The organism is Rhodococcus aetherivorans (assembly GCF_011058165.1).
GTDB classification, from domain to species: Bacteria; Actinomycetota; Actinomycetes; order Mycobacteriales; family Mycobacteriaceae; genus Rhodococcus; species Rhodococcus aetherivorans.
This window is the reverse complement of the sequence record NZ_JAALEG010000052.1, coordinates 1-42,924: the sequence shown is the minus strand read 5'-3', so window position 1 is coordinate 42,924 and position 42,924 is coordinate 1. Positions and strand designations below refer to the sequence as shown.

41 protein-coding genes and 4 pseudogenes are annotated in these 42,924 nt (G+C 72.1%); 21 read left to right on the top strand and 24 right to left on the bottom strand.

From position 1 onward, the window contains the following. Positions 1-1,093: DUF7159 family protein (locus G6039_RS19195; protein ID WP_164528097.1), on the bottom strand; the 1,093-nt coding region annotated here is incomplete at its 3' end. A 121-nt stretch (positions 1,094-1,214) separates the two neighbouring features. After that, entirely contained in the window at positions 1,215-1,736 is a 522-nt protein-coding gene (locus tag G6039_RS19190) for a hypothetical protein (protein ID WP_043803023.1), read from the bottom strand. A 385-nt stretch (positions 1,737-2,121) separates the two neighbouring features. On the opposite strand from G6039_RS19190, the pseudogene G6039_RS19180 reads away from it, so the two are divergent. Next, positions 2,122-2,360, top strand: a pseudogene (locus G6039_RS19180) (type II toxin-antitoxin system Phd/YefM family antitoxin). A gap of 157 nt (positions 2,361-2,517) precedes the next feature. Here the strand turns inward: G6039_RS19180 and G6039_RS19175 are convergent. Further along, a complete protein-coding gene (locus G6039_RS19175; RefSeq protein WP_043803025.1) occupies positions 2,518-4,002 on the bottom strand; it encodes an adenylate/guanylate cyclase domain-containing protein in 1,485 nt (494 codons plus the stop codon). A gap of 112 nt (positions 4,003-4,114) precedes the next feature. Between G6039_RS19175 and G6039_RS19170 the strand changes: the two genes are divergently transcribed. From G6039_RS19170 to G6039_RS19160, 3 genes are read left to right on the top strand one after another with little or no spacing between them, the layout of a single operon-like run. Then, positions 4,115-5,668, top strand: coding sequence for a succinic semialdehyde dehydrogenase (locus G6039_RS19170; RefSeq protein ID WP_043803027.1), 1,554 nt, complete (start codon positions 4,115-4,117; stop codon positions 5,666-5,668). Between the two features lie 57 nt (positions 5,669-5,725). Continuing rightward, entirely contained in the window at positions 5,726-7,057 is a 1,332-nt protein-coding gene (locus G6039_RS19165) for a diguanylate cyclase domain-containing protein (RefSeq protein WP_029546916.1), read from the top strand. A 54-nt stretch (positions 7,058-7,111) separates the two neighbouring features. Beyond that, positions 7,112-8,221, top strand: a complete 1,110-nt coding sequence (locus G6039_RS19160; RefSeq protein WP_029546917.1) for a CapA family protein — start codon at positions 7,112-7,114, stop codon at positions 8,219-8,221. 10 nt (positions 8,222-8,231) lie between these two features. Here the strand turns inward: G6039_RS19160 and G6039_RS19155 are convergent, their stop codons facing one another. After that, a complete protein-coding gene (locus G6039_RS19155; RefSeq protein ID WP_029546918.1) occupies positions 8,232-9,002 on the bottom strand; it encodes a DUF427 domain-containing protein in 771 nt (256 codons plus the stop codon). A 52-nt stretch (positions 9,003-9,054) separates the two neighbouring features. Further along, entirely contained in the window at positions 9,055-10,530 is a 1,476-nt protein-coding gene (locus tag G6039_RS19150; protein WP_043803031.1) for a flavin-containing monooxygenase, read from the bottom strand. Between the two features lie 98 nt (positions 10,531-10,628). Between G6039_RS19150 and G6039_RS19145 the strand changes: the two genes are divergently transcribed. Continuing rightward, on the top strand, positions 10,629-11,222 hold the full coding sequence (locus G6039_RS19145) for a TetR/AcrR family transcriptional regulator (RefSeq protein WP_043803034.1): 594 nt from the start codon (positions 10,629-10,631) through the stop codon (positions 11,220-11,222). A 12-nt stretch (positions 11,223-11,234) separates the two neighbouring features. On the opposite strand, the gene G6039_RS19140 is transcribed toward G6039_RS19145, so the two are convergent. Then, positions 11,235-11,540 carry a DUF1540 domain-containing protein gene (locus G6039_RS19140; protein WP_006935328.1) on the bottom strand — a complete coding sequence of 102 codons (306 nt, stop codon included), beginning with the start codon at positions 11,538-11,540 and terminating at the stop codon, positions 11,235-11,237. 148 nt (positions 11,541-11,688) lie between these two features. Then, positions 11,689-12,377 (bottom strand): annotated as a pseudogene (locus tag G6039_RS19135) (MFS transporter); the annotation flags it as partial. Between the two features lie 116 nt (positions 12,378-12,493). On the opposite strand from G6039_RS19135, the gene G6039_RS30735 reads away from it, so the two are divergent. From G6039_RS30735 to G6039_RS19115, 4 genes are all read left to right on the top strand, one after another. Beyond that, positions 12,494-12,652, top strand: a complete 159-nt coding sequence (locus tag G6039_RS30735) for a hypothetical protein (RefSeq protein ID WP_006935326.1) — start codon at positions 12,494-12,496, stop codon at positions 12,650-12,652. 77 nt (positions 12,653-12,729) lie between these two features. Next, the gene (locus G6039_RS19125; RefSeq protein ID WP_029546921.1) at positions 12,730-13,356 is read left to right on the top strand and encodes a TetR/AcrR family transcriptional regulator; all 627 of its coding nucleotides are present in this window, start codon (positions 12,730-12,732) and stop codon (positions 13,354-13,356) included. Positions 13,357-13,387: 31 nt separating this feature from the next. Continuing rightward, positions 13,388-16,576 (top strand): acetyl-CoA carboxylase family protein, encoded by a 3,189-nt coding sequence (locus G6039_RS19120; protein WP_043803038.1) that lies wholly within the window; start codon positions 13,388-13,390, stop codon positions 16,574-16,576. A gap of 40 nt (positions 16,577-16,616) precedes the next feature. Then, complete coding sequence (locus G6039_RS19115; RefSeq protein ID WP_152103967.1) at positions 16,617-17,261, top strand: UdgX family uracil-DNA binding protein; 645 nt, start codon at positions 16,617-16,619, stop codon at positions 17,259-17,261. A 47-nt stretch (positions 17,262-17,308) separates the two neighbouring features. Here G6039_RS19115 and G6039_RS19110 read toward each other — a convergent pair whose 3' ends face one another. The 3 genes from G6039_RS19110 to G6039_RS19100 form a co-directional block, all read right to left on the bottom strand. Next, on the bottom strand, positions 17,309-18,970 hold the full coding sequence (locus G6039_RS19110; RefSeq protein WP_200868128.1) for an alpha/beta hydrolase: 1,662 nt from the start codon (positions 18,968-18,970) through the stop codon (positions 17,309-17,311). Between the two features lie 29 nt (positions 18,971-18,999). Next, positions 19,000-19,380, bottom strand: a complete 381-nt coding sequence (locus G6039_RS19105) for a PLDc N-terminal domain-containing protein (protein ID WP_029546925.1) — start codon at positions 19,378-19,380, stop codon at positions 19,000-19,002. A 241-nt stretch (positions 19,381-19,621) separates the two neighbouring features. Then, complete coding sequence (locus tag G6039_RS19100; RefSeq protein ID WP_006946068.1) at positions 19,622-20,539, bottom strand: helix-turn-helix domain-containing protein; 918 nt, start codon at positions 20,537-20,539, stop codon at positions 19,622-19,624. Positions 20,540-20,743: 204 nt separating this feature from the next. Between G6039_RS19100 and G6039_RS19095 the strand changes: the two genes are divergently transcribed. Then, the gene (locus tag G6039_RS19095) at positions 20,744-21,502 is read left to right on the top strand and encodes a DUF998 domain-containing protein (protein ID WP_231385983.1); all 759 of its coding nucleotides are present in this window, start codon (positions 20,744-20,746) and stop codon (positions 21,500-21,502) included. Here G6039_RS19095 and G6039_RS19090 read toward each other — a convergent pair. The 5 genes from G6039_RS19090 to G6039_RS19070 all read right to left on the bottom strand — a co-directional run bounded on the left by G6039_RS19090 (position 21,455) and on the right by G6039_RS19070 (position 25,118). Beyond that, positions 21,455-22,183, bottom strand: coding sequence for an ABC transporter substrate-binding protein (locus G6039_RS19090; RefSeq protein ID WP_029546926.1), 729 nt, complete (start codon positions 22,181-22,183; stop codon positions 21,455-21,457). The two genes, G6039_RS19095 and G6039_RS19090, sit on opposite strands and share 48 nt — an antisense overlap. A 169-nt stretch (positions 22,184-22,352) precedes the next feature. Next, complete coding sequence (locus G6039_RS19085; RefSeq protein ID WP_043803043.1) at positions 22,353-23,300, bottom strand: CopD family protein; 948 nt, start codon at positions 23,298-23,300, stop codon at positions 22,353-22,355. A gap of 16 nt (positions 23,301-23,316) precedes the next feature. Next, a complete protein-coding gene (locus tag G6039_RS19080) occupies positions 23,317-23,919 on the bottom strand; it encodes a copper resistance CopC family protein (protein ID WP_029546927.1) in 603 nt (200 codons plus the stop codon). A 31-nt stretch (positions 23,920-23,950) separates the two neighbouring features. After that, entirely contained in the window at positions 23,951-24,436 is a 486-nt protein-coding gene (locus G6039_RS19075) for a hypothetical protein (protein WP_152103966.1), read from the bottom strand. Between the two features lie 7 nt (positions 24,437-24,443). Then, a complete protein-coding gene (locus G6039_RS19070; protein WP_006944681.1) occupies positions 24,444-25,118 on the bottom strand; it encodes a DUF6474 family protein in 675 nt (224 codons plus the stop codon). A gap of 107 nt (positions 25,119-25,225) precedes the next feature. Between G6039_RS19070 and G6039_RS19065 the strand changes: the two genes are divergently transcribed. Beyond that, complete coding sequence (locus G6039_RS19065; protein WP_043801397.1) at positions 25,226-26,818, top strand: TM0106 family RecB-like putative nuclease; 1,593 nt, start codon at positions 25,226-25,228, stop codon at positions 26,816-26,818. A gap of 1 nt (position 26,819) precedes the next feature. Here G6039_RS19065 and G6039_RS19060 read toward each other — a convergent pair whose 3' ends face one another. Continuing rightward, positions 26,820-27,635 (bottom strand): alpha/beta hydrolase, encoded by an 816-nt coding sequence (locus G6039_RS19060; RefSeq protein ID WP_043801395.1) that lies wholly within the window; start codon positions 27,633-27,635, stop codon positions 26,820-26,822. A 70-nt stretch (positions 27,636-27,705) separates the two neighbouring features. Continuing rightward, a complete protein-coding gene (locus G6039_RS19055; RefSeq protein ID WP_006944673.1) occupies positions 27,706-28,473 on the bottom strand; it encodes an SDR family NAD(P)-dependent oxidoreductase in 768 nt (255 codons plus the stop codon). 173 nt (positions 28,474-28,646) lie between these two features. Here G6039_RS19055 and G6039_RS19050 point away from each other — a divergent pair, with 173 nt between their 5' ends. Together G6039_RS19050 and G6039_RS19045 are read left to right on the top strand one after the other, a co-directional pair. Next, a complete protein-coding gene (locus G6039_RS19050; protein WP_029546930.1) occupies positions 28,647-29,780 on the top strand; it encodes a PucR family transcriptional regulator in 1,134 nt (377 codons plus the stop codon). A gap of 109 nt (positions 29,781-29,889) precedes the next feature. Then, on the top strand, positions 29,890-30,672 hold the full coding sequence (locus G6039_RS19045) for a class II aldolase/adducin family protein (RefSeq protein ID WP_043801402.1): 783 nt from the start codon (positions 29,890-29,892) through the stop codon (positions 30,670-30,672). 41 nt (positions 30,673-30,713) lie between these two features. On the opposite strand, the gene G6039_RS19040 is transcribed toward G6039_RS19045, so the two are convergent. The 5 genes from G6039_RS19040 to G6039_RS19020 all read right to left on the bottom strand — a co-directional run bounded on the left by G6039_RS19040 (position 30,714) and on the right by G6039_RS19020 (position 34,780). After that, a complete protein-coding gene (locus G6039_RS19040) occupies positions 30,714-31,940 on the bottom strand; it encodes an MFS transporter (RefSeq protein WP_043801392.1) in 1,227 nt (408 codons plus the stop codon). Continuing rightward, positions 31,937-32,356, bottom strand: coding sequence for a MarR family winged helix-turn-helix transcriptional regulator (locus G6039_RS19035; protein WP_029546932.1), 420 nt, complete (start codon positions 32,354-32,356; stop codon positions 31,937-31,939). The genes G6039_RS19040 and G6039_RS19035 overlap by 4 nt, the downstream gene beginning before the upstream one ends. Before the next feature lie 125 nt (positions 32,357-32,481). After that, positions 32,482-33,189: a TMEM165/GDT1 family protein gene (locus G6039_RS19030; protein ID WP_006944658.1), complete on the bottom strand. Its 708-nt coding sequence runs from the start codon at positions 33,187-33,189 to the stop codon at positions 32,482-32,484. Between the two features lie 258 nt (positions 33,190-33,447). Beyond that, the gene (locus tag G6039_RS19025) at positions 33,448-33,975 is read right to left on the bottom strand and encodes a hypothetical protein (protein WP_006944656.1); all 528 of its coding nucleotides are present in this window, start codon (positions 33,973-33,975) and stop codon (positions 33,448-33,450) included. Between the two features lie 181 nt (positions 33,976-34,156). Beyond that, a complete protein-coding gene (locus G6039_RS19020; protein WP_006944654.1) occupies positions 34,157-34,780 on the bottom strand; it encodes a superoxide dismutase in 624 nt (207 codons plus the stop codon). Between the two features lie 285 nt (positions 34,781-35,065). Here G6039_RS19020 and G6039_RS19015 point away from each other — a divergent pair, with 285 nt between their 5' ends. The 3 genes from G6039_RS19015 (at position 35,066) to G6039_RS19005 (ending at position 37,594) form a co-directional block, all read left to right on the top strand. Beyond that, a complete protein-coding gene (locus G6039_RS19015) occupies positions 35,066-36,169 on the top strand; it encodes an acyltransferase family protein (protein WP_006944652.1) in 1,104 nt (367 codons plus the stop codon). Between the two features lie 9 nt (positions 36,170-36,178). Next, positions 36,179-36,847: a peptide-methionine (S)-S-oxide reductase MsrA gene (gene msrA / locus G6039_RS19010; protein ID WP_006944650.1), complete on the top strand. Its 669-nt coding sequence runs from the start codon at positions 36,179-36,181 to the stop codon at positions 36,845-36,847. A 150-nt stretch (positions 36,848-36,997) separates the two neighbouring features. Further along, the gene (locus tag G6039_RS19005) at positions 36,998-37,594 is read left to right on the top strand and encodes an Rv1733c family protein (RefSeq protein WP_006944648.1); all 597 of its coding nucleotides are present in this window, start codon (positions 36,998-37,000) and stop codon (positions 37,592-37,594) included. A 13-nt stretch (positions 37,595-37,607) separates the two neighbouring features. On the opposite strand, the gene G6039_RS19000 is transcribed toward G6039_RS19005, so the two are convergent. Beyond that, on the bottom strand, positions 37,608-38,534 hold the full coding sequence (locus tag G6039_RS19000; protein ID WP_043801401.1) for an LLM class F420-dependent oxidoreductase: 927 nt from the start codon (positions 38,532-38,534) through the stop codon (positions 37,608-37,610). A 370-nt stretch (positions 38,535-38,904) separates the two neighbouring features. Between G6039_RS19000 and G6039_RS18995 the strand changes: the two genes are divergently transcribed. The 4 genes from G6039_RS18995 to G6039_RS18980 are packed head-to-tail and all read left to right on the top strand — an operon-like array spanning position 38,905 to position 41,722. Next, positions 38,905-39,042, top strand: a complete 138-nt coding sequence (locus tag G6039_RS18995) for a hypothetical protein (RefSeq protein WP_206531166.1) — start codon at positions 38,905-38,907, stop codon at positions 39,040-39,042. Beyond that, positions 39,042-40,028 carry a DUF4328 domain-containing protein gene (locus tag G6039_RS18990; RefSeq protein ID WP_006944644.1) on the top strand — a complete coding sequence of 329 codons (987 nt, stop codon included), beginning with the start codon at positions 39,042-39,044 and terminating at the stop codon, positions 40,026-40,028. The genes G6039_RS18995 and G6039_RS18990 overlap by 1 nt, the downstream gene beginning before the upstream one ends. Further along, entirely contained in the window at positions 40,025-40,798 is a 774-nt protein-coding gene (locus tag G6039_RS18985) for a glycerophosphodiester phosphodiesterase (RefSeq protein ID WP_006944643.1), read from the top strand. Before G6039_RS18990 ends, G6039_RS18985 begins: the two co-directional genes overlap by 4 nt. Positions 40,799-40,807: 9 nt before the next feature. Then, complete coding sequence (locus G6039_RS18980; RefSeq protein WP_029546936.1) at positions 40,808-41,722, top strand: DUF5926 family protein; 915 nt, start codon at positions 40,808-40,810, stop codon at positions 41,720-41,722. 116 nt (positions 41,723-41,838) lie between these two features. Here the strand turns inward: G6039_RS18980 and G6039_RS18975 are convergent. Beyond that, a pseudogene (locus G6039_RS18975) lies at positions 41,839-42,828 on the bottom strand (LCP family protein); the annotation flags it as partial. On the opposite strand from G6039_RS18975, the pseudogene G6039_RS18970 reads away from it, so the two are divergent. Next, positions 42,798-42,924: pseudogene (locus G6039_RS18970) on the top strand (transglycosylase family protein); the annotation flags it as partial. The pseudogenes G6039_RS18975 and G6039_RS18970 sit on opposite strands and share 31 nt — an antisense overlap.

Sequence of the window (42,924 nt, the reverse complement as noted above, 5' to 3'; positions counted from 1 at the left end):
GTGGCGGGGCGGTGGGCTGTGCGTCCCGCTCGGAACCCTGCAGCAGGTCGGTGCCGAGGCCGAGGCCGATCGCCGCGACGACGGTGACGACGCTGCCGGCGAGGAGGAGGCGTCGAGGTGTCCGCGGCGGTGCGGTCGTCTCGACGGTGTGCCGGGTGTCGGCGGTGTCGACGGTGTTGCTCGTCTGGTGGGGCGCGGGTGCCGTTGTCGGGGACATCACCGTGCCGCCCGCCTCGCCGGTGGCGGCGCGGGCCAGCAGCGCCGCACCCTCGGCCGCGACGAGTTCGGGTTGTGCGGGCACGATCACCGGGAGGTCGAGCCGGGACTGCATCACGGAGGTGACCAGCGGGATGTGCGCACCGCCGCCGAGGAGCACCGCGGCGTCGGGGGTGCGGCCGGAGCGGCGGATGACCTCCCGGGTGAGGTGGGCCGAGGCTTTTACGGGGCCGTCGATGAGCGAATCGAAGCTGTCCTGGGAGAGCAGCAGCAGACCGCCCTCCCCGGGCATGCACACCGCGCCGTGGGTGGACAGCTGCTCCTTCGCGTCGCGGCACCGGGCGGTGAGGGCGAGCTGTGCTGCCGGGTCGGCCGGCGGGGTGAAGCGGTGCAGTTCCAGGTGATGGTGGTAGATCAGCCGGTCGAGGAGGTCGCCGCTGATCCGGTCCGAGCGTGCGGTGCTCAGCACGAGCCCGGTGGGGCGGTCGACGACGGTGACGGTGAGGCCGGAACTGCCGAGGTCGTAGAACACGAGCGTCTCGTGGTCGCCGAGATCCCCGGACGTCTCCAGTCTCTCGAGCGCGGCCGTCACTTCTGGGACCAAGTGGAAGTGGCCGATCTCGAGTCGGGTCATCGCGGCCTGGACGGCACCGGCCTGCGCCTGGTTCCGGTACGCGACGCCGATGGCCTGGGCCTCGTCGATCTCGTCGGTTTCGGCGAGCACCGTGTCGAGGGATGCGGCGGCCGGGTCTCCCGGCCGTTCGAGGGTCGCGGTCACCGACCGTGATCGGAAGAGCGGACCGTGGGGGCTCTCGGTGTCGCGGCACGCGAAGCGCACAGCGCTGGCCCCGACCGACACACCGAGAACCGACGTCATGACGCCGACTATAACGGTTCGGTCACGGGTCGCGCGCACGGAGCAGGTCGGCTCGGTGCTGCCGGTACACCACCGCCGCGCCGCTCGGTCCTGGACCCCACCACTACGCGGCTCGGCCGGATCAGCCCGCGACGTCGTGCAGATGGTGCTCGACGTCGTGCAGCAGATACTGGCACAACTGCGCGATGGTGAACCGGCGGCCGTCGCTGCGCAGGCCGTCGCGCCACCAGTCCTCGACGCCCTCGACGATCTTGACGGTCTCGTCGGTGCGTGACGCGATCTGCTGGGCGACGGCGGCGGGATCTGCCGCCCAGAACCGCCGGCGGATCGCCTCGGCCTCGCCGTCGTAATCGGCGAACGTCGGGGTGTCCTCGGTGATCATTGCCCGCACTCGTTGTCCGAGGACGGCGATGAGGTCGCGCGCGTGGGAGGCGTACTCGAGCGTCGACCACACCCTCGGAGCGGGACGCTCGGCGACGTTCGGCCGTCGCAGCACGGCCTGCCAGCGTGGCACGCCGGCGCGCAAGCGTTGACCGGTCGTGGCCGGATCGTGCAGCGTGTACCCGCACTCGGGGCACCCTCCGTCGAGCACGAAGGTCCAGTCGCGAGTGTCGGGCATAGCGGGTTCCGGCGCGGTGTCCATGGCCCCATGGTGCCGCTGTACGGGCTCTTCCGGTCCTGGAGTGCCTCGATCGCGCGGGTGAGGTTGCCGCAGTGCAGCAGTGACGGGATCCGGTGGGGGTCGGGTTGCCGAATCGGAGGGAGTGACGGGGCAGTGCTTCGAGTCGGGCGTTGATTGCCGCGGTGGGTCCGTTCGAGGCGCGGTGGTCGACGCAGGCGAGCACGTCGGCTCTGCGTCGGTGCAGGGGGCGTCCGAGTGAGGCGAGGTCGTCGAGACCGTCCGGAACTGACCGATGGTCTTCGTTGAATAACGCACGACAACGGCTCCGTACGGTTCGGCGTTCGGGGACCAGCCGTTTGGGCGGCGGCGGGGCGCGGTGTCGCCGCCATCCTGCTACCGGGTGCGCATGAGGGCAATATTCGGGCACGACGTGCCGCTCGGCGAAGCCGAGGACAAGCTCTCGGCGCTGGTCGACAGCGACGAAGCCACGCACGACATCATCACGATCACCCGGCACGGCAAACCGGCCGCGGTCCTGATGTCGGTCGACGATCTGGAATCACTGCAGGAAACGATCTACTGGCTGTCTCGCCCGGCACCGCCGAGTCGCTCGCGGCCACCGACGGCGATCCTGCTCAGTGCTGACTCGCAGGGCCGGATCTTGGGGAACCGGATCGGTAGCGCCGTCCCGGTTCCGGCCTCATCACAACCGAAGCCTGGCAGGCCGAGCCCGCCACCGAGACCTCGCCTGCTGATTCACACGAGGGTCACGCACGGGTGATCGTGGTCTTCCGTTCCATGATCACCGCGCCTGCCGGTGCTGCCGGGCGTGGGCGAGAGCCGCGACCGCCCGCAGCACCTGCGGTGCGCGCCGGGCGGTGCGGAGCACGGCCCGGTCGAGCACGGACAGGTCGAGGGACCGGTGCGCGATCGGGGGCGGGTCCGTGATCGCGTCGGTGAGCGCGTACAGCTGCCATCGGCCGGGCACCCCGGCGAGCCGGTGCCGGCCCCGGTCGGCGAACCTCAGGCCCGAGCCGGTGCCGAGGTCGCGGGCGGTGCGGGAGACCAGGATCTCGCCGGGACCGGCGGTCGCGCCGATGCGCGCCCCGATGTGCACGGACAATCCGGTCAGCTCGGGTCCGGCGTGCTCGACGGTGCCGGTGTGGACGCCGGCCCGGATCTCGATGCCGAGGCCGCGGGCGTCGTCGCGGATCCGCGCGGCACAGCGCACGGCCGCGGCCGGGCCGTCGAAGAGGCTCAGCGTCCCGTCCCCCGTGACCTTCACGAGCCGGCCGCCGGCCTGCTCCACCTCGGCCCGGACCCGTCGTTCGTGGGCGGCGCGCAGGTCGCGGTAGGCGCCGTCGCCGATACGGGCGAGCAGTTTCGTCGAGCCGACAATGTCGGTGAACAGCAGCGACGCGAGGCTGCGGTCGGCGTCGACCGGATGCTGCATCCCGGTGGCGAGTTCCTCGACGTGGTCGAGGATCGGCCGCCACGCCTCCCCGAGCGAGGCGCCGGGCAGGGCGTTCGGCAACAGGTGGAACGAACCGCGGGGGATCTGCCGCGCGACGAACTCGGCGGCGGCGCGGGGCACGGGGCTGGCGGCCGGGAGCAGCACCCGGGCCGGGCACTGGATCGACGGCAGGGCGCTGGAGTAGTCGAGCCGGAAGATCCACTCGAGGTGCGCCTGCGTCGTGGTCGGTGTCGCGGAGCACCGTTCGAGCATCGCCATCAGCCGCCGGTTGTAGGGGTTGTCGGCGTGGTGCTCCCACATCCGGACCGAGGCCCCGGAACCCCACTCCCGGCCCACGGTCCGCCAGTTGTCGACGAACTCCGCCCGCCGCACCGGCGTCCATCCGTGCGGCTCACCGTCGCCGCCGAGGAGACGCTCGGCAAACGGCTGGACGAGGACCAGGCCGGCGACGCGGTCCGGGGCGCGGGCGGCGACGAGGCACTGCGGTCCGCAGGTGCTGGCGACGCCGACGAGGGTGGCCCGGCGCATCCCCACCTCGTCCATCACGGCCAGCACGTCGTCGGCCTGCTCCTCGAGGCTGGGCACCCGGTCCAGCGGATCGGACAGCCCGATCCCGCGGCGCTGGAAGTACACCGAGCGGCCGAAGGTGCCGTTGCGTTCGATCAGGTAGTGCAGGTGGGGGTCGGTCCACATCAGGTCCAGGTGGGTCTGGATCTCGAGGAACCACACGACGTCCACCGGGCCTTCACCCACCACCTGGTACGCGAGGCCGTGGCCGTCGCGCGGAAGATACCGGGTGACCGGTGGGTCCATCTCCTCAGGCTAGCGGGGCTGCCGGGCGGCGAACAGCCCGCTCTGTGACAAGCACCACGCTGCGCGGTAGGTTGGTGTAACTGCAAGAACTACTCACCAGTAGGGGTACGACATGCCTGCTCCCAGCGCCGCCACCTTCGCACGGTTGGCCGAGCTCATCGCCATCCCGGACGCAGCGAGCCGTCCCACCCGCTCGGTCGTGGAGGCTTTCACCGGTCGTGAACTCGCGACGGTTCCCATCGGCACCGCCGACGACGCCAGGGCCGCCCTCGAGCGGGCCCGCGTCGCGCAGGCCGACTGGGCCCGCCGCTCCGTCGAGCAACGCGCCGAGATCTTCCACCGCTACCACGACCTGGTGCTGGCCCACCGCGAAGAGCTGATGGACATGGCCCAGGCCGAGACCGGCAAGGCCCGCGCGTCGGCGCAGGAGGAGGTCCTCGACATCGCCCTCACCGCGCGCTACTACGCGCGCACCGCGCCCCGGCTGCTGCGTCCCCGCCGCGCCACGGGCATGCTTCCCGGCCTGACGAAGACCACCGTGCGCTACCACCCGAAGGGCGTCGTCGGGGTCATCGCACCGTGGAACTACCCGATGACCCTCGCCGTCTCCGACGCGATCGCCGCCCTGCTCGCCGGTAACGCCGTCGTCCTCAAGCCCGACAGCCAGACCCCCTACTGCGCGCTGGCCGTCGTCGAACTGCTCTATCGGGCCGGGCTGCCGCGCGACCTGTTCGCCGTGGTGCCCGGGCCCGGCTCCGTCGTGGGCACCGCCCTCGTCGAGAACGCCGACTACCTCATGTTCACCGGCTCCTCGCAGACCGGCAGCCTCCTCGCCGAGCAGGCGGGCCGCCGCCTCATCGGCTTCTCCGCCGAACTCGGCGGCAAGAACCCGATGATCGTCACCGCCGGCGCGAACCTGCGTGAGGTCACCGACGCGGCCGTGCGGGCGTGCTTCTCCAACTCCGGGCAGCTGTGCATCTCCATCGAACGGATCTACGTGGAGAAGTCCGTCGCCCCCGAGTTCCTCCGCATGCTCGGCGAGCGGGTGCGGAACATGACCCTCGGGCCGGGTTACGAGTACGGCGTCGAAATGGGCAGCATGGTCAACGAGACCCAGGTCAAGGCCGTCTCCGGGCACGTCGACGATGCCGTCGCCAAGGGCGCCACCGTCGTTGCCGGCGGCCGGACCCGGCCCGATCTCGGCCCCCTGTTCTACGAGCCGACGGTGCTCACCGACGTCCCCGAGGACGCCGAGTGCTACCGGGAGGAGACGTTCGGTCCGCTCGTGTCGGTGTACCCGGTGGACAACGTCGAGGAGGCGATCCGTCGCGCCAACGACACCGAGTATGGGCTCAATGCCAGCGTGTGGGCGGGCACCAAGGCGCAGGGCGAGGCCATCGCGGCGCGGGTGCGGGCGGGCACCGTCAACGTCGACGAGGGCTACGCGCCGGCGTGGGGCAGCACCGACGCGCCGATGGGCGGCATGGGCATCTCGGGTATGGGCCGCCGGCACGGCGCCGAGGGCCTGATCAAGTACACCGAGCCGCAGACGATCGCGACGACCCGGGTGATGAATCTCGGTGGGCCCCGTGGGGTTCCGCCGAAGCTGTGGTCGAAGGTGATGCCGCCCTTCGTCAAGGCGATGCAGTGGCTGCCGGGCCGGTGACGGCCGGCATTTCGCAGAGCCGGAAACACGCGGTGCGACGAACGCGATAATCCGGCTGTGGGCGATCGCCAGGTGCTGCACGGTGCGACGGAGAACCTCCGGGTCCAGCGGCGCCGTCTGCTCGTGTGGTACCTGGCAGTCAGCACCGGGCTCGTCGCGGTAGGAATCGTTGCAGCCCTGCTCGATCCGGCCATCGCCCGATCCGGTAGCTTCGCCGGCATGGCCTCGGCGCTGGCGCTGGGCATCGCCGGGCTGGTGATCCTGCGGTGGGCGCCACGGCGTCCGGGACGCACCCCCATCGTCGCCGCCACCGCGTGCGCGGTCGTCGCGATGCCCGCGGTGATCGCGTTCCACGTCGATCCCTCCCGCATCCTCATCAGCGTCATGGGATCGATGTTCCTGTCGATGTATCTCTCGGCGTTCTGGCCACCGCGGCAGGCCGTCCTGTGGATCGGGGCGCTCACCGCGGCGACCCTCGGCGCCGCGGCCGTCGCCCCGACGCGCCTGCTGTGGGTCGGTTACGTGATCGTCGCCGCCGCCCTGCTCGGGTCCGGGGCGATCTTCGGGGCCGTGGGACGGCTGCTGGTGAACGCGGCGACCCGCGATCCGCTCACCGGCCTGCGCAACCGCGCGGGTCTCGACCTCGAACTGCGCTCGCGGCCGCGCGACCGCGGCACCCGGGTCTGCCTGGGCCTGCTCGACGTCGACGGATTCAAGGCGTTCAACGACGAGCACGGGCATCCCGCGGGTGACGCACTGCTCCGCGACGCCGCCGGGGCGTGGGCGCAGCAGGTGCCGCGCGGCGGGATCCTGGCGCGTCTCGGCGGCGACGAATTCCTCGTCGTGCTCCCGGACACGGACGAAGAGGAGGGGCGCGCGGTGCTCGAGGACATGGTCCGCGCGAATCCCGTGCCGGTCAGCTTCGGGGTCGCGGCGGGCGTCGTCAGCGACCCCATGGACCTCTACCACGACGCCGACATGGATCTGTATCGAGCCAAGGCCGCGACCTGGGCGCACCTGCCGGATCGGTTGGCGCCGCTGCCCCTGCCCGCCGTCCTCGATCTGCTGCCCGTCCCCATCATCGCCGTGCGCGACGGCGGCGCCATCGCCTACGCCAATCCCACCTTTGCGGCGCTGCTCGGCGTCGACGCCCGGGACGTGGAGAACCGGGCGCTGCACGAGATCTTCACCGGCGGCACGTGGCCCGACGGTTCCGTCACCGTCCGCTCGCTGCACGACCGGACCGGGCAACTGTGCGAGTTCGGCCGCCCGGACGGGACCGTCGTGCAGGCGACGGTCGGCGCCGTCCGGATCCGGTGGGAGAACACCCTCGCGACGCTGGTCGTGCTCGGCGACGTCACCGAGCAGCCGAGCTACGCGTCGGGCTGACCTGTGCCCGTGGACGCGCGACGGATCCGGGTGCCGGGGGTTACTGTCGCAGGTGTGCCGGGCACGGTGACGCTCTTCCTCGCCGGAGACGTGATGACCGGCCGGGGTGTGGACCAGATCCTCCTGCACCCCGGAGGTCCCACGCTGCGGGAGTCCTACGTGAAGGACGCCCGGGACTACGTCGAACTCGCCGAGACCCGCAGCGGCGCGATTCCGCGGCCCGCGGGATACGACTGGCCGTGGGGTATCGCGCTGTCCGTGCTCGACGAGTGCGCCCCGGACGTTCGGATCGTCAACCTCGAGACGTCCGTGACCACGTCGCGGGACTACGCGCCGGAGAAGGGCATCCACTACCGGATGAATCCGGCGAACGTCGAGGTGGTCACCGTCGCACGGGTCGACGTGTGCACCCTGGCCAACAATCACGTGCTCGACTTCGGCGTCCGTGGTCTGCGCGAGACCGTCGAGGTCCTCACGGCGGCGGGACTGCGGCTCGCCGGCGCGGGCGGCGACGATCGGCTGGCGTGGCGGCCGGCGACGGTCCCGGTCGGGGCGGGCCGGGTGCGGGTGTGGTCGGTCGGTGCGGTGTCGAGCGGGATCGCCCCGTGGTGGGCCGCGACGGCGACGCGGCCCGGGGTGGCGCTGTTGCCGGAGGTGTCGGAGGCGGGAGCCGACGGGCTGCTCGCCCGGATCGACGCCGACCGCGCGGCCGGCGATGTGGTGGTGGTGTCGGTGCACTGGGGATCCAACTGGGGCTACGCGGTGCCGGACGAGCACGTGCGGTTCGCGCACCGTCTGATCGACGGCGGCGTCGATGTGGTGCACGGGCATTCGTCCCATCACCCGCGGCCGCTGGAGGTCTACCGCGGCAAGCCGGTGCTGTACGGGTGCGGCGACCTGATCAACGACTACGAGGGCATCGGCGGCTACGAGCGCTTCCGCGACGAGTTGCGCCTGCTGTATGTCGTCTCGTTCGACGCGGACTCGCGGGAGCTGCGGGAGTTGCGGATGATGCCGGTGCGGGCGCGGCGGATGCGGCTCGAACACGTCACGCAGTCGCAGGAGCGCTGGCTGCGCGCGGCGCTCGAGGAGTCGTCGGCGATCTTCGGCACTCGGTTGCGGGCCGCGGGGGACGGCGGCCCGTGGATCCGGCTCGAGCGGTGAGCCGGCGCGGTCAGCCGCCCGGACGCGCGACGGGAACGCCGTCGACGACGAGGTCCACCGCCTCGTTGTAGAACGCGACGTGGCCGGCGATCGGTGCGACGGCGGGGAGGGGATCCGGGTACGACCAGGCGACGTTCTCGGCCCGCGGCGTTCCGGTGAAGCTCCAGTACCGGGCCGTACCCTTGTAGGGGCACGACGTGTGCAGTTCCGTCTCCTCGAGTACCGAGAAGTCGACGTCGGCGGGCGGGATGTAGTACCGCACGGGCAGGTGGGTCTCGAACAGCAGCACCGGGTTCCGGGTCTCGGCGACGACCGTGCCGGCGATGGACACCTGCACGTGCCGGCTGCTGGGCAGCGCATCGACCCGGTGGTGCGGGTCGCGGGGATGAACGAAGATCTCCGTGTCCTCCTCGTACCAGTTTTCGATGCCCGCTCCCCGGCGGCCGAACCATTCGAAGCCGATGTACTCCTCGAGTCCCGCGACGTCGAGCACGAACGCCGCGGCGGGCGCCCGGGTCTCGTCGTCGGTCAGATCGAACCACCGCGCGACGTCGTTCCTGTCGCCCGGTGCCGGGGCGGGCGCGAGGAGATCGGTGCGCACGTCGTCGCGGGGGAACAGGTAGAAGGGGACGGGATGGCCGGGCGGCCACACGAGCAGCGCGCGGATGGTGTCGACCACGGTGTGACCGGCCCAGGTTCCGCGGACCCGCCGCTCGCTGGGTTCGTACAGGTAGCCGTCCGACGGGGGCGGACGGCGGCGGGTGGCGGACCTGCGGGCCATGCCCCGACGGTACGCCGGCCATCCGGGCACCGAGGACCGCCGGGCGCACCGCTCACCCGGCGGGCACGGGTTCGTCGTCGCGCGTGACGGCGTAGACGCCCGGGTCGAACGCCGACACCCGGCGACGGAGCGCGGCCGACGACCACGGCCAGTTGAAGCTGTTGCGGCCGTTGACGTCGAAGAAGTAGCTGCGGCATCCGCCGGAGTTGTAGACCGTGCCCGGAAGGGCGGCCTGGACCTCGTCGTTGAAGGCGTCCTGGACGTCGCGCCGCACCTCGAGGGTGCGCCAGCCGCGGCGCACCGCCGTGTCGATCGCGGTCGCGACGTGCTCGAGCTGGGCTTCGAGGATGAGGAACGCCGACGTGTGGCCGGTGCCGAGGCTGGGGCCGAGCAGGACGAACGCGTTGGGAAAGCCCGCGACGGACGACCCCAGGTACGCCTGCGGGCTGCCCTGCCAGTGCTCGTCGAGGCTGCGTACCTGTCCGTCGAACATCCGGCCGGCGATCGGCATGTCGAGGATGTGGAAGCCGGTGCCGAAGACGACGGCGTCGACCTCGGCTTCGCTGCCGTCCTGGGCGATCACGGTGGAGCCGCGGATCTCGCGCACCGCGCTCGGGTGGACCTCGACGTGGGGGCGGGTGAGGGCGGGGTAGTAGGTGTTCGACATGAGCAGCCGCTTGCAGCCCAGGGTGTAGTCGGGGGTCAGGGCGCGGCGCAGCCGCGGGTCGCGGACCTGCGCCCGCAGCTGGGCGCGGCCGATCCACTGCAGTTGCCGCATGAGCCACGGGTGCCGGAAGCCGAGGCCGAGGGCCTCCATGAGCGCGTACTCGGTCGCCTCGACCAGTCGTCGCGCGCCCGGGACGCGGGCGAGCAGCCGGCGCTCGAACCCCGACAGCCGACGGTCGGGCTTGGGCAGCACCCACTGCGCCGTCCGCTGGTACAGGTGCATCCGCGCGACGTCCGGCGCGATCTCGGGGACGAACTGGACGGCCGAGGCTCCGGTGCCGACGACGGCCACGCGCTTGCCGCGCAGGTCGTAGTCGTGGTTCCAGCGCGCCGAGTGGAACACCTCGCCGGGGAACTGCGACAGACCGGGGATGTCGGGTACGAGCGGTTCGTTCCACGGTCCCGCGGCGGCGACGAGGAACCGCGCCCGCACGGTCCCGCCGGTGGTCTCGAGGGTCCAGCGCGCGTCGATCGGGTCCCAGTCCGCGCGCAGCATCTCGATCCCGAACCGGACGTGGGACCTCACGCCGCGGGCGTCGGCGGTGTGCTCGATGTAGTCTCGGATCTCGTTCTGCCCGGCGAAGATTCGGCTCCAGTCCCGGTTCCGGGCGAAGGAGTACGAGTACAGCAGCGAGGGCACGTCGCAGGCGCATCCGGGGTACGTGTTGGCGCGCCACGTGCCGCCGAGGGTCCCGGCCTTCTCGAGGACGACGAAGTCGGTGATCCCGCGCCGTCGCAGCGCGATCGCCGCGCCGATGCCGGAGATCCCGGCGCCGATCACCACCACCCGGTATTCGTCCATCGCGTCGTCCCCTCGTCTCCCGTGATCCCCATTCGAATACCGTCGGTATCCGGATAACCACAGTATCCGAACTTCGGCCGCTCCGGTACCGTCGAGTCGTGGCACGACCGACCCGCCAGGAGACCCAGGCACGCACCCGTGAGGATCTGCTCGCCACGGCGGCCGAGCACTTCCTCGAGCGCGGCTACGCCGCGGCGTCCCTCGACCAGATCGCCGAGGACGCCGGTTATTCCAAGGGCGCGGTGTACTCCAACTTCCGCAACAAGGACGAGTTGTGCTTCGCGGTGCTCGACCGGATCCGGGCCGAGCGCATGGGCGAGATCGCCGCGACGCTCGCGGCCGGTGCGTCGCTCGACGACGTGGTGACCGCGTTCGGGGTGTGGGCCGAGCGCACCATCGGCGACCGGCGCTGGACCCTGCTCGAGATCGAGTTCTCGGTGCGCTCCCGGCACAACGAGGCGATCCGGTCCCGCATCGCGGCAGGTGCCGAAGGGGTGCGCACGCTCATCGCCGAGCTGATCCGCTCGCTCGCCGACCGGTACGACGTCACGCCCACGATGGATCCCGGGCAGGCGTCGGCCATGCTGCTCGGGCTCGGCATCGGCCTGGGCCTGCAGCGCGCGATCAGTCCCGAGCTGTCGGCGGCCGCGTTGACGGACGCGGTGCGCGCGTTGATGCGGCCGCGGCGGTGAGGTCGGCGGAACCTACCGGGCTCGGTAGGTCAGGCAGTTGGCCGCGTGCTCTCCGCTGCCGGTGCCGCCCACGCGGATCTCGCTCGCGGTGCACTCGAGATCCTGGTTGTGCACGCAGTCGGCGCGCTGGCAGGCGCCGACCATGCTGCTGGTGACGGTGTCCAGGCCGCCCTTGGTCGACAGCGGGATGAACGTCTCGCAGTCGGCGCTGCCGTTGTGCCCGGCGACGTTGATGGCGTAGGCGTGGCAGCCGTCGTGGTTGTAGGAGCAGGTGCCGACGCTGCACTCGGTGACGTGCGGCATTTCCATCGTGGTCATGATCGATCCTTCCGGAGGACGGTTGTCCACTATGGGATGCAGACCATGGTAGTGGTGCGGCGGGTGTGCGAACAGGGTAGTGGCCGAGCGGATTTCGTTGGTGTGCGGTGTATTTCGAGAACACCCGTGTTGCGTAAACCGGGTCGGCTCACACCCGGGCCGCGGCGGGCTCGCGCACCGGTTCGAGGCTCGGCCGCCGGGCGACGGGGATGGCGAGGGTGACGGCGGCGGCGACGAGGGCGACACCGCAGCCGATGAGCATCCCGGTGCGGAACCCGCCCTCGGTCGGCAGGCTGTAGCCGCCGACCGGCACGCTCATCTGCGACAGGACCACGCCGACCACCGCCGCCGACACCGAGGTGCCCACTGCGCGCATCAGGGAGTTGACGCCGACGCCGTCGCGGACTGCGGCACCGCACCCAAGATCAGCGCGGGCATGGCCCCGTAGGCGAAGCCGACACCGGCGCTGCAGATGCGGACGACGAGCATCAAGCCCCACATCGAGCCCATGAGCAGCAGGGACACCCCGTAGCCGGCGGCGATGACCAGGCATCCGATCAACAGGGTGACCTTCGGGCCGCGGGTCGCGGACAATCTTCCGCCGATCGGTGAGACGGCCATCATCACCAGGCCGCCCGGTGCCATCCACAGTCCCATGGCCGGCATCGACCGGCCCAGGCCGTAGCCGGTCTCGGCGGGCAGCTGCAGCAGCTGCGGCACGATGAGCGACTGCGCGTACATCCCGAATCCCACCACGACCGAGGCGGCGCTGGTCGGCAGCACCGGGGGCCGGGCGGTGGCCCGCAGGTCCACGAGCGGATGCGGCCGGCGCAGCTCTCGTCGAGCGCATCCCCGACCCCGAGGGGGGCGTCGCGCGCAAGTTCCGCATCACCGCGGAGGGTGTCCGTCGCCTCGACGACGAACGCGCCCGCTCCGTCGCCGGGCTCGAGCGGGTGCTGGTCGACTGGGATCCCGCCGAGGTCGCCGAGTTCGCCCGCTGGCTCGAACGGTTCGACACCGACCTCGAGCGTCTGGCGGGGCACCCCTGGCCCCGGCCGGTGAGCTCGCCCGGATCGTCCCCGTCCCACCCCGAGGGCCGCAGCGGGTCCTGAGCCCGCCCACCCGGCGGCGCGGAGCGACACGAGCGCGGCCTCCGCCGTTGACATTGACGTCAACGTCAACGCATGCTGTGCGGGTGACGACGAGCGAAGCCCAGGAACGGGCCCGGTCCGCGCGGCGCGACAGCGACGGCCCGCGCCGGCGGGCCCTGCTCGAGACCGCCCGCGACTGCTTCGGCGAACTCGGCTACGAGCGCACCACCGTCGCGGTGATCACCGGCCGCGCCGACGTCTCCCGCGCCACCTTCTACGCGTACTTCTCCTCCAAGGAGGAGGTGTTCCGCGCGCTCGCCACCCTCGTGTGCCGGCAGTTCCTCGACGCCCAGCACATGGAGGGGCAGGCGGTGGACGACCTGCGCCGGGTGCTGCGCACCACCACCCGCGCCTTCATCGAGTCCGTCTACGTCAACGGCCGCATCCTCGAGCTGATCGAACACCGCGCCCGCCTCGACGACGAGGTCGGCGCCGAGTGGGAGAGCGTGCGCGAACGCCTCGTGGGCCGCTACGTGCGGTTCGTCGAACGCATCAACGCCACCGGCGAGGTGCTCCCGTGCGCGCCACCCGAACGCATCGCCCGCACCCTCGCCGACGCGCAACGCGCCGGCGCCCTGCGCCTGCTCGGCGCCCCGAGACAGGAACAGCAGTCCTACATCGACGACATGATCGCGATGTCCGAACGGCTCATCGGCTTCCGCTGACCGGCCCCGACCGACAGGACCCCCGACACCCATGCTGCTCGTAGCCAACCGCGGCGAGATCGCCCTGCGGGTCATCCGTTCCGCCACCGAACTCGGCCTCGACACCGTCGCCGTGTATGCCGAGGACGACGCGGACAGCCCGCACGTCGCCGCCGCCACCCGCGCCGTCGCGCTGACCGGTGCCGGACCGGCCGCCTACCTCGACGGGCAGGCGCTGCTGCGCGCCGCCGCCGAGACCGGCTGCACCCTCGTCCATCCCGGATACGGATTCCTCAGCGAGAACGCCGAATTCGCCGAAGCGTGCGCCGCGGCCGGGATGACGTTCGTCGGACCCGAGCCGCAGGTGCTGCGGATCTTCGGTGACAAGGCCGCCGCCCGCCGCACCGCCGTCGCCGCACAGGTGCCCGTGCTGCCCGCCACCGACGGGGGCGTCACGGCCGGCGCGGCCCGCGACTTCCTCGCCGCCCACCCCGGCGGCATCGTCCTGAAGGCGCTCGCCGGCGGGGGCGGCCGCGGCATGCGGATCGTGCGCGACGCCGCGGACCTCGACGACGCCTTCCGCGCGTGTACGGCCGAGGCGGAGTTGGGTTTCGGCAACGGCGCGCTGTTCGCCGAGGCCTTGTGCGCTCGGGCCCGGCACATCGAGGTGCAGGTCGTCGCGGCCCCCGACGGCGCGGGCGGGGTGCGGGCCCTCGCGCTCGGTGACCGGGACTGCAGCGTGCAGCGACGCCACCAGAAGCTCGTGGAAATCGCTCCGGCGCAACGGCTCGGCGCGACGGTGCGCCGCGCGCTGCACGAGGCCGCGGCGCGGCTGTGCGCATCGGTGGGCTATCGGGGTCTGGCCACCGTCGAGTTCCTCGTCGCCGGCGACGACGCGGTGTTCCTCGAGGTGAACCCCCGGATCCAGGTGGAGCACACGGTCACCGAGGAGGTCACCGGCGTCGACCTGGCCGCGACGCAGATCGCGATCGCCCGCGGTGCCCGGTTCGACGAACTCGGCCTGCCCGGCGGCGTCACCGCCGACGGCGCCGGCGTGCGCGGCGAGCCCGCCGCCGCGAAGGGCATCGCCGTCCAGGCTCGCGTCAACACCGAGACGATGCGCCCCGACGGCCGGGCCGTACCCGCCTCCGGCACGCTCACCGTGTTCACGCCGCCCACCGGGCCGGGCGTCCGCGTCGACACCTACGGCCGTCCCGGGCTGACGACCAGCCCGCGCTACGACTCGTTGCTGGCCAAGGTGATCACCCACACCCGCATCGACGACTTCGCGGCGGCGCTGCGCAAGACGGACGCGGCGCTCGGCGACCTGCTCGTCGAGGGTGTCGCCACCAATGCCGAGTTTCTGCAGAATATCCTGCGCGACAAGGACTTCGCGGCATCCGACGTGCACACGTCGTGGCTGGACGAACGGATCGCCGACCTCGCCGTCGCCGGCCCCGACGGCGCACCGGCCGTCGCGCCGGAACTGCACGCGGGGGAGGAGGCGATGCGCGCCGACATGGTCGGCACCGTCGTCGAGACCGCCGCCGACGGCGACGCGCTCGCGCCGGGCGCACCCGTCGCGGTGCTCGAGGCGATGAAGATGCAGCACGTGGTGTCCGCCTCCGGACCGGCGACCGTGGTGCGCCTGCTGGTGCGGCCGGGGCAGACCGTGCAGCCGGGGGAGGTGCTCGCCGTGGTGCGCGCCGGGTCCGGCGACGCGGCCACCGGCGACGGGGGTGAGCGGGACCTCGACGCCGTGCGCGACGACCTCACCGAGATCCGGAACCGGCACGCCCGCACCCTCGACGCCGCCCGGCCCGACGCGGTCGCCAAGCGGCACCGGATGGGCCGTCGCACCGCGCGGGAGAACATCGCCGACCTCGTCGACGACGGCACCTTCGTCGAGTACGGGCCGCTCGTGCTCGCCGCGCAGCGCAGCCGGCGCAGCGAGGAGGACCTGATCGCCAACACCCCCGCCGACGGGCTCGTCGGCGGTCTCGCCCGTATCGACGGTGCCGAATCGGTGGTGCTCTCCTACGACTACACCGTCCTCGCCGGCACACAGGGCATGCGCAACCACAGCAAGACCGACCGGCTGCTCGCCCTCGCCGCCCGCCGCGAGGTGCCGCTCGTGTTGTTCGCCGAGGGCGGCGGCGGACGGCCCGGGGACGTCGACGCCGGACCCGGACAGGGCTTGGAGCTGTCGACGTTCCGCGCGATGGCCGCCCTGCGCGGGCGCGTCCCCACCGTCGCGGTGGTCTCCGGGCGGTGCTTCGCCGGCAACGCCGCCCTCGCCGGCGTGTGCGACGTGCTGATCGCCACTCCCGACACCAACATCGGCATGGGCGGGCCCGCGATGATCGAGGGCGGCGGGCTCGGCGTGTACCGGCCCGAGGACATCGGCCCGATCGACGTGCAGCGCCGCAACGGCGTCGTGCACCTCGCCGCACGCGACGAGGCGCACGCCGTCGAACTGGCCCGGCAGTACCTCGGCTACTTCACCGCCGCCGCCGGCGAGTGGGCGGCCCCGGACCCGCGGCTGGCGCGCCACGTCGTTCCCGAGAACCGGTTGCGCGCCTACGACGTGCGCGCGGCGATCGATGCGATCGCCGACGTCGGTTCCGTGCTCGAACTGCGCGGCGACTACGGTGTCGGCATCGTCACCGCCCTCGTCCGCGTCGAGGGCGCGGCGTACGGGGTGCTCGCCAACAGCAGCCACCACCTCGGCGGCGCGATCGACGCCGAGGCCGCGGACAAGGCCGCCGACTTCCTCGAGCTGTGCCAGGCGCACCGCCTGCCCGTCGTGAGCCTCTGCGACACACCGGGATTCATGGTCGGACCCGAGTCGGAGAAGGAGGCCACGGTGCGCCGGTTCGGCCGGCTGTTCGTCGCCGGTGCGCGCCTGACCGTCCCGTTCGGCACGATCATCCTGCGCAAGGGTTACGGCCTCGGCGCCATGGCCATGGCCGGCGGGTCCTTCCACGCACCCGAGTTCACCGTGGCGTGGCCCACCGGCGAGATCGGCGGGATGGGGCTCGAGGGCGCGGTGCGGCTCGGCTTCCGCAAGGAACTCGAGGCCGCACCCGACCGGGCCGCGCGCGACGAGCTGTTCGCGCAGCTCGTCGCCGCCGCCTACCAGCACGGCAAGGCCCTGCAGGCCGCGACGATCTTCGAACTCGACGACGTCATCGATCCCGCCGACACACGGGCCTGGGTGTCGCGGCTGCGCATGTCCTGAGCGCCGGTGGGTACCCGTCCGTCACCGAAGGGAGGTGGCGGTGAGCAGGCAACCGGGAGCCGAGGAGTTCGTGCCGGAGACCACCGACCTGGCCGAGCTCGCGGCCGCGGCGGGCGGCTGCCGCGGATGCGAGCTGTACCGGAACGCCGAACGCACCGTGTTCGGCGCCGGCCCGGCCACGGCCCGGCTCGTGCTCGTCGGCGAGCAGCCCGGCGATCTGGAGGACCGGGCCGGGGAGCCGTTCGTCGGCCCGGCCGGGCGGCTGCTCGACCGGGCCCTCGAGGAGGCGGGGATCGACCGCGGCGAGGTCTACGTGACCAACGCGGTCAAGCACTTCAAGTTCGAGCGGGCCGCCGCCGGCGGGCGTCGCATCCACAAGAAACCGGCACGCGGCGAGGTCGTCGCGTGCCGGCCTTGGCTGGTCGCCGAACTGCGGGCCGTGCAGCCCGACGTGCTCGTGTGCCTCGGCGCCACCGCGGCCCAGTCGCTGCTCGGCCCGTCGTTCCGGGTGACCGCGCACCGGGGGGAGATCCTGCACCTCGACGGGGAGGTGCAGATTCCGTCCGCTCCGGCCGTCGTCGCCACGATCCACCCGTCGGCGATCCTGCGCGGACCGGCGGAGCAGCGGGACGAGGCCCTCGCCGGGCTGGTCGCCGATCTGCGGGTGGCCGCCGGGGTGCTGTAGTACCTACAGCTGTTCAGTACCTACAGCTGTTCGGTACCCATAGCGGTTCAGTCGTCGGACGCCGTCCCGGCGAGGGCGTTCTGCACCCGGTGGGTGGCCGCTTCGTCCCAGCCGTCGGGGGCGAGGATGTCCGCCCACAACTGCGCGGCCTCCGGCCCGTACGCGTGGCCGAACCCGGACGGGACGTCGGCGGAGAACACCATGTCGAGCGTGACCTGCCAGAACGTGACGAACGGCAGCCACCGCATGCCCGGATCCACATCCGGGCCGAGCGGCTCCCGCAACCAGTCCGGCTCCCGCAGCAACAGCTCGAACGACCACCAGGTGATCGGATCGCTCGCGTGCTGCCAGAACACCACCCGCGGAAACTGCCACGGCCCGGGCAGGTCCGCATCGTCCGGGCGGGACGCGAACCGGATGTGGCGGCCGGCGTCGACCACCGGCAGCCGCTCGAGCGACCCCGGGTCGCGGTCCGCGGTGATCTCCCCCCACGGCTGCGCGAAGTTCGGGGTACCCACCAGCAGCGCCCCGTCGGTCCGGGCGACCAGGTCCGGCCCCGACGCGAACGCCGCCTGACCGCCGTACGAGCCCAGGCTCTCGCCGAACACCACCAGCGTCGGCCGCTCCGGCTCGGGCCGCGCCGACCACGCCGCATACACCGCCTCGAACAGCGCCCGCCCCGCCAGCCGGGGCGTCTCCCGGTCGGCGACGAACGACAACGCGCTGGGCAGGAACGAGTACTGCATGGCCGCGATCGCCGAATCCCCGCCGGCGACGTATTCGAAGGCCCCGGCGACGTTCGCGTTGACCCAGCCGCGGCCGGTGGTGGTCACCACCGCCAGCACCCGGCGGTCGAATGCGTCGGTGCGCTCGAGCTCGGCGACGACCCGGTCTGCGATGCCCTCGACCGTGTCGGCGGATTCGCGGCCGGCATAGACCCGGATCGGGGTGCGCGCCGGCGCCCCGGTGACGGTCTCGATCTGCTCGGCGCTCGGCCCGCCCGCGACGAAGGTGCGGCCCTCCCGGCCCAGGGTGTCCCACGCCTCGTTCGAGGCCGGGGATCCGGATCGTTCCGGCAGCCCGGGCTGCACCACACCCGGTGCGGTGCCCTGATCGGCCACCTCGGATGAGCGTTCCGCCACGCCCAGCACACCCCGGTGGACGGCGCCGTCGAGCACGAACACGCTCAGGAGCACCACGAGGGTCACCGCCCCGAGCCGGGCGACGGGTCCGGGCACGTACCGCCGGCCCAGCCGGGTCAACCGGTTCGTGCCCGCACGCAGGCCCCGGCCGATCGCCAGCAGCGCCAGCGCGACGACCAGGGCGATCAGCAGCACCAGCAGATAGAACGAGCGCTGGGCCCGCGGCACCCCCACCAGGTCCCGGATGATCTGCTGCCACCACGACCCCAGCACGAGGAACACCGGCACCAGCACCAGCGCCGCCCCGGCCAGAATCCACCAGCCGACCCGGCGGGTCCGCTCCGACCACTGCGGATCGACGCCGCAGCGCCGGACCACCCAGGCGAGCAGGCAGCCGATCCCGTAGCCGGTCACCAGGCTCAGCCCCGACGCCACGCCCTGCAGATACCACACCCGCGGCAGCAACGACGGCGTCATCGACCAGACGAAGAACACCAGCGCGAAGCCCAGACCGATCGGGTGGAACCGGCGCCCGTAGCCGAGCAGCCGAGCGCGCGGCGTGACCACCCGGCCGGGCTCGACGTCAGCGGTGGTAGTCAGCGCAGGGCCTTGGCCTTGAGCCGGTCGAACTCGTCGCCGGTGATCGTCCCGGCCTCGAGCAGTGCCTGGGCCTCGGCGATCTCGGCCGCCGGGGATCGTCCGGCCACCTTGCGGATGTAGTCGTCGGCCGCGTGCTGGGCCGCCTCGTGGGCGGCCGCGTGCCGCTCGGACATGCCGCGGCCCCGCACCAGCAGGTAGACGAAGGCGGTCAGGTACGGGAGGACGACCAGGAAGATGATCCACACGACCTTGACCACGGCGGACGTGGAACGGTCACGGAACAGGTCCGTCAGCACCTGGAACAGGATCAGCAGGTACGCGACGAACGCGAAGACGACCAGGGTGTACCACAACAGGTCCCACAACGAATCCAGCATCACGCACACGCCTTTCACGGTTCGGAGGTGCCCGGGAAACGGACGGAAAGGACACCCGGACGCAAACAGGTACACGGTCTTCGCCGGGCACCGGAACACGGCGGCGCAGAATGCACCGTGGTGACGCGAAATGCAGCACGATCGTTCCGGGGTGCGGGTCGAGGCCCAGCGTGGTCGCAGCCCGGTGCGGTCGAGCCCGGTGCGGTCGAGCCCGGTGCGGTCGAGCCCGGTGTGGTCGAGCTCAGTGCGGTCGCAACTCACTCGGGCTCACGCCGCGCACCGCGCGAAGGGCGCGACGCAGCTCGGCGCTGGACGCGAAACCGGCGATCGCCGCGATCTCGGCGACCGTGGTGCGGGCATAGGCGGGTTCCTGGAGGAGCACTGCGGCGCGGTGCGCGCGCAGTCGCCGGATCTGGGACGCGACCGTGGTGTCGTGGGCCGCGAAGGCGCGCTGCAGGCTCCGCAACGACATCTGCAGCCGCTCCGCGATCACGGTCGGAGTCAGCCTCGGGTCGCTGTGATGGGCCCGGACGAGGGTGAGGGCGCGGGTGTACGCGCTGCCGCACAGTTCGCCGGAATCGGCGCCGTAGCCGAGCGATTCGTGGTGCAGCCCCACCACGAGCTCGATCAGGGCGTTCTCCACGCCGCGCGGGGCCGCGGTGGTGTTGTGACGACCGCGTTCGCGGAGCATGGCCATTCCCACCGCGTTGAGCGCGTGCGTCGACATGGTGGGCTTGGCCGGCCCGAACGTCACGGCCGTCTCCTCGAGATCGAGTCCGCGTTCCTCGAGCCGGTGCCGGGGAATGCGCACCAGGAGCAGGTCCGAGCCGTCCGCATCCGCGGCCTCGTATCGATTCCACCCGACCTGCAGGACGATCCGGCCGCTCTTGACGTGTACCCGGGTGGTGCCGTCGTCGACCACCCGCTCGCCGGTGAGCATCAGGAACAGGTTCGCGACCTCGCCGTCCTCGACGACGCCGGCCAGAGCACGATGCGGTGACATCTGCACCCGGCCGACACTGATCGCCCCGACGTTGCAGATCTCCATCCGGAACCGGAACTGCGTCACGTCGGGGACGGACAGCTCGGTGCGGTTCCCGGCATCGGAGGCCATCGCCTCGAAGCCCTGCCGGCCCCGCAGTTCGATCTTCCGATACACCCTCGTCCCTTCCGCCCCGGCGCGTCCGTGGCTCGGTGCGTCAGCGTGGCATGCGGCACCGGCCGTGGCGGGGGATACGGGCGACGGATAGCTCACACTCCGCGGGGATCGGGGCCGAAGGTCTCTGGCGTCGCCTCCCCGGCCGGATCATGCTGGACCCATCGGGCGCCCGCACCGCCGAGTCGGCGTCCGGGGAGGTCGACGGTGTCCACCCCTGCTCCGCACACATCCCAGGCCCGGCGCGACGGGGCGCACCGTCCGAGCACGGCGTCGACGGTGCTGCTCGCCTGCGGGGTCGTGTCGTCGCTGTTGTACGTGGTTGCGCACGAGATACTCGCGGCTGCGCTCTACGACGGCTACAGCCGGTTCGATCAGGCGATCAGCGAGCTGACGTCGGTCGGCGCGCCGACCCGGGCGCCCCTGACCGCTGTGGGATTCGTGTACGACGTGCTGATCGTCGCCTTCGGAATCGGCGTGTGGCGGACGGGCCGCGGCGTCCGCCCCCTGCGCATCGCGGGAGTTCTCCTGGTGGCCTACGGATTCGTGGGACCCCTGTGGCTGCCGTTTCCGATGACCGGACGTGAGGACATCGAGGCCGGGGCCGCCATGCCGCTCGCCGACACCATGCACCTGGTTCTCAGCGCGGTGACGGTCTCGCTGTGGTGCGCGATGATCGGGTTCGCGGCCGCTGCCTTCGGAACCTGGTTCCGGGTGTACTCGGCGGTCACGGTCGCGACGATCCTGGCGTTCGGAGCATGGACGGGCCGGTACGTGCCGGCGGTCGCCGCCGCCGAGCCGACCCCCGGCATGGGCGCGGTCGAACGCGTGATGTTCGGTGCGTTCGTGCTGTGGGTCGCGGTGCTGGCGGTCGTTCTGCTCGTCCGCCGCACCCGGCCGGCATCGCTTCGCGGTGCGTCAGGAGGACGACGTGCCGTCGCCCCGAGCGGGGGAGAGCCATCGTGAGACCAGCGCGCCGAGCGTGCCGTCCGCGGTGAGGGCGCGCTGCGCCTCCTCGAGATCGGCGCGCAGCGCGGCGTCGCCGAGGCGCACCGCCAGGGCGATCTCCTCGCGGGTGATGTCGTACTCGACGACGTCGACGTGCGTCCGGTCGCGGGTCAGCCACGTCAGGACGGGACCGAGCTTCATGAAGGCGTCGCACCCGCCGGTCGACAGCTCGTCCAGGGCACGGTCGATCTCGTGGTACGCGTACACCCGGATCCCGCCGATCCGTCCCTCGGCGAGAAGGCGTTTCACCACCGGTTCGCTGGTGTTCCCCTGCTGCACCCCGACGGTCAGGCCCGCCAGGTCTGCCACCCCCTGCACCGCGGGGTGACGGGCGGTGTCGACCGCCAGGGACTGCCCGGACACGAAGTACGGCGCGCAGAACGAGGCCCGCTCGCGGCGCGGCTCGGTGACGGTGGTGCCGGAGGCGACGACGTCGAAGCGCCCCGCCGCCAGTTCGTCGAAGATCGTCTCGAAGTCGTCGCCCTCGTGCGGGACGAATTCCCACCGCAGCCCGAGGTGCCCGGCGAGAGCCCGGGTGAGGTCGATGTCGAACCCCACGGGCCCGCCACGCTCGTAGAACTCGAACGGCGGATCGGGCATCGCCGATCCCACCCGCAGTGCGGAGGTCCGGGTGGTCATCACGGGCGGCCCGGGTGCGGCCGGACGCGGGTCGTCACAGCACCGGTTTCGGACATCGGCAACCGTCCCGTCCGTTGTGCCTGTCCGTTTCGTCGCACTCTTCTCGACACCTCCCATTGTGCGCGGTCATACTCCCGCAATCCAGACGCCGGGACGCCGCGGGGCCAGCTCAGGCGCTGGTGGCCAGCGCCGCAGCGAGCCCGAACGCGACGGACGTCGCGGCAACCTCGAGTACCGCGTTGCGCAGCGACGCCTCCGCGGTGACCCGGTGCGCGGCCGCGGCCGGCACCCACGTCCGCCGCCACCACCACGCCAGCGCCAGCAGTGCCGTCAGGGTCAGCGTCTTGACCAGCACGATGCGGCCGTATCCGGTGTCGACGAGCGCCGTGACCGAGCCGAGCCGTACCGCCGCGTCGACGACGCCCGTCGCGGCGAGCACGGCGACGCATCGCACCGCGAGCACCGAGTACCGGGGGAGCAGCCGGGCCCACGCGCCGCGGGACCGGACGGTCAGGGCCAGCGCGACGAGCGTGCCGAACCACAGCGCCGCCGCCAGGGCGTGCGCCGCGTCGAGCAGCGATCCGAGGGCCTGCTGGGACATGTGGCCGGTGACCGGCCGGGCGATGAGCGCCAGCGCCGCGGCGACGAGGACCGGGACCGTGGGCCACGCCGCCGACCGGCGATACGCGAGGGCGGCGACGAGGGTGCACACCAGCACGCACAGCAGCGCGGCCACGCCGATCCGGCCGGCGCCCGCACTGCCGAGGTACTCCGCGAAGCGCGACACCCCGAGCCGCGACACGGGGACGTTCGTGGTGTCCGCGGCCTGCAGCACGAGCTGCACGACCTCCGCCAGCACCCAGAGCCCGCCGAGACCGGCGATCGCACGCCAGACGTCGCCGGGGGCGACGGGGGGCCGCCGCTCGTCGCGCACCATGACACCGAGCGTGGCCAGGCCGAGCACCGTCGCGCCGACGCACAGCGACAGCGCCCGCACCCAGCTCGACGCGGCCGGGTTCGCCAGCAGCCATCCGGCGGCGACGCCCGCGGTGGCGCCGACGCCGGCGGTGAGCAGCCACGCCCGGTGCGCGGCGGTGCCGGTGCCGCTCGTCGTCAACGCCCCGCCACCGGCGTCAGGCCTTCTTCGGCTTGCGCAGCACGAACCACAGCACGCCGGCGAGGACGGCGACGCCCACGACGACGAAGACCCACACGGCCGGGCCGCTGTCCTCGTCGCTGTCCGCCGCGGGCGCCGCGGCACCGGCGGCGGCCGCCGCGCCGGGCGCGCCCGGACCGTCCTGCGTGAGGGTGAAGACCTGGGTGCCGGTGACCGGATGGCCGTCCGCCGAGGTCACGCGGTAGGCGATGGTGTACTCGCCGGCCGGGCCGAGATCGCCGACGGCCACGGAGACCGTGGCGTCCTCGACGAGGGGATCACCCTTGGACCACAGGTTGCCGTCCGGGCCGACGACGGTCAGCGCGGCGAAGGACTCCTGCAGAGCCTCGTTGAAGGTCAGGCTCACGCGCTCGGGGCCCTGCGCGATCTGCTCGCCCGGCGCGGGTGTGCTGGCGATGACGACCGAGTGCGCGGCGGCCGGGCCGGCCGCGAACAGCAATGCCGCCGCGACCGCGCCGAGGAGCCCGGCGAGCCGGGCGAGGCCGAGGAGCCCGGCGAGCCGGGCGAGAACGAGTGGGGTCTGTCGCCGGCGTGCGGCGACGGTGTTCGGGATGTTCATGGGTTTCTCTCTCCGGTGGGGTGGGTCGCGGTCACGCCGCGACGGGCGGCCCCCGCCGGGAGATGCACGGTGCCGGCCGGGCCGACGCGACGGTCCGGCCCGCCACGACCGGCAGCACCGTCCGGGCTGCCTCGATGCGAGGGGGCGCCGCGGTCCATGCCGCCCGCACCGCCCGGGTCAGCGGCCCGTACAGGCGTTGCGCCGCCTCGAACAGGGCCGCGCACGCAACGACCGCGACGGTGTGCGCGACGAGCATCGGCGCCGACGCGTGCAGGTGGCCGGTCGTGACCGCGGCCAGCACCAGGTGCGTCGCCCCCTGCCCGGCCGCGAGCAGCACCGCGGTGGGCACCGCGCGGAGGTGGGCGGCGACGAGCCCGACCCCGGCCGCGACGGCGAGCAGCAACGCCACCGCCGCGTTGCCGGGCACGCCGCCGCCGGCGCCGCCGTGCGCGGCGACCGCCAGGGCGGCGGTCAGCGCTCCCGCGGCGGCGCCGCGCAGGGTCGAGCCGGGCGTCACGCTGGTGTCAGCGCACGCCGAGGCGGGCGAGCAGGTCGGCCTCGATACCGTCCAGCTCCCGCGAGATGCCGGCGTGCGCGGCCTTGCGGCGCGGTGCCGGCATCTGCTCGGCGGCGTGCACCGCGGCCGTCAGGTCGGAGAGCCGGCCCCGGATGGCGTCGGCGAACTTCTGGGTCTCGGCGTCCTTGGGATGGCGCTCGAGGATCTCGCCGAGCGACTTCTCGGCCCCGGCGATGCGGGCGCTCAGGTGCGCGCCGTGACCGGTGTACTCGCCGAGCTGGTCGACGGCGACGCCCATGCGCTGGGCGCGCGCGGCGTCGAGCTGACCGCGCAGCGCGGTCACGCCCTGGTACACCAGCGGCACGAGCACCGGCGCGAGCAGCCGCACGACGGCGAGGTAGCGCCGCACCTTCGCCGCGGTGAAGCCCTTCTGGGCGGCGGCCTTCTCCTGGGCCTTGAGCGTGGCGAGCTGCTGCTTCTCGACCCGGGTCTGCGATTCGATCAGCGCCTTGTCGGCCTTGAGCTGGGCCTTGGCCGCCTTGATCTCGGCCTTCGTCAGGCGGCTGTCGCGCTTGCGCTGATTCTTCGCGTTGAGTTTGGCCTCGAGCCTTGCCTTGTGCTTGAGAGCCTTCGCCTCCGCCTTGCGGGTGGCGCGGCGCTTCCGCCTCTTGAACAACGCCATCGAACAGGACCCTCCATTCGGTGTACGGCGCCCACGGCGCCACGGGTCAGCCTATCCGTGACGGGGGTTTCCGGTTGACCCTAGGTGGACGAATACTGTTCTTCACTGTGAACGTATCCAGCGAGAGACGGACCTCGCCGGTCCTGATCGAGGCGAGCGCGCTGACCCGCTGCCGGCACCGGGTCCATCTGGACGCGGCCTTTCCGGACGAGTTGGCCGCGGCCCCGGAGCACCCGGGAGCCAAGCAGCGGCAGGAGGCGGCGGCCACCCACCGCGAGGCCGTGCGGCAGCGGCTGCTCGACGCGACCCCCGGCGACTGGGCGCGGATCGACCCCGAGGGGCCGGCGTGGCGGCGCGCCGAAGCCACCCTCGACGCATGCCGTCGCGGCGCGAACCGGATCTGGGGCGCGGTCCTGCCGTCGGAGCCGGACTCGGGCCGGCGGGGCCGGGCCGAGATCCTGCTGCGCGACGTCGAGCGCGGCGGCTACATCCCGGTGATCGTGGTCAATCACAAGGTCACCGACCCGGGCCGGGGCGCGACGACGTCGGGGCTGTTCGCGTGGGAGCCGGTGGTCGACGAGACCCGCAAGGTGCGCAGCCAGGTGCGCGACCAGATGCGGGTGGCCCACCTGTACCGGATGCTCGAGCGTCACGGTCTGGCCAGCCCGGCGCAGGTCGGCGGCGCCATCGGGTACGGCGGGGACTGCATCCTGGTGCACGACCTGAGTGCGGTCCTCGAGGACTACGACGCGCGGCTGGCCGACCGGCTCGCGATCGCCCGGGGCGAGACGCCGACGGAACCGTTGCAGATCGGGGAGTGCAAGACCTGCCCGTGGTGGCCGCGGTGCCGTGAGCAGCTGAGTGCGACGCACGACGTGTCGCTGGTCGCGCCGGGGCAGCGCGCGGCGGTGCTGCGCGAGCTGGGCGTGCACACGATCGACCAGCTGGCCCGCTGGGAGGGGGACCCGCCCGAGACCTGGCCGCAGGGCTCGTTCGAGGACACCGTCGTGGTGGCCAAGGCGTGGCTGGCGGGTGCGCCGCTGGTGCGGCGGCACGACCACGTGCACGTGCGGCGTGCGGACATCGAGATCGACATCGACATGGAGAGCTACCACGAGCACGGCGCGTACCTGTGGGGCACGCTGCTCAACGTCGGCGGGATCTCCGCGTACCGGGCGTTCGTCAGCTGGGATCCGGTGCCCACCGACGACGAGGCCCGCTCCTTCGCCGAGTTCTGGACGTGGCTGTCCGCGGAACGGGCCGCCGCCGCCGCGAGTGGGAAAACCTTTGCCGCCTATTGCTATTCGCGTACCGCGGAGGACAAGTGGCTGCTCGGCTCGGCCCGCCGGTTCGCCGGTTTCCCGGGGGTACCGACCGAGGACGAGGTGCGCGAGTTCATCGACTCGCCGCAGTGGGTGGACATCTACCAGGTCGTCACCGATCAGTTCGTGTGCCCGAACGGCAAGGGACTCAAGAAGATCGCGCCGATCGCCGGGCACCGCTGGCGGGACGAGGAGGCCGGTGGGGAGGCGTCGATGAGCTGGTACCGCGAGGCCGTCGGCTACGACGGGGACCCCGACCCGCAGCAGCGACGTCGCCTGCTCGAGTACAACGAGGACGACGTGATCGCCACGAAGGTGCTCCGCGAGTGGATGAGCGAGCGTGCGGTGCACGAGATCCCGCACATCTCCGACCTGTAGATCACTCCTGCGGGGGCGTCACCGCCTCGGCGAGCCGGATCAGGGCGTCGACCACCGGCGGGCCGAACATCACGGGATCGTTGTGCTCGGCGCCCGGCAGGGCCACCTTCTCGACGAGCAGGCGGGCGGCGCCGGCGACGGCCTCGCTCTGCCCGGGCGGGACGATCGTGTCCGCGGTCCCGTAGACGACGGTGATCGGCACGTCGAGACGCGCGACGGTCTCGGCGACCGGGAAGCGGTCCCACATCAGCCCCGTGGGCAGCAGCGGGTAGTGGTGCCGGCCGACGGTGGGCAGATCGACGAACGGCGAGCGCAGCAGCATGCCGGCGGGCGGATGCTCGGCGGCGAGCCCCGTCGTCACCCCGGTGCCCAGGCTCTCCCCGAGGTAGAGCAGCCGGTCCGGTCGGACGTTCTCGTGCTCGAGGAGGTACTGCCGGGCGGCGCGCACGTCGCGGGCGAGGCCGTCCTCGCTCGGGCGGCCGGGGTTGCCGCCGTAGCCGCGGTAGTCGAAGAGCAGAGTGGCGAAGCCGGCCTCGGCGAGCGCCGACGCCAGCGGCGCGCGGTCGACGCGGTTGCCGCCGTTGCCCGAGGCGAGCAGCACCGTGAAGCCCCGCGCCGTGCCACGGGGCGGGACGTACCAGGCGCCGAGTTCGAGCCCGTCGGAGGTGGTCAGCAGCACGTCGCGGGCGCCGGGCAGCAGCGACTGCGCCGGTGGCGGCGGGGACCTGTCGGGCAGGTAGATCAGCCGGCGCTGCCCGAACCACAGGGCCGACGCGAGCACCGCGACGACCGCGACCACGAGCCACACCAGGCGCATGGCACCAGTGTGCCGTGGTGTCCTATCGGATCCGGGCGGATCCGAAAGGACACCACGGCGGCGGAGCCGCCTATCGCGGCGCCATGCGCAGCGCGCCGTCCATGCGGATGGTCTCGCCGTTGAGGTAGTCGTGCTCGGCGATCATCTGCACGAGCTGGGCGTACTCGGACGGCTGGGCGAGGCGGGACGGGAAGGGCACGCCCGCCTCGAGGCCCTTGCGGTATTCGTCGGTGACGCCGGCGAGCATCGGGGTGTCGACGATGCCGGGGGCGATGGTGTTGACCCGGATACCGTACTGGGCCAGGTCGCGGGCCGCGGGGACGGTCATGCCGTGGACGCCGCCCTTGGAGGCGGAGTAGGCGATCTGGCCGATCTGGCCCTCGAACGCGGCGACGGAGGCCGTGTTGATGATGACGCCGCGCTGGCCGTACTCGTCGACGGGCTCGGTCTTGGACATCGCGTCGGCGGCCAGGCGCAGCACGTTGAACGTGCCGAGCAGGTTCACGGTGATGACGGTGCGGAACAGCTCGAGGTCGTGCGGGCCGTTCTTCGACAGCACCCGGCCGGCCCAGCCGACGCCGGCGCAGTTGACGACGAGGCGCAGCGGCAGGCCCGAGGCGACGATCTGATCGACGGCGGCCTGCACGTCGTCGGCGCTGGTGACGTCGGTGGCGATGAGGGTGACGCCGGCGGGCGCCTTGTCGCCGACGCGCTCGATGGACTGCGCGAGGTCGAGGCCGAAGACGGTCGCGCCGGCGTCGGCGAGACGCTGGGCGGTGGCTGCGCCGAGACCGGAGGCCGCGCCGGTGACCAGTGCGGCGGTTCCCTGAATTTCCACTGCCGTGCTCCTTTCGTGGCGCCACCGTCCGGCGTGCGCCTTGTCGACGCTCGCACCTTAGCGCGCGTTAGCTCGTGCGGATCGGCAGCGGTGGTGGGGCCGTCCCGCGCCGGAGCTGTCGTGCGGCGACTAGCGTCGACCACGGTAACGCCCGGTAGCGGAGGAGGGGCACCGTGGAATCCGACAGTTCGATCGCCGGGTTGTGTGACGCGGTGATCGCCGACCTCGACGCGTTGTCGGCCGAGGCGGTCGACCGGATCCGCGAACGTCTGCCGACCTACCTGGTGGTGCCGCCGGACGAGCACCGCGAATCGACCCGGCAACAGTTCCTCGTCACCCTCCGGTTGCTCGCGGATCGTCCCGCAGACACGCACCCGGCCGGCCCCGAGTTCGAGCGTGCCCGGCAACTCGGCAGGCAACGGGCACTGCAGGGGTTGACCCTTGCGAATGTGATCGAGTCCTTCCACATCGGGTCGCGAGAACTGTGGCGCGCTCTCGTCGAGCACGCGCCGGAGCCCACCACGGAACTGCTGCACGCCGGGGGGCTGCTGTGGGACCTCGTCCATGCGGGGACGACCGCGGTGGCGATGGGACACGACGACGCCACCCGCACGGCGCAGGCGGTACGGGCCAATCGCCGCGCGCTGCTGTTCGAACTGCTCGAGCAGGGACACCCGACGGAGGAGGCCCGAACGCTGGCCGCTGCGCTGGGGCTGGACCCGGACGGGATGTTCCGAGCCGCATGCACGCCGTCCGAGGCGTGGTCCGATGTGCAGCTGCAGGGACTGCAGCACGCCCTGGACGACGGACCGGCGCCGGCGCTGTGCAGCCGACGCGGCACCACGGTCGTCACCGTCTTCCAGACGGTCGCGAGTTCGGTGGTCGTCGACGCGATCCGGCACGTGCGCCCCGACATGTCGGTGGGATTGGGGCTCGCCCGTCGGGGCCTGGAGGGGGCGACAACGAGCATCGGTGACGCCCGGCGCGCGCTCGCGCTGGTGCGGGGCCGGGCACAGACCGCCGACTTCGACGAGTGCTGGCTGCCGGCGATCCTCTTCGAACACCGGGAGGAGCTGGCGCCGATGTTGGCGAAGGGCGCGGAGATCGCGGCCCGGCACCCGCACCTGGCCGAAGCGGTCTCGGCGTTCGCCCAGAGCGGGTTCTCGGCCAGCGCGGCCGCCCGGAGACTGCACCTGCATCCCAATTCGCTCGCGTACCGGCTCGAACGCTGGCAGCAGTTGACCGGGTGGGATCTGCGCACGGTCGACGGGCTCGTCCGGTCGATGGTCGCGCCGGCGCTCTCGTGAAATTGCCGAACAGGATGCCCGAAGTTCGGCTCTGTTGCCGATGGTCACGGGCGAAGCGAAGGCCGAGTATGAACCGGGACACAAGATCGGCCCTCGGGAAGGAGTGCTCATGACCGACGCAGCGCAGACAGGTCCGGGGATCGAGGTGCCACGGCCACCGACGTTCGGCTCGGTCGACGAGGAGCGCCTGCACCGCAAGCAGCGCCTGGCCGCAGCGTTCCGGCTGTTCAGTGCATGCGGCTTCGACGAAGGCGTCGCCGGCCACATCACAGCTCGCGATCCCGAGCATTCCGACCACTTCTGGGTCAACCCCTTCGGAGTGCACTTCAGCCTGATCCGGGCGAGCGATCTGATCCTGGTCAACCACGAGGGCGAGATCGTCGAGGGGAACCGGCCCGTCAATCGGGCGGCCTTCGCCATCCATTCCCAGGTCCATGCTGCGCGTCCGGACGCGGTGGCCGCCGCGCACGCGCACTCCCTCTACGGCAAATCGCTGTCGAGCCTGAAGATCGGACTCGAACCGCTGACGCAGGACGCCTGTGCCTTCTACGACGATCACGCGGTGTTCGACGACTACACCGGTGTGGTGCTCGACGTCGAGGAGGGCCGACGTATCGCCACCGCCCTCGGCGACAACAAGGCCGTCGTGCTCGCCAATCACGGGCTGCTCACCGTGGGTCAGACGGTCGACTCGGCCGCGTGGTGGTTCATCACCATGGAACGGTCGTGCCAGGCCCAACTGATCGCCATGGCCGCCGGCACCCCCCGCCCCCTCGACGCCGCCACCGCGAAGTTGACGTACGACCAGGTCGGACTCGAGTACGCCGGATGGTTCCAGTTCCAGCCGCTGTATCAACGCATCGTCGCCGCCCAGCCCGATCTGCTCGACTGAAGCGGGCCCTGGCGCGGCCGCCCGGCACCGGGCGGCCGGGGTCACGACTCCGGCCCGCCGTCGCGTCCGAGGCGCGTCGCGCCGACGCCCGCGGCGACGAGGCACGCGGCGGCGCCGAGCAGCAGTCCGGCCCGGCCGCCCCACTGTTCGCTGACCCACCCGGCGATCGGGCCGCCGATCGCGGTGGAGCCGAGGAAGGCCACCGCGAACAGCGCCATCACGCGCCCGCGCATGCCGGGGGCCGCGGCGAGCTGCAGGGAGCTGTTGGTGGTGGCGGTGAACGCGACGCTGAGGACGCCGACCAGCACCATCGCGGCGAGCATGAGCTCGAGCGTGGGCGCCACCGCGGCCGCGAGCAGCACCACGCCGAACACCGCGGAGGTGGCCACCACGGCGGTCGTGCCGGTGCGACCCCACGTGGCGACGGCGAGCCCGCCCACGACGGCGCCGGCGCCCATCGCGGCGGTGAGGAAGCCGTAGGTCTCGGCGCCGGCACCGAAGGTCTGCTGCGCGACCACGGGCAGCACCACCTGGAACTCGTACGCCAGGCAGCCCACCAGCGCCATCGTCAGCAGCGGCACCGCGAGTGCCGGGGTCTGCCGCACGTGCGCGAGCCCCTCGCGGAGCTGGCCGCGGGCGCGGGCGGCGGATGGCGACGGGCGCAGCAGGGACAGGTCCAGGCTCGCCAGGGAGGCGACGACGGCGACGAAGCTGAGCGCGTTGAGCAGGAAGCACACGCCGAGACCGCCGACGGCGATGATCAGGCCCGCGACGGCCGGGCCGATCAGGCGCGCGACGGACGCCAGCACCGACTGCAGGCTCACGGCATTGCGCAGGTCCTCCGGTCCGACGAGTTCGAGCATGAACGACTGGCGGGCGGGGTTCTCGAAGCACTGGTTGAGTCCGAGCACCACGGCGAGGACGTACACGTGCCACAGCTGGACGGCACCGGTGACGGTGAGCAGGCCCAGGATCAGGGCCTGCACACCCATCGCGGACTGCAGGCCGATCATGAGCCGGCGCTTGTCGACGCGGTCGGCGACCACCCCGCCGTAGGGGCCGAGCAGCAGCATCGGCACGGTCTGCAGGGCCAGGACGAGGCCGATCGCGGTGCCGGAGCCGGTGAGCTCGAGCACCAGCCACGACTGGGCGACCGTCTGCATCCACGTGCCGATCAGGGAGACCGCCTGGCCGCTGATGTAGCGCCGGAAGTTGGCGCCGCGGAAGGCGGCGAAGGTCTGGCCGCGCAGGTCGGTGAGGACGGTCATCGGCGCTCCTCCGCGGAGCGACGGCACATCTGCTCGGCGAGCGCTTCGAGCGCCGGCAGGGCGTCGTGCAGGGCGTGGAGCCGCTCGGGGGACAGTTCCGCGAGGTGCTCGGTGAACACTGCGGTGCGCATGCGACGCAGGTCGGCGAACGTACGGGCACCGGCCTCGGTGATGTGGGCGCGGACGACGCGCTTGTCGTCCGGGTCCGGGGAACGGGTCAGGAGTCCGGCGTCCTCGAGCTTGCCGAGCATCCGCGAGAGCATCGTCGGATTGAGGCCCTCGATCTCGGCGAGCTCGCGCACGCCGACGGTCTCGCGCCGGGCGACGGTGGCGAGGATCGAGAACTGGGACCGGGTGAGTCCACCTGCGCCGGCGGTGCGGCGGTCGACGCGGCGCGCGATGCGGCCGAGCGCCACGCGCAGGCGGTTGACGTCTTCCTCGTCGAAGCGGTCGTGTGCGGTCGTGATGCCCACCTCCATTTACTTGCCTATCGGCAAGCATACTCCTGGGGAGGCGGACGCGGAGGCACCCGCGCGGTGCTCTACCGCTCGGCGGGTTCCTCGACGGCGACGGGGACCCGTGCGACCTCGGTCCGGCGGCGCAGCAGCGCCCGGCCGGTCACGACGGCGAGCGCGACGGCGAGGGTCACCCCGCCCGCGACCGGGCCGGCGGGCGTGCCGGGGGCCAGGCCTTCGCCGAGCATCCAGGCGCCGAACCCGAAGAACAGCGCCGCCGCCGCCAGCCGGATCGCGTTCTCGGGCAGGTGCTTGCCGAGGACGGCGCCGACGACGATGGCCAGCGCGTCGGCGGCGACCATGCCGATCGTCGAGCCGACCCACACGCCGGCCCAGTCGTTGTCCGCGGCCAGGGCGATGGTGGCGAGCATGGTCTTGTCGCCGAGTTCGGCGAGGAAGAAGGCCGACAGGACGGCGAGGAAGGCCGAACGGGTGACGCGGGCGGCCTTGCCCTGCTCGTCCTCGTCGAGGGAGTCGCCGCGCAGCGTCCACAGGCCGAAGAACAGGAAGGCCAGGCCGCCGACGATCGCCATTGCCGAGGTGGGGATCGCGAGGCCCAGGTAGTGGCCCACGGCGACGGAGACGAGGTGCACCGCGGTCGTGGCCGCGAGGATGCCGGACAGGACCACCCACCAGCGGTAGCGCAAGGCGAACGTCATCGCCATGAGCTGCGACTTGTCGCCGAGTTCGGCGACGAACACGACGGCGAAACTCAGGACCAGGGCGGACCACATACCGGGGGTTCCTCCTCCTCGCGTGTCGGTGTGGAGGAGGTGGGGACCTTCCTCCGGCCGGGCGACGCGGGTGCGTCGCGGCCGAAGGTCTCGCCCACCGGTGCGGAATCCGGTTCGCCGGGCCGGGCTGAACGCCAGTATGTCGACCGGGCGATTGTGGGCTACTCCCCTTCGCTTAGGCAACGATAACGTGGGCTGCACGAAAAGGCAAAGGCGGCAATAAGTTTGGAAACCCGAACTTCGAGGTGCGGGTTCCGGTCAGGCGGCGAGCAGCATGGCCAGAACCGCGGTGTCGGGATCGCTGTTGGGATCGACTCCGACCCGGCTGACCAGCGACGTCACCGTCCCGTCGGCCTCCGCCTCCACCCACGCGGCCCGGTGCTCGAGGCCCAGGTGCGGCAGCCCCGGCAGCAGCACGCACCCCGACGCCGCACCCGTGCACTCCGGCAGCGACGGCCGCGTCTCCGACGGCGGGTGCAGCATGATCAGGGCGGGCGGCTGGTGCGCCGCGAACCGGCCCGGTTCCACCGCCTCGTCGCCGATCACCGGACCCTCCGCGAGCACCAGGCCCACCGTGCCCGGCGCGGGGTCGTCGGGCAGTTCCTCCCGTACCCCGAACACCGTCGACGTGGTCAGCAGGCCGGGCAGCGACGCCACCCGCACCGTCACCGCGAGCAGCTGCGCCCATTCCCGCGTGCTCTCCGGCCACCGCCCCGAAACCACGAATCCCCGCAGGGATCCTCCGGTGTGGAAGGCGGCGAGGCCGATCTGTTCGTTCCCACTCATCCCGCTACCTCCTCGGTGTGACGACAGTCGATGACCGATACACGCCGTTGGGTAGGTGAAGAATGACCGTTTCGTCCGCTGGCACACAAGAGCCCCCGAGTGCCAGCCCCGTCGCGCGCCCCTCCGGAACCCGCGAAGGGGATGCCGGAATCCGGCATCCCCTTCGCGAAGTGCGACGCGACTAGACCAGCAGACCGGCGGTCTGGGTGCGGGCGCGGTCGAAGCGGGCCTGCACGTCCGCCCAGTTCACGATGTTCCAGAAGGCCTTGACGTAGTCGGCCTTGACGTTCTGGTACTGCAGGTAGAAGGCGTGCTCCCACATGTCGAGCATGAGCAGCGGGGTCAGGCCGATCGGGATGTTGCCCTGCTGGTCGTACAGCTGGACGATGATCAGCCGCTGGCCGATGGAGTCCCAGGCCAGGATGGACCAGCCGGAGCCCTGGATCGAGTTCGCGTTCGCCGAGAAGTGGTCGCGGAACGCGTCGAACGAACCGAACGCATCGTCGATCGCGGCACCGAGCTCGCCGTCCGGCTTGTCGCCACCCTCCGGCGACAGGTTCTTCCAGAAGACGGAGTGGTTGGTGTGGCCACCGAGGTGGAAGGCCAGGTCCTTCTCCAGCTTGGTGGCCTGCGCCGCCATCGTGCCGTTCTCCCGCGCCTCCGCCATCTTCTCGAGGGCGGTGTTGGCGCCGGCGACGTAGGTCGCGTGATGCTTGCTGTGGTGCAGCTCCATGATCTTCGCCGAGATGTGCGGCTCGAGCGCGGCGTAGTCGTAGGGCAGGTCCGGAAGCGTGTACTCAGCCACGAAGGATCCCTTCTCTTCGGGCCCGGCGGGGCCCGTGCGTGATTTTCAAGTACTTCTGGGTTTCCACCCAAACCCATAAGTACACCCTCTGCAATACCGCCCGCGCAGCCGGTTGTGCGGGGCGGCGGTGGCGGCGGAGGGTGTCGCGGCGGCGTCCGAAAAGGGACCGACGACCTACCTGCGGAAACGCCGGACAATTCGGCCGGCGGGTGAACGGGCCCTTAACATCGTCGGGTGTTTCGGCCCCTCGCGAGCGACGGGACGCACGACGCCCCGGCGCCACGTGTGGACCTGCCCGGTGTGAACCTGCTCCGCACCGTCGCCGTCCTGGCGGTGCTGTACTCGCACATCTCCTTCTATCTCATCGACGACCTCGGCACCGGCTGGTGGGTCATCGACGTCGTGTACCGGGTGCTCGTCGAGGGCGCCGGCCTCAATCAGCACCTGTCCTTCCTCGGGGTCGCGATGTTCATGACCCTGACCGGGCTGCTCATCACCCGCTCCGCGATCCGCGACGAACCGCGGCGCTTCCTCGTCGCCCGCAGCGCGCGGCTGCTGCCGGCGTTCTGGGTTGCGATCCTCGCCGCGATCCTGCTGGTGCGGCTCGGGATCAACGGGATGTTCAGCGGCCAGACCGGCGTCTCCGGCGTCGAGGCCGTGCTCAGCTTCTTCCTGGGCGGGTTCTTCCTGAAGCCCGAGGTCGCGGTCCTCGGGGTCACCTGGACCCTCGCCGTGCAGATCACGTTCTATCTGTACTGCGTCGCCGCCCGGCCGCTCCTGCGGACCCGGCCCATCGTGGTGCCCGTCCTCGGCGCCGTGGTGTGCATGCTGGTGCTGCTGTACAACCTGTACCTGCCCGAGCCGTACACGGTGCCGTTCCTGTCCAAGGTCGCGGCCACGATGCCGACCGTGTTCCTCGGCCAGATCGTGTACCTCGGCTGGGCGCGGCTGACGTCCCGGCGGTGGCTGATCGTCGCGCTGCTCGCCCAGGTCCAGGTGGTGCACCTGGCCACCGACTACCAGGTCTACTGGGCCGGCAGCCGCTACCTGTGGACCATCGTCGTGGTCACCGCGTGCGTGGTCCTGCTCTCCCGCATCGACGGCCGGTTCGCCCGCTCGCGGGTGCTGCACTGGACCGCCACCCGCAGCTACGCGATCTATCTGGTGCACACGCTGGTGCTCTACCGGGTGTACGAGAACACGGTCGCCCACCTCGGCCGCACCGGTGCCGTGCTCGCCTTCGTGGTGGTGTGCGCGGCCGTCGCCGAACTGCTCTACCGCGGCGTCGAGGTGCCGGCCGCCCGCTGGATCACCGCCCGGTGGTTGTCGCCACGCCCGTCGCCCCAGGTGGCGGCCGAGACGGAACCCGTGGAGAAGCCGCGCGCGTAGCATCGAGGCATGTCCTGGTTCGACGACATCCTCGCCCGTGCGGGTTCGAAGTCGGTGATGGTCACGCAGGAGCAGGCGCTGCCCGGCCGCGCCGAGCCGCTGCCCGTTCCCGACACCCATTACGTCAACGGGCACCGCATCATGCCGCCGTTTCCCGAGGGGATGCAGACCGCCGTTCTCGGCATGGGCTGTTTCTGGGGTGCGGAGAAGGAGTTCTGGGGGCTCGAGGGCGTGTACTCCACGGCCGCGGGATATGCCGGGGGATACACCCCGAATCCCACCTACGAGGAGGTGTGCTCGGGCCGGACCGGGCACACCGAGGTGGTGCTGGTCGTGTTCGATCCGAAGGTGATCTCCTACGAGGGCGTCCTCAAGCAGTTCTGGGAGAACCACGACCCCACGCAGGGCATGCGGCAGGGCAACGACCACGGCACCCAGTACCGCTCGGCGATCTACACGTTCGACGAGGGGCAGATCGAGATCGCCGAGGCCACCGCCGAGAACTTCGGCGCCCGGCTCGCCGCGGCCGGCTACGGCGCCGTGACGACCGAGATCGCGCCGCTCACGCAGTTCTACTACGCCGAGGACTACCACCAGCAGTACCTGGCGAAGAACCCGAACGGCTACTGCCCCGTCCACGCCACCGGGGTGAGCTGCCCGGTCGGCCTCGGCGCCTGACGCCACGCCCCGCGCCGCGCTCGGTCCCGAACGGATCGGCATCGGCGACTTCCGGGTTGTGTGACGTTGGCCGGAACGCCTTGCCGTCGTTAGCTGTGCGTATCACTCTGGAAAGAGGGAGTTGTCACGGGGGAGAGGATCGAGGCCGAGATGATGCGGAACACGAGCGGATACCTGCGGGTCCTGCGGCGGGGGCTGCGCGGCCGCCACCCGCTGATCCGGCGCACCGACCGTGCCGAGGCGCGACTCGCCGTGGCGGTGCTGCTCCTGGTCCTGGCGACGATCCCCCTCGCCGGCTGGGTCGGCGCCCGCACCTGGGACACCCAGTCGGCCCTCGCCGTGCAGCAGACCGCCGAACGCACCCTCGTGACGGCGAAGACGCAGGCTGCGGCCGAGACCACGGACGCCACTGCCGGCGAGCTCACGATGGTGGCCTCCGCGTCCGCGCCCGCCACCTGGGCCTGGGGCGACGAGAAGCGCCGGGGTGACGTCACGGTGGACTACGGCACACCCGCCGGCGCCGACGTGCAGATCTGGGTCGATCCGAACGGCGAACAGGCGCTCGCGCCGCTGAGCGCGACGAGCGCGAAGATCTCCTCGGTCCTGGTCGGGCTTTCGCTCTGGTTCGCCGCGGCCCTGCTCGCCGCCGCGGTGTTCGGCTACGGCCGGTGGCGGCTGGATCGCACCCGCAACCGGGAATGGAGCCGCGAAATCGCGGCCTTCCTCGGTTCCACCAGCAGCCACTGACCGCGCCTCGTCGTCACACTTCCGGCATGACCTCCCGCGCCACCAGTTCGAGGTGGTCGAGGTCGGCCAGATCCAGCACCTGCACGTAGATGCGCTGCGACCCGGCCTCGGCGTAGCGGGCGATCTTGTCGACCACCTCGGCGGGCGTGCCGGCGAGACCGTTCTCCCGCAGCTCGTCCACCTCGCGCCCGATCCGGGCGGCGCGGCGGGCGATCTCCGCCTCGTCGCTACCGCAGCACAGCACGAGCGCGTTCGAGTACGTCAGCTCGGAAGGGTCGCGGCCGGCCGCGCGGCACGCGTCCTGCACGCGGGCGAACTGGGCCGCGGTGGCCTCCACCGACTGGAACGGGATGTTGAATTCGTCCGCGTACCGGGCCGCGAGGGCCGGAGTACGGCGCTTGCCCCCGCCGCCGATCACGATCGGCGGACCGGAGCGCTGGTGCGGTTTGGGCAGCGCCGGTGAATCGACGATGCGGTGGTGCGCACCCTCGTACGAGAAGGTCTCCCCGACCGGCGTCTGCCACAGCCCGGTGATCACTGCGAGCGACTCCTCGAACTTGTCGAAGCGCTCCTTCAGCGCCGGGAAGGGGATGCCGTAGGCGAGGTGCTCCTCCTCGTACCAGCCTGCCCCGAGCCCGAAGTCGACCCGGCCGCCGCTCATGGCATCGACCTGGGCGACGGTGATCGCGAGGGGGCCGGGGTGGCGGAACGTCGCGGAGGTCACCAGGGTGCCCAGCCGGATCGTGGAGGTCTCCCGGGCCAGGCCGGCCAGCGTGATCCAGGCGTCCGTCGGGCCGGGCAGGCCGGCGGAGTTCATCGCGAGATAGTGGTCGGAACGGAAGAAGGCGCCGTAGCCGAGCCGCTCGGCCGTCTGCGCGACGGCGAGCAGGTCGTCGTAGGTGGCACCCTGCTGAGGTTCGGTGAAGATCCGTAGTTCCATGCCGTCGATCATTTCAGTTTGCCGGAGACCACGTCGGTCTGCGTCGAAGCGCGCACTCGCCGCCGACGGTGCGCCGGAAGCCGTGAACCGTGCGCGGTGGTGGTGCAGAAGATGCCTGTGGGGCAACGAATGACGCGAGCAGCCCGGCCGCTCACCGCCGAAATGTTCCCGGAGTGAGGCGATGTGCCGCTGTGGAAACTGAGCCCTCTGTGGATGAAGCTGTGGAAACTGTGGATAACTCCCGGGCGGAGGCGTTTTCACCCGACCCCGCCGGGACGGGGCGAATCGGGCGGGCGGCCCTTCTCCGTGGGGTGGGCGGGATCCCCGGTGGTCGCTGCATGCGCCGCAGCGGCGTGCCAGTATTGACGGTGTGAGCTTCCCCGACGTGCCCACCGTCACGGTCGCCGACGTGCCGCCGATCGGTCCCGAGGTCGTGCTGCTCGACGTGCGCAAGGCCGGCGAACGGGATCTCGGGCACGACGGCGACGCCTCGGCGAAGATCTGTTGATGGCCGCCTACCAGATCTGCGTCCGCTGCGGACACCGCTGGCCCGTGTCCTGGCAGCCCCGGCAGTGGTGCCCGGGCTGCCGCGGGCTGCTGCTGTCCCCCGACGACACCGCGGCCCCCGTTCCACCGGGGCGCCGCAACTTCCGCTGGGTGGCACGGCCGCCGCAGGCCCGCTCCGGCCAGGACGGTCCCCGGCCGCGACGGCGGCCGGCGGGCCCGGCTCCGCGCTACCACGAGGTGCCGCGCTGGGGCCTTGCCGATCCTCGCCCGGCCGGCGAGCCGTCGACCCCGTCGCGTGAGGAAACCCTCGCGGATCTCGCCCCGACCCTGCTCGCCGGAACCGCCGTCGTATTCGGCCTCGCCGCCGTCGCAGAGGCCGTCCGCTACGGGCTGCTGCTGTACAACCGCACGCGCCTCGTCGACCCGCTCGCTCTCGCGGCGTCCGACGCCCTGGTGTGGGCCACCCAGTTGTGCGGCCCTGCCGTCGCCCTCGCCGCCGGGGTCGCGGCGACGCTGCGGCTGATCCGCGTGCGGCGACGGCTGTTCGCCGCCCGCGGTGCCGCCGACCCGCGCGGCCGGATCTCGCTGCTGCTCGGGTGCCTCGTGCCCGGCGTGAACCTCGCGATGCCCGGCGTCTTCCTCACCGAGATCACCGGTCCCGACGACCCGCGGCTACGGCGAGCCGTGCGCACGTGGTGGGTGCTGTGGGCGCTCGGCGGCGTGCTGTTCGTCGTCAACGTGCTGTGGCGGCAGAGGGACACCCTGCAGGCGCAGGCGGACGGGGTGCTGCTCGCCGCGGTGACCGCCGCACTCGCCGCGGCCGTCGCCGTCGCGGCACTGCATGTGGTGCGGCTGTTCGACGACGAGGACCTGCGGGGCCGTCCCCGCCGCCTGCCCCGCCGCACCGTGGCGACCGGCCCCAAGTACGAACCCATCGCGCCGATCGAACCGGTCGGCGCGCGCACCGACGAGGCGGTGGCCTCGTGACGGCGGCCGGCGAACCCCGCGTCGTCGCGCACCGCGGGGCCTCCGCCGCCAGGGCCGAGCACACCCTCGCCGCCTACGAACTCGCGCTGCAGGAAGGCGCCGACGGCCTCGAATGCGACGTGCGGCTCACCCGCGACGGGCATCTCGTGTGCATCCACGACCGCACCGTCGACCGGACCTCCACCGGCAGTGGCCTGGTCAGCGAGATGACCCTCGCCCAGCTCGGGGAGCTCGACTACGGCACCCCCGGCGAGCCGGCGTGCCTGCTGACGCTGCGGCAGCTGATCGAGCTGACCCTCGACTGGACCAGCCGGCCCGTCAAGCTGTTCGTCGAGACCAAGCACCCCGTGCGCTACGGCGGGCTCGTCGAGGCCAAACTCCTCGCCGAGCTGGCCCGCTTCCGGCTCGCCACCCCCGCCTCCGCGGACTTCTCCCGCGTCGTCGTGATGTCGTTCTCGGCGGCCGCGGTGTGGCGGGTGCGGCGGTCGGCGCCGCTGCTGCCGACGGTGCTCCTCGGCGACACCTCCCGCTATCTCGGGGGCAGCGCCGCCACCACCGTCGGGGCCACCGCGATCGGTCCCTCGATCCTCACGCTGCGCCAGCACCCCGAACTCGTCGACAAGGCGGCTGCCGCGGGCCGTGCCACCTACTGCTGGACCGTCGACGATCCCGCCGACGTCGAACTGTGCCGCGACCTCGGCGTCGGCTGGGTGGCCACCAATCATCCGGGGCGCACCAAGCTTCTGCTCGGCGCTTCGCGCGGCGTGTAGTTTTGCGCCGTGGCCAAGAAGAGTAAGAGAAACAGCGGACCCAAGCCCGGCAGCAACCGTGCCGCGAAGCTCGAGCAGCGCCGGCTCGCCCGGGAGGCCGAGGCTGCCACGGTCACCCGGCCGTTCGAGGGTCTCGCCCTCGAGTGCGACCTGGTGGCCCTGCGCGAGTTCGTTCCGTCGGCGGTGTTCACGTTGCCGTTGACCACGCCCGGCCGGGCCGTCCGCGCGGCCACCGTGCTGCCCGGCGCCGTCGCCGCGCTCGCCCGCGAGGAGGGCGACGAGACCACCGCGTACGTCGGGCTGCAGCTCGCCGCCGCCGGCCCCGACCCGGCCGCCGAGCTCGGCGCGGCGATCGCGTGGGCCCGGGAGGCGGAGGCCGGGTCGTCGCTCGCCGTCGCCGAACCCGGACCGGACGAGCCGCACCTGCACGATCTGATCGACGTCGACGTCGTCCCGGAGATCACCGTGCACCAGGACTTCGACTGGTGGATCCCCGAGGGCGTCGAGGTCTCACCCGACGTCGCGCACACCGTCAAGCACGCCAACGACGCGATCATGCCGTCCGCACGGCTCGAGGGCGAGGGCGTCGTCGCCGCCTGGTGGGTGGATGCCGGTGAGAAGGCGCACCTGCGCTGGGTGCGTCCGGAGGACGAGGACACCCTGATGTCCGCGCTGTCGCGGGTGCACGCCGCGGGCGGACTGCACCTGGGGGAGGGCTCGCGGTTCGCCGGGTCGTTCCGCACCCACGGCCTGCTCGTGCCGGTGTTCGATCTCGACCCCGAGCGGCACCCCAACGAGTGGGTCGGCCCGACCGCCGAGTTCGGTGCGCGGCTCGACGAGGCCTTGGCGGTCGACGCGCCGCTCACCGCCGCCGAGCGGCGCTCGCGCGACGGCCTGCGCAGTCGTCAGGTCACTCTGCGCTGACCCGTCCCGTCGCCGACCCCGGCCCGACCCCGGGCCGACCCCGGGCCGAGCGAATGTATCGTTCCGTCGGCCTACGGAGATGAGCGATACATTCGCTCGGCTCGGGGCGAGCGGGCTCACGACGGCGGCGTCAGCAGTTCCGGCGGAATCTGCTGGTCCTGGGCCAACGCGTCGAAGAACGGCACGGCCCGCGACCGATCCCACAGCAGCACGTTGCCGATCCCGGAGACGTCCTCGAAGCCGCCGACCGGGACGGTGGCGGTCACCGTCTCGCCGCGCATCGCCCACCCGAGCCGGGCCAGGTGCCACATGTGGTCGCTCTCGTCGACCCGCAACGAGCCGGCGACCCCGGAGGCCAGCGACCACATCCGCACCGGGTTCAGCAGCGTGCTCAGGCCGGTGGCCTTGCTGAGCAGGGCGGACATGAACAGCCGCTGGTTGTTCATCCGGTCGAGGTCGGCCAGCGCCGTCGCGCGGGTGCGCACGAAGCCGAGGGCCTGCGGACCGGTGAGTTCCTGGCAGCCGGCCGGCAGGGAGATCCCCGCCAGCGGATCGTCGATGGCCTGCGGCAGGCAGACGTCCACACCCCCGAGGTCGTCGACGATCGAGGCGAAGCCGCCGAACCCGATCTCGGCGTAGTGGTCGATGTGCACGCCGGTGGCGCCCTCGACGGTCTGCACCAGCAGCGCCGGACCACCCAGCGCGAACGACGCGTTCAGCTTGTCCTGGCCGTGGCCCGGGATCGGGACGTACGAGTCGCGGGGGAGGGACACCATCGTGGTGGCCCCGCCGCCGCTGGGCACGTGGATCAGCATGACGGTGTCGGTGCGGTCCGGGCCGGTCTCCCCACCCGTCGCGAGTTCCTGCTCCTGCTCGGTGCTGAGGCCGGTGCGGCTGTCGGACCCCACAAGCAGCCAGTTGGTGCCCGGGGTGTCGCCGACGCGGTCGTCGTAGTCGGCGAGCGCGTCGACGCGGGTGAGCTCGCCGTCGAGGTACACGGCACCGGCGCCGACGAGGGCGATCAGCACCAGCACGACGATCGCGGCGCGGCGCAGCAGGCGACGGGCGCCGACGGGGCGACGGCTACCAGGGTGGCCTGCAGTTCTCCCCCAGCACGTGGAACGCCTACGGCGGCGGCGAATACGCGGCGACCGCCAACCAGGCCACCCGCGAGCAGCAGATCACCGTCGCCGAGCGCGTGC

Excerpts from the sequence above, each read along its gene's own strand:
- G6039_RS19170 (WP_043803027.1), top strand. The coding sequence starts at position 4,115 with ATGCCTGCTCCCAGCGCCGCCACCTTCGCACGGTTGGCCGAGCTCATC.
- G6039_RS19025 (WP_006944656.1), bottom strand. The coding sequence starts at position 33,975 with ATGAGTGGGAACGAACAGATCGGCCTCGCCGCCTTCCACACCGGAGGA.
- G6039_RS19150 (WP_043803031.1), bottom strand. The coding sequence starts at position 10,530 with ATGGACGAATACCGGGTGGTGGTGATCGGCGCCGGGATCTCCGGCATC.
- G6039_RS19190 (WP_043803023.1), bottom strand. The coding sequence starts at position 1,736 with ATGGACACCGCGCCGGAACCCGCTATGCCCGACACTCGCGACTGGACC.
- G6039_RS19155 (WP_029546918.1), bottom strand. The coding sequence starts at position 9,002 with ATGGCCCGCAGGTCCGCCACCCGCCGCCGTCCGCCCCCGTCGGACGGC.
- msrA (WP_006944650.1), top strand. The coding sequence starts at position 36,179 with ATGTCCTGGTTCGACGACATCCTCGCCCGTGCGGGTTCGAAGTCGGTG.
- G6039_RS19060 (WP_043801395.1), bottom strand. The coding sequence starts at position 27,635 with ATGCGCCTGGTGTGGCTCGTGGTCGCGGTCGTCGCGGTGCTCGCGTCG.
- G6039_RS19005 (WP_006944648.1), top strand. The coding sequence starts at position 36,998 with ATGATGCGGAACACGAGCGGATACCTGCGGGTCCTGCGGCGGGGGCTG.
- G6039_RS19105 (WP_029546925.1), bottom strand. The coding sequence starts at position 19,380 with ATGCTGGATTCGTTGTGGGACCTGTTGTGGTACACCCTGGTCGTCTTC.
- G6039_RS19040 (WP_043801392.1), bottom strand. The coding sequence starts at position 31,940 with ATGACCGTCCTCACCGACCTGCGCGGCCAGACCTTCGCCGCCTTCCGC.
- G6039_RS19140 (WP_006935328.1), bottom strand. The coding sequence starts at position 11,540 with ATGACCACGATGGAAATGCCGCACGTCACCGAGTGCAGCGTCGGCACC.
- G6039_RS19120 (WP_043803038.1), top strand. The coding sequence starts at position 13,388 with ATGCTGCTCGTAGCCAACCGCGGCGAGATCGCCCTGCGGGTCATCCGT.
- G6039_RS19175 (WP_043803025.1), bottom strand. The coding sequence starts at position 4,002 with ATGGACCCACCGGTCACCCGGTATCTTCCGCGCGACGGCCACGGCCTC.
- G6039_RS19080 (WP_029546927.1), bottom strand. The coding sequence starts at position 23,919 with ATGAACATCCCGAACACCGTCGCCGCACGCCGGCGACAGACCCCACTC.
- G6039_RS18990 (WP_006944644.1), top strand. The coding sequence starts at position 39,042 with ATGGCCGCCTACCAGATCTGCGTCCGCTGCGGACACCGCTGGCCCGTG.
- G6039_RS19000 (WP_043801401.1), bottom strand. The coding sequence starts at position 38,534 with ATGGAACTACGGATCTTCACCGAACCTCAGCAGGGTGCCACCTACGAC.
- G6039_RS19045 (WP_043801402.1), top strand. The coding sequence starts at position 29,890 with ATGACCGACGCAGCGCAGACAGGTCCGGGGATCGAGGTGCCACGGCCA.
- G6039_RS19070 (WP_006944681.1), bottom strand. The coding sequence starts at position 25,118 with ATGGCGTTGTTCAAGAGGCGGAAGCGCCGCGCCACCCGCAAGGCGGAG.
- G6039_RS19030 (WP_006944658.1), bottom strand. The coding sequence starts at position 33,189 with ATGTGGTCCGCCCTGGTCCTGAGTTTCGCCGTCGTGTTCGTCGCCGAA.
- G6039_RS19090 (WP_029546926.1), bottom strand. The coding sequence starts at position 22,183 with ATGACCACCCGGACCTCCGCACTGCGGGTGGGATCGGCGATGCCCGAT.